At 51.0% G+C, this 57,671-nt stretch carries 55 protein-coding genes and 1 tRNA gene (2 of these 56 running past the window's edge); 26 read left to right on the top strand and 30 right to left on the bottom strand.

Going from position 1 to position 57,671, the window contains the following annotated elements; translation table 11 throughout:
* Window positions 1–1,231: the 3' portion of a glycoside hydrolase family 3 protein gene (locus IEV97_RS02230; RefSeq protein WP_229733748.1), read on the top strand. Its footprint begins 854 nt before the window's first position; only the last 1,231 of its 2,085 coding nucleotides appear in the window; its start codon lies off the left edge, out of view; it ends in the stop codon at window positions 1,229–1,231.
* 288 nt (window positions 1,232–1,519) lie between these two features.
* Complete coding sequence (locus tag IEV97_RS02225) at window positions 1,520–2,038, top strand: DUF488 domain-containing protein (protein WP_188499868.1); 519 nt, start codon at window positions 1,520–1,522, stop codon at window positions 2,036–2,038.
* A 16-nt stretch (window positions 2,039–2,054) separates the two neighbouring features.
* Here the strand turns inward: IEV97_RS02225 and IEV97_RS02220 are convergent, their stop codons facing one another.
* Window positions 2,055–3,227 carry an MFS transporter gene (locus IEV97_RS02220; protein WP_229733747.1) on the bottom strand — a complete coding sequence of 391 codons (1,173 nt, stop codon included), beginning with the start codon at window positions 3,225–3,227 and terminating at the stop codon, window positions 2,055–2,057.
* 508 nt (window positions 3,228–3,735) lie between these two features.
* Between IEV97_RS02220 and IEV97_RS02215 the strand changes: the two genes are divergently transcribed.
* The 6 genes from IEV97_RS02215 to IEV97_RS02190 all read left to right on the top strand — a co-directional run bounded on the left by IEV97_RS02215 (window position 3,736) and on the right by IEV97_RS02190 (window position 10,693).
* Window positions 3,736–4,146, top strand: a complete 411-nt coding sequence (locus tag IEV97_RS02215) for an OsmC family protein (protein ID WP_188499867.1) — start codon at window positions 3,736–3,738, stop codon at window positions 4,144–4,146.
* Window positions 4,147–4,170: 24 nt separating this feature from the next.
* Complete coding sequence (locus IEV97_RS02210; RefSeq protein WP_188499866.1) at window positions 4,171–5,136, top strand: DUF5996 family protein; 966 nt, start codon at window positions 4,171–4,173, stop codon at window positions 5,134–5,136.
* 302 nt (window positions 5,137–5,438) lie between these two features.
* Window positions 5,439–5,981, top strand: coding sequence for a YceI family protein (locus IEV97_RS02205; protein WP_188499865.1), 543 nt, complete (start codon window positions 5,439–5,441; stop codon window positions 5,979–5,981).
* 32 nt (window positions 5,982–6,013) lie between these two features.
* The gene (locus tag IEV97_RS02200) at window positions 6,014–6,892 is read left to right on the top strand and encodes a helix-turn-helix domain-containing protein (protein ID WP_188499864.1); all 879 of its coding nucleotides are present in this window, start codon (window positions 6,014–6,016) and stop codon (window positions 6,890–6,892) included.
* A 479-nt stretch (window positions 6,893–7,371) separates the two neighbouring features.
* A complete protein-coding gene (locus IEV97_RS02195; RefSeq protein ID WP_188499863.1) occupies window positions 7,372–7,782 on the top strand; it encodes a hypothetical protein in 411 nt (136 codons plus the stop codon).
* A gap of 388 nt (window positions 7,783–8,170) precedes the next feature.
* Entirely contained in the window at window positions 8,171–10,693 is a 2,523-nt protein-coding gene (locus IEV97_RS02190) for a BamA/TamA family outer membrane protein (protein ID WP_229733746.1), read from the top strand.
* A 46-nt stretch (window positions 10,694–10,739) separates the two neighbouring features.
* Here the strand turns inward: IEV97_RS02190 and IEV97_RS02185 are convergent, their stop codons facing one another.
* From IEV97_RS02185 to IEV97_RS02170, 4 genes are all read right to left on the bottom strand, one after another.
* A complete protein-coding gene (locus tag IEV97_RS02185) occupies window positions 10,740–11,309 on the bottom strand; it encodes an NADPH-dependent FMN reductase (RefSeq protein ID WP_188499862.1) in 570 nt (189 codons plus the stop codon).
* 245 nt (window positions 11,310–11,554) lie between these two features.
* Window positions 11,555–12,415, bottom strand: coding sequence for an EamA family transporter (locus IEV97_RS02180; RefSeq protein WP_188499861.1), 861 nt, complete (start codon window positions 12,413–12,415; stop codon window positions 11,555–11,557).
* Between the two features lie 270 nt (window positions 12,416–12,685).
* Window positions 12,686–12,832, bottom strand: a complete 147-nt coding sequence (locus IEV97_RS02175; protein WP_188499860.1) for a hypothetical protein — start codon at window positions 12,830–12,832, stop codon at window positions 12,686–12,688.
* A gap of 130 nt (window positions 12,833–12,962) precedes the next feature.
* Window positions 12,963–13,778 (bottom strand): universal stress protein, encoded by an 816-nt coding sequence (locus IEV97_RS02170; protein ID WP_188499859.1) that lies wholly within the window; start codon window positions 13,776–13,778, stop codon window positions 12,963–12,965.
* Window positions 13,779–14,565: 787 nt separating this feature from the next.
* Between IEV97_RS02170 and IEV97_RS02165 the strand changes: the two genes are divergently transcribed.
* On the top strand, window positions 14,566–15,747 hold the full coding sequence (locus IEV97_RS02165; RefSeq protein WP_188499858.1) for a hypothetical protein: 1,182 nt from the start codon (window positions 14,566–14,568) through the stop codon (window positions 15,745–15,747).
* Between the two features lie 318 nt (window positions 15,748–16,065).
* Here IEV97_RS02165 and IEV97_RS02160 read toward each other — a convergent pair.
* A tRNA-Glu gene (locus tag IEV97_RS02160) sits at window positions 16,066–16,137 on the bottom strand.
* 183 nt (window positions 16,138–16,320) lie between these two features.
* On the opposite strand from IEV97_RS02160, the gene gap reads away from it, so the two are divergent.
* From gap to IEV97_RS02140, 4 genes are all read left to right on the top strand, one after another.
* Window positions 16,321–17,313, top strand: a complete 993-nt coding sequence (gap, locus tag IEV97_RS02155; RefSeq protein ID WP_188499857.1) for a type I glyceraldehyde-3-phosphate dehydrogenase — start codon at window positions 16,321–16,323, stop codon at window positions 17,311–17,313.
* Window positions 17,314–17,493: 180 nt separating this feature from the next.
* Complete coding sequence (locus tag IEV97_RS02150; protein WP_188499856.1) at window positions 17,494–18,339, top strand: universal stress protein; 846 nt, start codon at window positions 17,494–17,496, stop codon at window positions 18,337–18,339.
* Between the two features lie 123 nt (window positions 18,340–18,462).
* Window positions 18,463–19,344 (top strand): diacylglycerol/lipid kinase family protein, encoded by an 882-nt coding sequence (locus tag IEV97_RS02145; protein WP_188499855.1) that lies wholly within the window; start codon window positions 18,463–18,465, stop codon window positions 19,342–19,344.
* Window positions 19,345–19,436: 92 nt separating this feature from the next.
* Entirely contained in the window at window positions 19,437–19,784 is a 348-nt protein-coding gene (locus IEV97_RS02140; protein ID WP_188499854.1) for a translation initiation factor, read from the top strand.
* A 507-nt stretch (window positions 19,785–20,291) separates the two neighbouring features.
* Here the strand turns inward: IEV97_RS02140 and IEV97_RS02135 are convergent.
* From IEV97_RS02135 to IEV97_RS02115, 5 genes are all read right to left on the bottom strand, one after another.
* Window positions 20,292–20,717, bottom strand: a complete 426-nt coding sequence (locus tag IEV97_RS02135; RefSeq protein ID WP_188499853.1) for a hypothetical protein — start codon at window positions 20,715–20,717, stop codon at window positions 20,292–20,294.
* Between the two features lie 201 nt (window positions 20,718–20,918).
* Window positions 20,919–21,653, bottom strand: coding sequence for a 3-deoxy-manno-octulosonate cytidylyltransferase (gene kdsB, locus IEV97_RS02130; protein ID WP_188499852.1), 735 nt, complete (start codon window positions 21,651–21,653; stop codon window positions 20,919–20,921).
* Window positions 21,654–21,758: 105 nt separating this feature from the next.
* Window positions 21,759–22,103, bottom strand: coding sequence for a hypothetical protein (locus IEV97_RS02125; protein WP_188499851.1), 345 nt, complete (start codon window positions 22,101–22,103; stop codon window positions 21,759–21,761).
* 35 nt (window positions 22,104–22,138) lie between these two features.
* Window positions 22,139–22,474 carry a hypothetical protein gene (locus IEV97_RS02120; RefSeq protein ID WP_188499850.1) on the bottom strand — a complete coding sequence of 112 codons (336 nt, stop codon included), beginning with the start codon at window positions 22,472–22,474 and terminating at the stop codon, window positions 22,139–22,141.
* A gap of 124 nt (window positions 22,475–22,598) precedes the next feature.
* Window positions 22,599–23,945 (bottom strand): NfeD family protein, encoded by a 1,347-nt coding sequence (locus IEV97_RS02115; protein ID WP_188499849.1) that lies wholly within the window; start codon window positions 23,943–23,945, stop codon window positions 22,599–22,601.
* 84 nt (window positions 23,946–24,029) lie between these two features.
* Between IEV97_RS02115 and IEV97_RS02110 the strand changes: the two genes are divergently transcribed.
* The 4 genes from IEV97_RS02110 (at window position 24,030) to IEV97_RS02095 (ending at window position 27,848) form a co-directional block, all read left to right on the top strand.
* Complete coding sequence (locus IEV97_RS02110; protein ID WP_188499848.1) at window positions 24,030–24,800, top strand: DUF4905 domain-containing protein; 771 nt, start codon at window positions 24,030–24,032, stop codon at window positions 24,798–24,800.
* 21 nt (window positions 24,801–24,821) lie between these two features.
* The gene (locus IEV97_RS02105; RefSeq protein ID WP_229733745.1) at window positions 24,822–25,808 is read left to right on the top strand and encodes a LysM peptidoglycan-binding domain-containing protein; all 987 of its coding nucleotides are present in this window, start codon (window positions 24,822–24,824) and stop codon (window positions 25,806–25,808) included.
* Window positions 25,809–25,955: 147 nt separating this feature from the next.
* Window positions 25,956–26,732 carry a TIGR02757 family protein gene (locus tag IEV97_RS02100; protein ID WP_188499847.1) on the top strand — a complete coding sequence of 259 codons (777 nt, stop codon included), beginning with the start codon at window positions 25,956–25,958 and terminating at the stop codon, window positions 26,730–26,732.
* A 66-nt stretch (window positions 26,733–26,798) separates the two neighbouring features.
* A complete protein-coding gene (locus IEV97_RS02095) occupies window positions 26,799–27,848 on the top strand; it encodes a serine hydrolase domain-containing protein (protein ID WP_188499846.1) in 1,050 nt (349 codons plus the stop codon).
* Between the two features lie 35 nt (window positions 27,849–27,883).
* Here IEV97_RS02095 and IEV97_RS02090 read toward each other — a convergent pair whose 3' ends face one another.
* Together IEV97_RS02090 and IEV97_RS02085 are read right to left on the bottom strand one after the other, a co-directional pair.
* Window positions 27,884–28,852: an alpha/beta fold hydrolase gene (locus IEV97_RS02090; RefSeq protein ID WP_188499845.1), complete on the bottom strand. Its 969-nt coding sequence runs from the start codon at window positions 28,850–28,852 to the stop codon at window positions 27,884–27,886.
* A 71-nt stretch (window positions 28,853–28,923) separates the two neighbouring features.
* Window positions 28,924–29,382 carry a NanQ anomerase/TabA/YiaL family protein gene (locus IEV97_RS02085; protein ID WP_188499844.1) on the bottom strand — a complete coding sequence of 153 codons (459 nt, stop codon included), beginning with the start codon at window positions 29,380–29,382 and terminating at the stop codon, window positions 28,924–28,926.
* Window positions 29,383–29,786: 404 nt separating this feature from the next.
* Here IEV97_RS02085 and IEV97_RS02080 point away from each other — a divergent pair, with 404 nt between their 5' ends.
* Window positions 29,787–32,183: an endonuclease MutS2 gene (locus IEV97_RS02080; RefSeq protein WP_188499843.1), complete on the top strand. Its 2,397-nt coding sequence runs from the start codon at window positions 29,787–29,789 to the stop codon at window positions 32,181–32,183.
* Window positions 32,184–32,213: 30 nt separating this feature from the next.
* Here the strand turns inward: IEV97_RS02080 and IEV97_RS02075 are convergent, their stop codons facing one another.
* The 3 genes from IEV97_RS02075 to murB form a co-directional block, all read right to left on the bottom strand.
* Window positions 32,214–32,648 carry a hypothetical protein gene (locus IEV97_RS02075; RefSeq protein WP_188499842.1) on the bottom strand — a complete coding sequence of 145 codons (435 nt, stop codon included), beginning with the start codon at window positions 32,646–32,648 and terminating at the stop codon, window positions 32,214–32,216.
* A 104-nt stretch (window positions 32,649–32,752) separates the two neighbouring features.
* Window positions 32,753–33,190: a hypothetical protein gene (locus tag IEV97_RS02070; protein ID WP_188499841.1), complete on the bottom strand. Its 438-nt coding sequence runs from the start codon at window positions 33,188–33,190 to the stop codon at window positions 32,753–32,755.
* Window positions 33,191–33,291: 101 nt separating this feature from the next.
* A complete protein-coding gene (gene murB / locus IEV97_RS02065) occupies window positions 33,292–34,308 on the bottom strand; it encodes a UDP-N-acetylmuramate dehydrogenase (protein ID WP_188499840.1) in 1,017 nt (338 codons plus the stop codon).
* A 312-nt stretch (window positions 34,309–34,620) separates the two neighbouring features.
* Here murB and IEV97_RS02060 point away from each other — a divergent pair, with 312 nt between their 5' ends.
* A complete protein-coding gene (locus IEV97_RS02060) occupies window positions 34,621–35,796 on the top strand; it encodes a THUMP domain-containing class I SAM-dependent RNA methyltransferase (RefSeq protein ID WP_188499839.1) in 1,176 nt (391 codons plus the stop codon).
* A 46-nt stretch (window positions 35,797–35,842) separates the two neighbouring features.
* On the opposite strand, the gene IEV97_RS02055 is transcribed toward IEV97_RS02060, so the two are convergent.
* The 4 genes from IEV97_RS02055 to IEV97_RS02040 form a co-directional block, all read right to left on the bottom strand.
* Window positions 35,843–36,412, bottom strand: coding sequence for an Imm26 family immunity protein (locus tag IEV97_RS02055; protein WP_188499838.1), 570 nt, complete (start codon window positions 36,410–36,412; stop codon window positions 35,843–35,845).
* 185 nt (window positions 36,413–36,597) lie between these two features.
* Window positions 36,598–37,902, bottom strand: coding sequence for a UDP-N-acetylglucosamine 1-carboxyvinyltransferase (gene murA / locus IEV97_RS02050; RefSeq protein ID WP_188499837.1), 1,305 nt, complete (start codon window positions 37,900–37,902; stop codon window positions 36,598–36,600).
* A 6-nt stretch (window positions 37,903–37,908) separates the two neighbouring features.
* Entirely contained in the window at window positions 37,909–38,583 is a 675-nt protein-coding gene (locus IEV97_RS02045) for a DUF4290 domain-containing protein (protein ID WP_188499836.1), read from the bottom strand.
* A gap of 228 nt (window positions 38,584–38,811) precedes the next feature.
* Window positions 38,812–41,067: an ATP-dependent helicase gene (locus tag IEV97_RS02040; RefSeq protein WP_188499835.1), complete on the bottom strand. Its 2,256-nt coding sequence runs from the start codon at window positions 41,065–41,067 to the stop codon at window positions 38,812–38,814.
* 267 nt (window positions 41,068–41,334) lie between these two features.
* On the opposite strand from IEV97_RS02040, the gene IEV97_RS02035 reads away from it, so the two are divergent.
* On the top strand, window positions 41,335–42,927 hold the full coding sequence (locus IEV97_RS02035) for an ankyrin repeat domain-containing protein (RefSeq protein WP_188499834.1): 1,593 nt from the start codon (window positions 41,335–41,337) through the stop codon (window positions 42,925–42,927).
* A gap of 76 nt (window positions 42,928–43,003) precedes the next feature.
* Window positions 43,004–43,585: a DUF3109 family protein gene (locus IEV97_RS02030; RefSeq protein ID WP_188499833.1), complete on the top strand. Its 582-nt coding sequence runs from the start codon at window positions 43,004–43,006 to the stop codon at window positions 43,583–43,585.
* Window positions 43,586–43,660: 75 nt separating this feature from the next.
* On the opposite strand, the gene IEV97_RS02025 is transcribed toward IEV97_RS02030, so the two are convergent.
* The 4 genes from IEV97_RS02025 to efp form a co-directional block, all read right to left on the bottom strand.
* On the bottom strand, window positions 43,661–44,617 hold the full coding sequence (locus IEV97_RS02025; RefSeq protein ID WP_188499832.1) for a DUF6340 family protein: 957 nt from the start codon (window positions 44,615–44,617) through the stop codon (window positions 43,661–43,663).
* 138 nt (window positions 44,618–44,755) lie between these two features.
* Window positions 44,756–46,099, bottom strand: coding sequence for an acetyl-CoA carboxylase biotin carboxylase subunit (gene accC / locus IEV97_RS02020; protein WP_188499831.1), 1,344 nt, complete (start codon window positions 46,097–46,099; stop codon window positions 44,756–44,758).
* A 128-nt stretch (window positions 46,100–46,227) separates the two neighbouring features.
* Complete coding sequence (accB, locus tag IEV97_RS02015) at window positions 46,228–46,725, bottom strand: acetyl-CoA carboxylase biotin carboxyl carrier protein (RefSeq protein WP_188499830.1); 498 nt, start codon at window positions 46,723–46,725, stop codon at window positions 46,228–46,230.
* A gap of 4 nt (window positions 46,726–46,729) precedes the next feature.
* Complete coding sequence (gene efp / locus IEV97_RS02010) at window positions 46,730–47,293, bottom strand: elongation factor P (RefSeq protein ID WP_188499829.1); 564 nt, start codon at window positions 47,291–47,293, stop codon at window positions 46,730–46,732.
* Between the two features lie 314 nt (window positions 47,294–47,607).
* Here efp and IEV97_RS02005 point away from each other — a divergent pair, with 314 nt between their 5' ends.
* Entirely contained in the window at window positions 47,608–48,870 is a 1,263-nt protein-coding gene (locus IEV97_RS02005; RefSeq protein WP_188499828.1) for a PAS domain-containing protein, read from the top strand.
* Between the two features lie 24 nt (window positions 48,871–48,894).
* Window positions 48,895–49,260, top strand: a complete 366-nt coding sequence (locus IEV97_RS02000) for a histidine kinase (RefSeq protein WP_229733744.1) — start codon at window positions 48,895–48,897, stop codon at window positions 49,258–49,260.
* Between the two features lie 74 nt (window positions 49,261–49,334).
* Here IEV97_RS02000 and IEV97_RS01995 read toward each other — a convergent pair whose 3' ends face one another.
* From IEV97_RS01995 to IEV97_RS01970, 6 genes are all read right to left on the bottom strand, one after another.
* Complete coding sequence (locus IEV97_RS01995) at window positions 49,335–50,333, bottom strand: beta-ketoacyl-ACP synthase III (RefSeq protein WP_188499827.1); 999 nt, start codon at window positions 50,331–50,333, stop codon at window positions 49,335–49,337.
* Window positions 50,334–50,467: 134 nt separating this feature from the next.
* Window positions 50,468–51,412: a phosphate acyltransferase PlsX gene (plsX, locus tag IEV97_RS01990; protein WP_188499826.1), complete on the bottom strand. Its 945-nt coding sequence runs from the start codon at window positions 51,410–51,412 to the stop codon at window positions 50,468–50,470.
* A gap of 51 nt (window positions 51,413–51,463) precedes the next feature.
* Window positions 51,464–51,661, bottom strand: a complete 198-nt coding sequence (rpmF, locus tag IEV97_RS01985; protein WP_076666519.1) for a 50S ribosomal protein L32 — start codon at window positions 51,659–51,661, stop codon at window positions 51,464–51,466.
* A 54-nt stretch (window positions 51,662–51,715) separates the two neighbouring features.
* The gene (locus IEV97_RS01980; protein WP_188499825.1) at window positions 51,716–52,264 is read right to left on the bottom strand and encodes a YceD family protein; all 549 of its coding nucleotides are present in this window, start codon (window positions 52,262–52,264) and stop codon (window positions 51,716–51,718) included.
* Between the two features lie 66 nt (window positions 52,265–52,330).
* On the bottom strand, window positions 52,331–53,353 hold the full coding sequence (pdxA, locus tag IEV97_RS01975; protein ID WP_188499824.1) for a 4-hydroxythreonine-4-phosphate dehydrogenase PdxA: 1,023 nt from the start codon (window positions 53,351–53,353) through the stop codon (window positions 52,331–52,333).
* Window positions 53,354–53,360: 7 nt separating this feature from the next.
* Complete coding sequence (locus tag IEV97_RS01970; protein WP_188499823.1) at window positions 53,361–54,794, bottom strand: leucyl aminopeptidase family protein; 1,434 nt, start codon at window positions 54,792–54,794, stop codon at window positions 53,361–53,363.
* Between the two features lie 159 nt (window positions 54,795–54,953).
* On the opposite strand from IEV97_RS01970, the gene rsmA reads away from it, so the two are divergent.
* The 3 genes in view from rsmA to IEV97_RS01955 are tightly spaced (at most 4 nt apart) and all read left to right on the top strand, a layout consistent with a single transcriptional unit that may run on beyond the window.
* The gene (gene rsmA, locus IEV97_RS01965) at window positions 54,954–55,733 is read left to right on the top strand and encodes a 16S rRNA (adenine(1518)-N(6)/adenine(1519)-N(6))-dimethyltransferase RsmA (RefSeq protein WP_188499822.1); all 780 of its coding nucleotides are present in this window, start codon (window positions 54,954–54,956) and stop codon (window positions 55,731–55,733) included.
* A 4-nt stretch (window positions 55,734–55,737) separates the two neighbouring features.
* The gene (gene mgtE / locus IEV97_RS01960; RefSeq protein ID WP_188499821.1) at window positions 55,738–57,090 is read left to right on the top strand and encodes a magnesium transporter; all 1,353 of its coding nucleotides are present in this window, start codon (window positions 55,738–55,740) and stop codon (window positions 57,088–57,090) included.
* A gap of 4 nt (window positions 57,091–57,094) precedes the next feature.
* Window positions 57,095–57,671 carry the 5' portion of an NAD(P)-dependent oxidoreductase gene (locus IEV97_RS01955; RefSeq protein WP_188499820.1) on the top strand. It continues 383 nt past the right edge of the window, so only the first 577 of its 960 coding nucleotides appear in the window; its start codon is at window positions 57,095–57,097; its stop codon lies beyond the right edge, outside the window.

Genomic DNA, 57,671 nt, shown 5'->3' with positions numbered 1-57,671 from the left:
CTTTCAGGGAACCAGGTTGAACCACGAGTCAGTGGCCATGACCACCAAGCATTTTCCGGGCGGAGGGTCCGCCTACAAGGGTTTTGATCCACACTATACCTATGGCCGCTTTGCCGTGTTTCCGGGAGGTCAGATGGAGGAAAATATGCGCCCTTTCAAGGCAGCCATCCAAGCCGGTACGTCCTCCATTATGCCCTATTATTCGCTGCCCAGGGACACCAAGTATGAAGAAGTGGCTTATGCTTATAACAAGGGTCTCCTGCGGGATGTGTTGCGCGGACAATTGGGTTTCAAAGGAATCATCAATTCCGATACCGGCCCTATTGAGTCCATGCCTTGGGGTGTAGAGAAGCTCACTATTGAACAGCGCTATGTCAAGGCGCTGGAGGCAGGCACCAACCTGTTTGCCGGCAATGCCGATCCTGTCCCGCTTCTTAAAACCCTAAAAGCGCATCCGGAGGTGATGGAGTACGTGGATGAATCGGTTATGCTGCTCCTCATAGAGTTGTTCCAGCTCGGGCTTTTTGAGAACCCCTATGTAGAAGAGGAGAAGGCCGGCGAAGTAGTGGGCAGGCAGGAATTCGTGGAGGCCGGGCAAGAGGCGCAACGCAAGTCCATTGTGCTGCTGCGGAATGAAAAAAATGCGCTGCCGCTGGTAAAGGGCACAAAGGTATACTTCGAGGATTACGGCAAGGTATACGGAAAGATGACGCCCGGACCGGGCAAGGTGTATGCGGAAACCTACGAAGGCCTTACCTTCGTCTCCAGGCCCGAAGAAGCCGATGTGATCCTGCTCTGGGTAAAACCTACTATCCGTCCGCTCTTCCCGTCAGATGACTCTCCTATACAGGTAACCCTTTCCGCCTGCGCGGTGGATGTGAAGTACATCAACGCGCTCACCTCGAAGAAACCAACTGTGCTGGTCATCAATTACGCCAACCCCTTTGTGATTGATGAAGTGTACAACAAACAGACGAGCAATCGTTTCCTGGGTATACTAACCACCTTTGGAACAGAGCCCGGAGCGCTGCTGGATGTGGTGACCGGGAAGTTCAACCCCAGCGGTAAGATGCCTTTTACAACACCGATCAGCCAGCAGGCAGTGGAGAACAACAAAGAAGATCTACCCGGTCATAAGGAAGCAGAAGGGTATGCCTTGTTCAAGTTCGGGGAAGGGCTACGGTACGGACAGTCCGCCAGCGCACGAGGTTCCGGAGCAACGACAGAGTAAGCGGGCTTTTTCGGGACCACTTGAAGGAGCAAACACCTACTGAAGCCAACCTTTCGTCCTGCCTGCAGTATGAAAAGCCATGCAAAGGGGCCTTCAACACTTGAATTACAAGGCGAAAAAGCTTTACGTTGGAACAGGCGCAAAAGGGCGTACAGGCAGATAATGATAAAGCTTAAAATGCACATTGCCTTGGCCGAGGCTGGATTGAAAGCGAGCTCATAGTGCCTCCTGGAAAGCGGCCCTTTGCTGCAAAAGCTATGAAGGCGTTTAACGGGAAGAAAAACAAATATGTCAAAAACGAACAAAACCATATGGACCTTTGGGCATTCTACCAGAAGTCCGGAGGAATTTGTGGCCGCGCTGCAGTCATTTCAGATTGAGGTACTGGTGGATGTGCGTCGGTACCCTGGTTCTAAAAAGTACCCGCACTTCAATGTGTCGGCCCTGGAGTCTTTCCTGCCCGAAGCTGGGATCAGGTATATGCCCGAGCAAGAGCTGGGCGGCCGCAGAAAGCCAAGGCCTGACTCACCTCACACCGTCTGGAGAAGCGACTCCTTTCGCGGCTACGCCGATTACGCTGAAACCAAGGAATTTGAAGATGCAATAGCGAAGCTGACGGAGGTCGCCCACCAAAAGCGAACCGCCTACATGTGTTCCGAAGCCGTGTGGTGGCGGTGCCATCGCGCCATCATCTCAGACTACCTCAAAGAAAGGGGCTGGTCCGTGATGCACATCATGTCGGAGGGAGTGGCCAAAGAACACCCTTATACTTCAGCATACCTGGAAACGCATCCGGTGAAGGTATAGGTTGGCACCATAAAGGTTAACCCAACGTCTTTCTCGCAAAAATGGAAATCAGCATGCCTGGAATTGCCAGGCTGATAGCCATATACGTCAGGACCATGGGAGAATAGAGGCCGAGCAGCAGACCGGCGCCGGAAGTGGCCAGCATAATGGAAAAGTTGAAGGCAGAGGACTGCACCGAGGTAGCCACATCTTTGGCTCTTTCGACCTGCCGGCTCACCGCCGCCTGAAACAGGGTGACCAGCGGACCAAACGAAAGTCCCCACAGAAAGAAGGCAAAGTGCGCTATACCTGTAATGTTGCCGAATAGTATTAATACAACCATAGAAACGATCAAAAGGGCGAACATGGCCACTGTCAGCTGCCTCAGGTATAGATCAGTGTATTTGATGGCCAGCAATACAGAAATCAGGGACCCGGCTCCGAAAAGCAGCAAGGTGCTTTCTATACCTCCGGTAAGCTGGACTTCTTCTACCAGGCTGGTGATGTACACATATACCCCGTAGTGCGCGCTCACGCCGAGCAACGTAAGCAAAAGCACAATCAGAACCGCCGGGATTTTGAGCAGGGCAAAGGGTGATGAACTTTTGGTCAGCTTTTCTCCGGGGGTGGAAGGCAGCATGAAAATGCACAGCAATCCAATGACCAGAATAAACACCCCGAGTGCAATGAATTCTGTTTGCCAGCCATATTCATTTCCGATAAAAGTCACAACCGGCATCCCCAGGCTGATGCCCAAGGTGTTTCCCGCCATGATGACGGCGATCGCCCTGCCGTGCTGCGCTTCGCTGACCAGGCGCATACCGTAGGCCGCGATCATGGGCCACATCACACCGGCACAAATCCCGCCTATGATTCGGAGGAATATGATAACTGTGTAATTGAGTGAGAGGCCCGCCACAATGTTGGAAACAGCAAAACCAGCCAGCAGAATCAACAGCAAAATTTTGCGGTTGAATTTCATGGTAAGGGAAACGAGCGGGATCGCGAAAATGGCAGAGGCGATGGCATAATACCCAACCAGGTTACCGCCCTGTACCTCGTTGATGTTCAGGTCCGCCATCATCTGTGGGAGAACACCCGAGGGCATCAACTCCGAAAGAATCCCGACAAACGTCACAGACGACATTAAAATCATGAGCAGCCACGGAAAATAAACTTTCACACTGATTGTTGTGCTTTGATCATTCATAGGAGATGCTGTTTGAAAGCTCATGGGAGTATGAATAGGGTGGGGGCTTGAAGCCAAACAAATGCGACCGAATGTTTACCTTCCTGTTACGCTGACAATCCGGATCGCCTGCTTTCAAGGCGACCTTGTCCGCCTCCTCTGATAGTGGGGCTCCGCATTCAGGGGGTAGGACAAAGTTATCACATAAACCTTGCGTATCCCTAATCACATACGGATTTCCCTGACCAACAACGTGTCGTACAGCAGGCAAAGTACTTCTGGTTATTTGCTGGCAAGAGGGTTGTTTCCATAGTTTTCTGTGGCTTTACCGATCTTTCCCATACCAGATCACAGGCAGTGCGGGAAAGGTATGCCGATGCCAGAACCCCCTGACTGTCGATCAGGTATAAGGTGTAAAAGGCTGGGAATGAAGCTTCAGCCCTTTACCAGGTATAGGAGTCAGATTGTCGGCTGTAAGGTTTGTTAGGAAGCGGCATTTGACATAGTAGGAACAGCTAATAACGGACAAATGCCCAACATCATCGCTACTGCCGAAGCGGAAAATACAGGGGAAGCCTACACGACGACGCTTCAGACGAACCGGCACATGCTGATAGCCGACGAGCCTTTCGATCTGGGGGGCCAGGACCTGGGGCCCGCTCCCGGCGACTTCCTCTGCATGGCGCTGGCATCCTGTATGGTGATCACCCTGCGTATGTATTTAACGCGGAAAGGGTGGGAGATAAGTTGGATCAAAGCAAAGGTAAACCTGGTGAAAAGCACCGATAATGCCGCTGGCAATAACATTTTTTACTGCAGTGTATCTTTTGGTGAAAAGCTGTCAACAGAGCAGCGCGAAAAGCTCTGTAAAATAGCGAAAGCATGTCCGCTGCACCGCCTTTTAAACAAACCCAGCGATATTATCACGCTGCTGGATTGAACCTTTGTTTGAGAATGATTGCCTATGAAAACAACATGGCCTAAACTGTCTTTTAAAGAGGCTCAAAAGACCTATGAGACGATACACCTGTGGACCCATATCGTGGGGAAGATCAGACTGGTCAAGACGCCCTGGATCAATCATTCCTGGCACGTAACGCTCTATGTCACGCCCAGCGGCTTTACTACCTCTGATATCGTGGGCGGTGAAAAGCATTTCCAGCTTGACTTTGACTTTATACGCCATCAGTTGCAGCTAAAAACCAGTGCGGGCGAAACCAGCAGCATTGACTTGAAAAAGCTGTCAGTAGCGGGTTGCTACAAGCAGCTACTGGAAGCCCTGCAGCAGGTAGGTATACGGGCAGACATTTACCCTGTCCCGAATGAACTGGAAAACCCCATTCCCTTTTACGAGGATGAAACGCATGGCACCTACAACCCCGACCATGCAACTGCTTTGCACCAGGCATTCCTTCGGGCGCATGATGTTTTTACCCGATTCCGTGCCGGGTTCAGTGGTAAGTGCAGTCCCGTGCATTTGTTCTGGGGTGGCTTCGACCTGGCGGTGTCACGTTTCTCGGGCCGTGACGCACCCCGGCACCCCGGAGGCGTGCCCCATTTGCCCGATTGGGTAGCGCAGGAAGCCTATTCCAAAGAGGTTTGTAGTTGCGGCTTCTGGCCGGGGAGCGAGGCGTTTCCTGCCGCAGCGTTTTACAGCTACATGTATCCGGAACCGGAAGGGTATAAGGATGCCCGCATAAAACCCGACCAGGCCTACTACCATCCGGAACTCCGGGAATTCATTCTGCCTTACGATGCCGTGCAGGAGGCCGCTGATCCGGAAGCTGTGCTAATGGACTTTCTGCGCAGCACCTACGAAGCAGCTGCCAACCTGGCCCGGTGGGATCGAAAAGCCTTGGAGCAGGAAGACTTTTCCAACCGGAGGAAGACTGGTCGTAAAGCCTACAAGCAGGTGGATAAAGATCAGTAGAGAACCAAAAAACTGACTGCTAAAAAGGAAGTGACTTCTGTCGCGGACAGAATGGTAGCAATTCTTGATAACGGCTCTACCGCAAGCTGGGCGATCAGGGCATTGGGTGAGTGGCTAAAAACAGGCCCGCTCCATATTTTTTTTTTTCGATAAGATATACAACAAGTACCGCTTTGTAGCAATGGTTTGGATCGTTTTGGTGCTGTAGTTTTGCATTGTTGCTTAAAGTATACAATAGGCGGAAGGATGTCTGCCGCAATAAAATCAGGATTATTCTCAGCGACTTTACGTAAAGCCTCTACATGCAGGGCCAGAATAAAAAAAACATATGGGTAATAGACCCGGTTCATACCAGGATCCGGTTTGAGACCAAGTATCTGCTGATTACTTCAGTATCGGGCTGGTTCACGGAGTTTGAGGGTTCCGTTACCACTCCTTCTGATAATTTTGACAATAGCGAAATCAAGCTGAAGCTGTATACAAACTCCATCAATACAGGGAACGAAGAGCGGGATAATCATCTTCGATCTACGGATTTTTTTGATACCGCAAACTACCCTTCTTTAACCTTTTCCTCCACTTCTGTCCACGTTCAGAATACTGAAATTAAGGTGACGGGGGAGTTGTGTATCAAAAACATAAGGGAAACAATCAGCTTTGAGGCAAGGCACTTAGGCTTTGTAACAGATCCCTTTGGAAATTCAAAATCTGCGTTTGAGATGCAGCTGGTCCTGAACCGAAAAGACTTTGGAATCTCATGGAACCAGTTTTTCGACAATGCCGGTGTGCTTTTATCGGACGAGGTTAAAATCTTCGGTGATATACAACTTTTGAAGGTAAGCTGATAAAGGGGAGGGAATAACAAAATCCAATCGTCATGGCTGAAAACGACGCTGCACCCCGGATTGTGAAATTAGAGAGCTCTTTGCCCTTTGAGATTCACAGCATGCAATGGATCAACCGGAACAGGGGCCAGCGCATCGCAACGCCACATAGTCATGAACAGTTTGTTGTGATTTGGGTGAAGTCGGGCAGTGGTACCCACTACATCGATTTGGAGAAGCATGAGCTAAAGGGTGGTTCTGTCTACTGCCTTTCTCCAGGCCAGATCCACTTGCTGAAGTCCAGCGAAGATATTGATGGAATCGTGATTTCGTTTTCCGCAGACTTTCTCTGTTTGTCGGGCGAGCATTATGATCTGCTTTTTAATTCAGGCCTATTTTACGCTTCCCCGCAAACGCCCGTTATACCTGTGTCACCGGAAATGCACCTGGAGCTGGAGGACATCACGCAGCTCATGCAGAAAGAGTTCGACAACTTTTTTCTGCTCCGCTCAGAGATTTTGGGCAGTTTTCTAAGAATTTTTCTCCTTTACCTGGCCAAGCATGTTGAAGAGGCTGGCAGACCAGTTTCCAGATCCAGAAACATGGAGTTAATCCGCCACTTTCTTGCCTTGGTTGAGCAGCACTTTACCAGCAGAAGAATGGTGTCGGACTATGCGTACGAGCTGGCTGTTACCCCGAATTACCTCAACGAAGTCGTAAAGAAAACCACAGGCTCTTCAGCCAGCGATCATATCAAACAGCGGGTTGTACTGGAAGCAAAGCGGCAGGCCGCCTATACCGATGTAAGCATGAAGGAAATTGCCTTTGGTTTGGGCTTCGAAGATGTGGCGCACTTTAGTAAGTACTTCAAGAATGCCACTGGAATAAACTTCTCTGATTTTAAGAAGAACGCCTCTCTTTTATTCAGCTAAACCTTTACCCTTTCTTTTGTCTCCAGCTCTATCCCTGTTTACCGTCCCTTTTCCTATTCTCTATTCGCGGTCTGCTGGTTTAGAGGGTTAGGGACTGTACCCGCGCATGCGCACATTTCCTCTCTCGGAACTGCTTACCGCTATTTTCGATAATATGTACAACAATAGGCATGTTCTGTCAATGGTGTACCCTGTATTAAGGTTGTAACTTTGTATTGTTACTTAAAACATACAACAATCAGAACGTTGGTAAGACTTAATATAGAGCCCGATTCCGGATGCCCGGTTATAGCGTCAGGAGCATATCAGATGTTAAAACACTTTATTGGCTAAAGTTGAAGTAGTAGAGGGCAGCCATGCGGGAAACTGCGGCGCTGCTTTCTACAAAACTTCCTGATTTCTGGAGTTCAAAGAGGATTAATTCTTCAACTAACGTCAGCTTATTGAGAAAATATACAATCATTATAAAGTAAAAAATTATGAAAACTTTTTTGAAAATAGCGCTTACACTTAGCATGTTTGGTTTTGCACTCACCACTAATGCACAGAGTTATGACATGCTTGACATTGTGAAAGTGATGAATAAGCCGGCTAAGCAGAAGATTTCTGGAAAGAAGTCAAAGGAAGCAAAAAAATCGCGTTCAACTGTTGCTGTGGAGTCAGGTATACCTACAAAACAGATCTACGGTAGTAAAATAGCCGATGTAGATAATACCATCCAGATAGAAGCATCAGCTGATGGGAAGCTCTTAAATATACAGTCCATCACTACAGGTTCTGTAGACGTTTCGACTAACGATCAGCAGGGAACGCCTCAGCATGAGGACGAACGAAAAAGTCCTGCCATAGCCGAGCCTAAACTCCATCGTATCTCCCCACGAGTTGACTAAGGGTGAACTGAACCCTGCAGTTGCCGGCAGTAGAAGCAATGTAAAGTAAAAGGTATAGGGCTTACCTACTAAGTGAAATTATCGTATGCTTAACGTTGCTTTCAACGGCGTAAGAGCAACAGACCTGTTTTGGTAAAGGAAAGGCAATCAGACCTTCCGTTTGACTGAACCAGGCTATTTTGATAACCCAGTCAAGCCAGCGCATATAAGCCTGCTGGCATGGACGCACGCCCGTAACAACAACAATCTGAGTGAGACTTTTCTGTTTTGCCTATCAGCTTGAAAAGATAAAGTCTGAGAAAATAAGTATTCAACAAAACGAGCCACTATGCAGGCAAGCTTCTTAAAAGCAACCATTTTAATGCTTTCCTTTTCCCTTCTGAACAGTATGGTAAGTCATGCACAGGAGGGGGCAGGCGCTGACAGCGTGACCGTCGCCATTGCGCCCGAATACAACCAGGTGAGCAAACCCCATACCTTCTGGTTAGGAGAAAATTACCGGAACCTGTGGGCAACACCCGTTAAGATGAAGGTGTTTGACCTGGAGCAGGAAAAAGGGGGCCTGAAAATCCTGAAAAAGGGTGGCGGAATGCAGACCAGGTCGCTCCGCCTGCAGGATGCTTCGGGGCAGGAGTGGGTGCTGCGGACTGTTCAGAAAGACCCTGGCCTGGCCTTGCCAGAGAATCTGAGAGAGACAGTGGCGAGGGCCATTGTGCAGGACCAGATATCAGCTTCTCATCCGTTCGGCGCTTTAGTGGTGCCACCGTTGGCGGCTGCTTTGGGAATTCCGCATGCCAAGCCCGAGATTGTGTACTTGCCCGATAGCCCCGCGCTGGGGGAGTACCGGGCCGAATTTGCCAACCAGGTTTACCTTTTTGAGGAACGGGAGCCAACCAAAGCCGAGGATACCGATAACACGGAGAAGGTGTTGGAAAAACTGCAGGAGGATAACGACAACCGCGTGGACCAGCAGCTGGTACTGCGCGCCCGCATGCTGGATTTCATCATAGGCGACTGGGACCGCCACGAAGACCAGTGGCGCTGGGTGGAGCTAGAGGATTCGATAGGAGACTTATACCTGCCTTTTCCGCGTGACCGGGACCAGGTTTTTTTCACGAATGAAGGTGTGATTCCCAAAATAGGCTCACGTAAGTGGATCATGCCCAAGTTTCAGGGCTTTGATGAAGAGATCAGGGACATTAACGGCTTTAACTTTAATGCCCGCTATTTCGATCGCATGTTCCTCTCGGGCCTGAGCGAAAGCGACTGGCGCGCAGAGATCAGGACGGTGCAGCAGACGCTGACCGATGAGCTGATACAAGAGGCCGTTCGCCGGATGCCTCCTAACATACAAGCCCTTTCAGGGGAGGAAATGGCACTCAAGATGATCGCTCGACGCAACCTGCTGGAACAGGAGGGCCTGCGTTACTTTCGCTTCCTCGCCAAAGAGGTGGACGTGCCTGGTTCTGACAAGCGCGAAATCTTTGAGATAGACTATAAAGAGAACGGAAGCGTTACGGTCTCTCTGTTTAAAATCAGCAAAGATGACAGCAAAGGCAGGCTGCTCTACCAGCGCACCTTTGATCCGGAGGTGACGGATGAAGTGCGGCTCTATGGGAGAGGCGGGAAGGATGTATTTGCTGTGTCAGGTGAAAACAAGTCTCCCATCAAAGTCAGGCTGATAGGAGGGAGCGGGGAGGATCGGTTCGAGGTGGCGGATAATTTCCCAAACAGGAGCAGACTGCACGTCTACGACCGGTCTGATAAGGAAAACACCTTCCCGGATGAATCACGGGCAAAGATTCATACAGCTGCTGATAGCTCAGTAAACGCATACGATCCGAGGGCATTTGAGTATAACCTTCTCCGGCCGCTACTTACAGTTGGCTACAACCTGGATGATGGCGTGCTGGTTGGCGCGGGGTTCCAATACACGAAACACGGGTTCCAGAAAAAACCCTTTGCCGCTACCCATAAAGTGATGCTGGGGCATGCCCTGACCACCAATGCCACCTTCTTCAATTATGCAGGATACTTCACCGGGGCGGTAGGTAAAAACGACTTAAGCCTAGAACTGGACGGCAGGGCCCCCAATAACACCAGCAACTTTTTTGGCGTCGGCAACGAGACGGAATTTGTTGAAGTAGGGAGTAAGCCCATCCGCTTCTACCGCAGCCGCTACGACTTCATCACCTCCCAGGCGAAATTACACCGCAACCTTGGGAAAAACCTCAGGGGCAGTATAGGGCTGTTGGCGCAGTATTACAGCAGCAATGCCAGCGATAATAATGGTCGTTTTCTTGTAACCTACGAAGAGCAGAACACCAGGGAAGACATCTTTACAAGGAGACTGTCAGCCGGAGTTGTGGCAGGAGTTGAACTGGACACACGCAACGATGCCTTTATGCCTACTCAGGGCGTGTACTGGAACACGACGCTCCTGGGCGTAGAGCAGCTGGATAAAGACGGCAGGTTTGGTCAGTTGCGCTCTGAGTTCAGTTTTTACCTCAATCCGCAAGGCAACAGTAACGTTTCGCTGGCAAATCGTGTGGGCGGCGGCGTGACAGTGGGAGATCCTTATTTCTATCAGTTGCTATACCTGGGCGGGAACGGCAACCTGCGGGGCTTTCGTAATTTCCGTTTTGCCGGGGAGCATCTGCTCTACAATAACCTGGAGCTGCGTTGGAAGCTGTTTGACTTCACCTCCTACTTATTTCCGGGCTCCGTAGGACTGGTAGGTTTTCATGATGTGGGCCGGGTATGGGCAGAAGGTGAAAGGTCCCATACCTGGCACCAGGGCTACGGGGGCGGGCTATACCTGATTCCTGCCAAACTCGTACTGCTTCAGGCCGTTGTCGGCTTTTCCGAGGAAGATGTACTGCCCTATGTCTCGCTGGGCTTCAGGTTCTGATGAGTTTGAAGCCACGGATGTGACGGATTGCCAGTGCCCGGAGGTATTACTTTTTTCTTTCAGCACGCACCTGCTTTAAGGCCGTGCCCCAACTTACCAATTGATCCAGCAAGGTATTTAACTTCTTCTCGTGGAAGGAAGCGGGTTTGAACTCACTGTAGTTCTCAAAGTCGGTAAAGATAGAAAGGGCAACCTGCTCCCGCACGTCAGCCATCTGGAGCTCAGCCATCGTTGCCCGGAAGTGCTCAACCGACCTGGCTCCCCCCGTGTTACCATACGCCACGAAGCCTGCCGCTTTGTTATTCCATTCCTTATACAGGAAGTCGAGGGCATTTTTGAGCGCTGCGGGAACGCCATGGTTATACTCCGGGGTAACAAACACGAAAGCATCAAAGGAGTCTATGCGGGCAGACCAGTCCTTGGAGTGTTGCTTGGTGTACTGCTGCATGGCGGGCGGGTTAGGCTCATCCAGTAGCGGGAGGTTCACTTCCAGCAGGTCAATCAGCTCGTAGGTCGCGTCAGTTCTTTTAGACGCAATTTCATGCACCCATTTTCCAACGGCCTCGCCGTTTCGACCCGGACGTGTACTTCCTATAATGATGGCTACTCTGATCATGGTAAACGTTTGAGTGTTATGGGAAAGTCAGTTTCGTGTAGTATACGCGTGAACTAACTTTGAGTCCGTTTCCAGGAGCAGGTATGGCGAAAATCTACCTGATTAACTTTTGATTGAACCGGCTGCGCCCTCCCTAGGTAATGGACTTATTCGCGGCCATTTAATCAAAGGGTTTTTGCAGGTACTGAACACATGTGATGGAGTCATTTCAATATGATCTGTTCCAGCATTTGCCAAGCCCACCATTACCGGACCTTTCTGGAAAAGTAAGTGGCGCCCACACTGGCTGCGATGACGCAGGCGATGGACACCCACTGCGTCACGCTAAGGTGTTCGTCCAGAAACAGTAAACCCGAGAGCGCGGCAAAGGCCGGGTGCAAACTCATCAGGATGCCGAATGTTTTGGGTGGGAGCTGGCGCAGGGCACCGATTTCCAGGGTATAAGGTATAGCACTGGTTAAAAGCGCAACAGCCACACCGATCAGCAACAGCGGTGCGGTGACTGCAGCCAGGTCGCCACTGAATATGCCAAAAGGAATGACGAACAGGGAAGCAAAGAGCATCCCTACTCCGACGGCATCGCTACCCTTCATCACCTTTGCCACTTTTCCACCCAGCACAATATAACCCGCCCACAGGGCCCCGGCCCCAATAGCCAAACCGGCGCCTAAGAGGTCCACGTTGTTGTTCTGCCAGGGTGCAATCAGGGCTATACCTGTGCAGGCCAGCAGTACCCAAAGCAGATCCAGCTTCTTTCTGGAGCCCAGCAGTGCCAACACCAGCGGCCCGGTGAACTCCAGGGTAACCCCCAGGCCCAGCGGGATGCGCTTGATGGCAAAGTAGAACACCAGGTTCATAGCTCCCAGGCAGGTGCCGTAGGCCAGGCAGTAGAGCCACTGCTTTTTGGTTACCTTCAAAAGGTTGGTTCTGGAGACAGCCAGCAGGATAAGCGCCGCGAAGCCAATGCGCAACGAAGCCGTGCCGCTGGCCCCTAAGACAGGGAAGAGGTGCTTGGCGATAGAAGCGCCGCCCTGTACACTGATCATGGCCAGCAGAACGGCAGGTATAGCCGGTATAACTATTTTCTTATTTGATAAATTTAACATGATCCGGATGAGGGTAAACGCAACAAAGTCTCAGGGAAATCCCTGAGGTAATTGAAGACTGCAAAACAATCTGATATCTAGGTTTAACTGCCTGAAGAAGGGCTGGTCAGCAGGAAAAGTGCGATCACGCAGGCGAAGAAGCAAGGGGTATTCTGTATGCGAGACGTTGTAGGGCGAGGGTGTTGTAGAGGAAAAGTGTCATGTTAATTTATTACGACCCAAAGATGAGGATGATTCCCTTCAATTCCTATTCACGGACTCCAGGTTACTTTAAAGCACTTGCAGAAGCTGCCAACGCAAAACCAAAAGATACTTGTAGTAGCCACTCCGAAGCACGACCATGCGCGTGAGGTCGGAGGGGACCACGAGTATGCTGTATTTCGCCTGGAAGCCCCGCACATACAGACAAAAACCCATAGGTGAGAATAAAGGACCGATAGTTATCCGAACGGAAATAAAAAAGCCTCTCAGTTGTTGCTGAGAGGCTTTTGAGTGGTCCGTAGGAGTAAGAAGCCAAAGTCAACCCCCGGGGATTTGGGGACGTCATCTATTCCTGGGTATTGATCACCAACAGGGGGATTTGGTTATGCCAGACGATTTCCCGTGTGATGCTGTGGCGGAATAATTGTTCCAGGAAGCTGGTATGATGGGTGAACATGGCTAAAATCTCCCCCTGGCTGGCAGCAGCGTACCGCTCTATCGTGGTGGCAATGTCGTCACCCTCCAGGAGCTCGATTTCAATGGCTTGGTAATTGGTTTTCTGCTTTTGGGTGTGGAGCAATTTCTCCTTGTCAAAATGTTCCATGTATTCCACTGGCGGGACGTGGATGATTTTAATGGTCGCCTGCAGCAGGCGGGCATAAGGCAGCAAAGCCTCCACTTCCTCATCAAGGTTTTTGAGATCTGATGCGTAAAGCAAATGGGTAATGGGTCTGGGGCTTATATGTTCCGGAACTACCACCACCGGAACGCTGCAGTGGTTGATCACGTCTACAGTGTTGCTGCCGAGCAGTACTTTCTTTAATCCGCTGGCTCCTTTGGAACCCATAATGACCATATCTATAGCATGCGCCCGGACAAAGGATTCCACCTCCTTTTCCACCGCGGCACCGTAAGCAACCTCGTGGCTAATCGTAAAACCATCAGCCGTTATTTCAGCCATTAAGATGCTGAATTGCTCTTCCGCTTCTTCGAGCAGTTCCTGCTTAAAGCGGTCTGAAGGTTGCCTGCCAATAGTAGGCCCCACGTTGGGCAATACGTGCAGCAGAATCAATTCTGCCTGTAGCTGCCGGGTAAAACCCTTGGCGAACCGTACAGCTATTTTGGAGCAATCAGAAAAATCTGTTGGAACGATAATTTTCATAAGATAATATATTAGCTCGTCAATGAAAAAGTATCGGAATATATGTCCCGTACTGAAACCATCATAAAGTAAAAGGCTGGTTATTAAGTAGGTACTATCCTGGGCTCATAAGGTTAGGTTGGGAGCACACCAGGGTGCGAGGGCAGGACAATTTAAAGTGTCATGCTGCCTTATTTTCGAATATTGCGGTAGGGGTTAAAAGCAAAAATCCTGCAAATTCAATATTTGCAGGATTTTTGCTGAGATAAGTATCGTAATGAGTAGACCAAAGGATTGAATTATCGAACCTTATCCACAGTGATTTGGCTCTCGTGTGTAGTTATGTGGAGGTGGAACAGGAACGATGAAACCTTTTTAATCAGTAAAAATAATTTTAATCAGTAAAAATAAGTGTTTGATTAATTTTAAACGTCAGAGCCCACCTTTCACTATATTTTGTAAGATTTGCTGGGTTTGATAATGCGGTTTTTTAGCATTAGTCTCCTAAACCAATGACTACTTTCCTAATATCAGTAATGATTAGCCTTCGTTTTCACTACACAAATACCCACTTCTAAGTATAGGCATATATTAATATTTTATAGTAGTTTTGTATTCATGATACCTTCATTTGAGAGTATATCAAGCTTACATGATTGCAGTCGATTAAGTGATTAACCAATTTGTTCTGTACCCAATCATATGTTTTTGTAATCAACACAGGCAAACATGTTTAGCTTAATAATTTAAAAATACCCCCCCTTTTTAATCAACTACTGTACATTACAAAAGCAAAAATTAAATTCACATGCCTTTCAACTTTAAGAAATCAACCGGTTTTCTCTTGTTAATGACGGCACTCTTGGTCACATCTTGCAAAGAGGACGTGGTAGACGTTGACCCCATAAGTAGCCGCTTTGGAGAGTATGTAGATATACCCAATCATATACCATTCAGCCATGTTGCCTATAATTTTATAGCAACAGACAATGGCCTGTACTTTGGAATGAGTACTATTGATGATGACAAAGACGTAGAGTCTATTTACAGATATACGCTGGTACAAAGCGATATCCTGAAAGGGAAATGGATTTCTTATAAGCATGACAGTTACTTCGATTACTTCATGCCATTGAATAACAAGTCCGAGCTTCATGGCAATCAAGAAGTAATGATATATCCTAGTGACACTCCCGGTAAAATCCCGGTTTTCAAAATTGTGGATATGTTGAGCGGCAAAGTAATTCAGGAAATAGAATCTCCTTGGCATCAGTTTCTCGCTCCCGATGGAGGGAAATATAGAAACTATGGCGAAATCATCAAGGATGGCAAGGGTGCGGAGTGGGCTTTATTTCAAAGCGATTATATGACTGATGATAAAAATGTTCACATCATCAAAAGAAAAGTTGGTAATTCTTATGACCAAGTAAGCAGGATAGTAGCTAAGGGAGAGTTGCTATATGCTGCAGCAAATAATGAAGGCTTGTATGCCATTTCTCCAACGGATAAAAAATTGTTTGTGATAAATCCGGAATCTGGACATACAACCTATGATTTAAGTGAATATTATGATGCACAGTGGGACTTGTATTCCTATAAAATCAAATTCAGATTCTCAAACAATGCTACTTTTTTCCAATACCAGAATAAAGTGTTAAAACTCAATGAAGGTAATAAAACACTGTCCCTCTTCTACACGATAAAAGCTGTTTATGGCGGAGTACAGGCTGGAGACTTCTGTGTAGATAATGACTATTTATTTACAACGGATGGCACAAGGAAAGAACTAAATGGATTTCATAAAGAAGTGAACATAATCCCACCACCGCCTAAAACTACAAATCAGGAAATTTTCATGGAACATATGGATAGAACAACTGTATTCCAAGCTGGAGAGTTGGAAACTTCTACAAATCCTGATGATAAATATATCTATGTTCTAGACGGAGTAAAAGGTAGAATTTTGGTGGTGTCAAAGCATTACATATAACCGTAGACTGGACTTTAACTAAATGTAATCCTAGAGTTAGAGTACAAGTCGAAATAGGGAAGGGCACTCAGATTGAAATTTTCTAAGCAGTGTTGCCGGGTATTTCGCTTGCCTTTCAAAACAGGCTTTGTGCTATAAGCACAAAGCCTGTTTTTTTAATATGATACCACTGTAGGTAGTTATTGATTACATTTATGTGTTTATTAATTGCTAGATCAAATCTACGATTGTAAAGGGGGATCTGAAGAATATAAAAATCTGAGGACTAAAGCTTTGGCAAAAAAAAAAGCCGCTTCAGGTAAAACTGAAGCGGCTTTGTAGTCCGTAGGGGAATCGAACCCCTGTTGCCAGAATGAAAATCTGGAGTCCTAACCCCTAGACGAACGGACCATTTTGTTGTTTGGTGGTGCAAAGATAAGGCAAAGAGCTTACAAGGCAAATGTTTTTTTGATTTTTTAGCCTGTTATTGCGTAAAACATTAAGACTCAGCAAGGAAAAAATATGTTGGTTTTCCTTATCTGTAATCGTAACTTCGCACCATCAAAATTTTAAAACAAATCAATCCCAAATACCATGTCTAAAATTAAAGTTGCAATTAACGGTTTTGGCCGTATCGGCAGACTTACTTTTAAGGCCCTTCTGGAGAAGGACAATGTAGAGGTAGTAGCGATCAACGACCTGACCAACACCAAAACATTGGCTCACCTGCTGAAGTATGACTCAGTGCACGGCCGTTTTAATGGTACAGTAGAAGCCACTGACAACGGTATTATCGTAAACGGCACAGAGATTCAGATCACTGCAGAGCGCGAGCCTAAGAACCTGCCTTGGGGCAAAATGGGTGTGGACGTAGTGCTGGAGTCTACTGGTCGTTTCGTGGACGAGCAAGGCGCTGGTGGCCACCTGGAGGCTGGTGCCCGCAAAGTGGTTATTTCAGCTCCTGCCAAAGGTAACATCCCAACGGTGGTACTCGGCGTAAACGAGGATATCCTGACAGGAGACGAGCGCATCGTATCCAACGCTTCTTGTACGACAAACTGCCTGGCGCCAATGGCGAAAGTACTGGACGACACGTTCGGTATCGAGAAAGGCTATATCACCACCGTACACGCCTATACCTCTGACCAGAGCCTGCAGGATTCCCCGCACAGCGACCTGAGAAGAGCGCGTGCCGCGGCTTATTCTATCATCCCAACGTCTACAGGTGCTGCCAAGGCTGTTGGTTTGGTGCTTCCACACCTGAAAGGCAAACTGGATGGCGTAGCGATGCGCGTTCCAATTCCGGATGGCTCGCTGACAGACCTTACCTGTATCCTGAAGCGTCCTGCCACGAAAGAGGAGATCAACGCTGCCATGAAGAAAGCCGCTGAAGGCGACATGAAGGGCATCCTGGAGTACACCGAAGATCCAATCGTTTCGATTGACATCGTAGGCAACACCCACTCTTGCGTTTTCGATGCAGAGTTAACTTCGGCTAACGAAACACTGGTGAAAGTGGTAGGCTGGTACGACAACGAGGCTGGCTACTCAAACAGAACGGCTGACCTGATCGCCAAACTTGGCTAATCATTAGGTTTATACCTTATACCCGCAAAAGCCCGCCTTTCTGGTGGGCTTTTGTATTTTATAGCGTATATAAAAGAAAATCACTATATTTCACCTGAAATGACATTCGTCATCGTTCGGGCGTATATAGTCCTGTACCTTTACACTGAAAACAAAGCAAAGCAATAAACCGCACCAATTATGAGAAGAATACTCGTACCCACTGACTTTTCTGACCAGGCCTATCATGCCTTTGAAGTAGCTGTTGCCATCGCACGCCAGACAGGAGCCGCCATTAAACTGCTGCACGTTGTGGAGATGCCTTACTCCCAATCCTTTAGCGTGACCGGCGACCTGGTGGGCGGAGACGGTATGGAACAGGTATACATGATGAAGCTGCTGGAGGCGACCAAAGGCCGTATGGCCCAACTGGAGCGCTCCGTGGAGCACGCCGGGGTCGAGGTGGTGCAGGAGGTGGACGCCGACAACGTGATCCGCAAGATCCGCCGCGTGATCAGCGACGACAAAGTGGACCTGGTGGTGATGGGTTCCAAAGGCGCCAGCGGCATGAGCGAGTTTCTGCTGGGCTCGAACACAGAGAAGGTGGTGCGCACGGCTGAATGTCCGGTACTGACCATCAAAGGGCCAATACACAATTTCAAGGTGCGCAATATCGTGTTGCCATCTGATTTCAAGCGCGAGATCGGTACGGCCATGGAGAAGTTCAAGTACTTCCAGCAGATGTTCGGTGCGACATTACACCTGGTATACATCAACACGCCCGGCGCTTTTGAGTCGAACGCCATCCTGCGCACGCGCATGCAGGAAGCTGCCGAACGCTACGGGCTGCAAAACTACACCAGCAATGTATACAACGACGTCATTGAGGAAAACGGCATCCTGAACTTTGCAGAAGAGGTTGGCGCTGACCTGGTGATGATGGCCACACATGGCCGTACTGGTCTGTCTCACTTGCTGAGCGGCAGTATCGCCGAGGACCTGGTGAATCACTCAGACATCCCGGTTCTGACCTTCCACCTCAAATAAACAACGTATACCTTCAGAACAGAAAGCCCGGCATATTGCCGGGCTTTTTTATTCTCCGGCAGAAATAAGTTAATTTGCGTAGAATTTACCCAGTCAGCAGCGCCTTTGGCCGATCTGAGCGATATGAGCAAACGTCCCCGATTCCGGTTCATCATCAACCCAACTTCCGGCCCCAGCAGCAGGGTGGATGTGGCTGCCCGCATCAAACTCCACTTGGATCACCAAAAATTTGACCACGACATCGTGTATACAGACTACGCAGGCCATGCGCCGGAGCTGGCCAGGGAGGCGGCAGCGCAGGGCTATGCCGTGGTAGTAGCCGTTGGGGGCGATGGTACCGTGAACGAGGTAGCCCAGGGACTGCTGCATACCGAAACGGCGCTGGGCATTATACCAAGGGGCTCCGGCAACGGACTGGCCCGCCACCTGCAGGTGCCTCTGACCGTAGACGCCGCCATCCGCTTCCTCAACCAGGGGCACCGCTCTCAGATCGACAGCGGCACGATCAACGGGCGCCCTTTCTTCACGACGGCAGGTATAGGCTTTGATGCCTACATCAGTTCGGTATTTGCAGGGAGCAAGAAGCGCGGTCTGCAGACCTATGTGGAGCTGATCCTGAAGGAGGTACGCAACTACCGTCATCTCCCGGTGAAGGCCGTCATCAATGGCAAAACCATCGAAACTGAACTGTTCGTAATGGCCTTTGCCAACGCAGCGCAGTACGGCAACAACGCCTATATCGCCCCCATGGCCAACATACGGGACGGCCTGTTGGATGTGTGCCTGGTCCGCAAACTGGATATGTTTAAGGCGCTGCAACTGAGCTACGCAATGCTGGCCAACAAACCGGCAAGTGCCGACAGCGCCGAGTATTTTAAGACCGAAGGGGTAACCGTGCAAACCGACCACGAGATGATGCACCACGCCGACGGCGAATATCTGGGCAAGGCAAAGGAGTTTGAGGTGCGCATGGTACCACAGTCGCTGCATGTAGTGGCACGCTAAAGCATGTGGCACGCAAAAGCATGTGGTACGCTGAAGCATGGTGGCACGTACAGGTATAGCAAGGCGTTATGTAAGGTATAGAGAACAAGATCATGAGCGACAAAAATAAAAAAGGAAGACAAGGGGTGGTATACTCCACTAGTTCTGATTTCAACTATCAGTATGAGCAGGAAAACGAGGCCGAAACGCTTCCGCCCCAGCAGCAGAACCTGAAAGTGATGCTCGACAAAAAATCCCGTGCAGGCAAGCAGGTGACGCTGGTGGCGGGCTTTGTCGGGACGGACGAGGACTTGAAAGAGCTTGGCAAAATGCTTAAGAACAAATGCGGTGTCGGTGGATCTGCTAAAGACGGGGAGATCCTGATACAGGGGGACTTCCGAGACAAAGTGCTGCAGGTACTCCAGGCCGCTGGCTACAAGGCGAAGAAGGCGGGAGGGTGATTTGAGTGGATTGTTGAATTGTTGATGGTTAAATTGTTGGGTGCACGATTAACCCACCCCTGCACCTCGGAGGTGTGGCACTTTATTATCTGAGACTATCCCCTTGGGGGGATTATAGGGGTGTAAAGCCAATAGCAAAATTCAACCACTAGGCGGTCACACCCCTTCAACTCCCTCTAAAAAGCTCTTCGGGACATCCATGTCCCGAAGCCAACTGTTGGGGATGTCCACATGCCCGTGGGTGGGTTTGCCGGTATACGGGGATTAGGAAATCCCCTACCGTTTGCTTTCGGATTGATAAATCCGAAAGAGCCCGTTGCCTATTTGCTTGCTTTGCAGGTATACAGACGGGGACAAGGATGTCCCCTACAGAATTGCTTCCGGACACGGATGTCCGAAAGAGCAGGTGTCCTCGGCAAAGAAGCTTTCGGACTTGGAGGTTCGGAAGAGCGCTCGGATTGGTCCACACACGAACGACGTTACACTGTAACGTCGCTACCTTACTTCCTAAACTCCCAAACTCTTCAACTTGCTCACCGGCCCTTGCAGGTGGTAGAAGTTGGCTGACTTCTGTACGAACAGGCGGCCGGCCAGGGCAGGGGCTTTGGGAGGACGGGGTTTGTATACCTGCACCGTGCCTTTGTCCTTGGTAGGTATGCGCTCGTAGCCGATCGCTTCCAGTTTTTGATCCAGCGCCTTTGGGGAGATACTCTTGACTGGGATTCTCACTTCCGTTCTCCTATACCACAGCAGGAGCGCAATCGTGAACAACAGTGAGAAAATCGCCGCGTTCAAAAGGATTTCGTTGATCGCTCCAGGCCCTTCCTCACTAAACCTTCCCGTAATTCCAAACCAGGCCGCGGTCAGCAGTCCATACATTCCAAAGAAGTATAGGTTCAATTTCACAAACCGCTGCAGGGTGTAGTACTTCATGAGTAATTAGTAGTGAATAATGAGTAATCGCTGCTAGTGGAGGATCGACTACAGAATATTTTATTTAGAGATAACGAGCGATAAATAGTTTTATAATCAGTAGTTTATCTTATGATGATTAAACTAATGCATGAATATCTTAGGCAGTGCCTCAGGTTCATTATCTACAAGGCATGGCTCTAATTCATTTCTCATTTATCACTATTCATTAATAACTATTCTCTCCAGATCCTCCGGGGTGTCGATGCCGATGGTCTCGAACTCGGTGATGGCAGTGGAGATGCGGAAGCCGTTTTCAAGCCAGCGCAGTTGCTCCAGCGACTCCGCCAGTTCCAGGCTGGAAGGGGGCAGTTGGGTGATCTGCTCCAGGATGTCGGTGCGGTAGCCGTAGATGCCGATGTGCTTGTAGTAGGTGTGCTGTTTGTGCCAGATGTCGTTGGGCACGTTGCGGCAGTAGGGTATCGGCTGGCGGCTGAAGTAGAGGGCTTCGCCATGGCGGCTTACCACCACTTTCGGCGCATTCACATTGAAGAGCTCTTCCGGGGTGTTGATCTTCTTGATCAGGGTCGCCAGTTGCGTCTGCGGGTTATTGAAACAGGTGGCCACCAGATCGATCTGCTCGGGTCGGATAAAGGGCTCGTCTCCCTGAATGTTGATTACATACTCGAAGGGCTGGTCGTGTAGCTGGTAGGCTTCAAAGCAACGGTCGGTACCGCTCTGGTGGTGCGCAGCCGTCATTACGGCCTTGCCACCAAACGCGTGCACGTGGTCCAGAATGCGTTGATCATCAGTAGCTACGATTACTTCCGTTAAACCAGATGATGAGGCCTGTTCGTACACCCGCCGTATCATGCTTTTGCCGTTGATGTCGACAAGTGGTTTTCCAGGAAATCGGGTGGAGGCGTAGCGGGCAGGTATAATGCCGAGTATTTGCATAAGGCAGACGGTTTTCTGTGGCCGGCCATGCAGCGGCAGGCCCCGGCAAGTTACGCAAGAGATAGGAGTAATGCAGCAGACAGGTATAAAAAGCTTGGCAGGGGGTTAGGTCCGTTTCTTAACGGAGATCACGCGGATAGCGTCCATGGCCCTGCTTTGCGTAGACAGTCCGCAGCGGATGTCGAGTTGGCGACCCAGCTTCTCGTAGGTAATGATGACGGGTGTTTCGCCCTCTACCTTGAATGCCTCGTCCATCTCGTTTTCGTTGTCAGGCTTAAAGCGCTTGCCGTCGATCTCCACTTCAAAGCCGCAACCGTCTACCATATACTCTCCCGACCAGATCAGGATGGCATCATCGGTTTCAGCGTTGCCGTCCGCATTGTTCTGGCAGGCCGCAAAGGTCAAAGTCATGATCAGGCCTAGGATGGCCACAAAGTATAAGTCTTTCATGGAGTATAGCTTGTTTTTGCTGTGCTGTTATACGGCTAAACTTCTTTAATGGAGAGCAAACGGATTTCGCTTTTTTTAAGTGTTCCCCAGCCGCAGGAATACTCTTTGGGCTTGGCAGGTAAGGTATACTTAATCAGAACGGTATGTGCATCCTGTGTTTTGAATTTGTTGTCTATTTCCTGTTCATTATCAGTCTTATAGTGCTGGTCATTTAAATAGACACTAAAGCCACACCCGTCCACGGCATAGTCACCCGTCCACAGCAGGGTAGCGGTCGCTTCCATCACCTCCAGGTCATCATTTTTGTCACAGGAAAAGGCAGTTAGCATGAGCGCCAGGGGTGCGGCAAGGTATAGGGTGAGCTTTCTCATTTAATAAATTAGTAAGTGTCTACAGTTGCAAGACCCTTGCTGCGCTCAAAGGGTTGCATGGCGGTGTGCGGGTTACTCAGCATTTTGATCTGCCCGCTTCTCAAACTCTCGAACTCCCAAATTCCTAAACTTTCTTCACCCGTAGCGCAAAGGTGCTTTGGTCGATCACCTGCACGGAGTCACCCTTCTCGATAAAGCCGTCGCGGGCCTGCGCATCGTACACGTTGTCGTCAATCATCACGCGTCCGCTGGGCGCCATGCGGGTATAGGCTATACCTGTTTTGCCGATCAGGTGCTCTGCCGAGTGGCTGGAGCGGTAACCTTCCTTGCTGTCAAAGGTGTTGACAAGTGTGACACGGCGCAGGGCACGACTGCCCAGCACCCGGTTCCAGGTCAGCACCACAATGATCACGGCACTAACCATACCTAGCAACACCGATACCAGGCTTTCCATCAGGCGCTCAGATGATACGAAAGTGAAATCAAAAGCCTGGTTGTTGACCATGATGAGCAGCAGTGACAGAAACACCAGCACAATGCCGCTTATACCGGTCACCCCAAAGCCCGGTACGACAAACACCTCCAGGGCAATGAGCACCAGCCCGACAATGAACAGCAGCACCTCCCAGTGCTCAGCCAGTCCGTTGAGGTAGAAGGGCGTCAGGTATAGCACGCCGGCCACAATAGCGGCGATGAGCGGAAAGCCCACACCCGGGGTCTGCAGCTCGAACCACAGTCCGCCGATGATGATCAGGATGAGGATGCCGCTGATAACGGGATTCAGGAAAAACGAGATGACCTTGTTGGTGGTGCTGAGTTCGTAGCGGACGATCTCGGCGTCCTGCAGATTGAGCTTTTGCAGCACTTCGTCGATGTTGTTGGCCTGCCCTTCACTAAAGCCGTGCTGGATGGCTTCGGAGGTGGTAAGGGTGAGCACTTGGTCTGCCGATAAGGTGCTGTCCACGGAGGCGTCTACCATGGCCTCGGCCAGTCTGGGATTACGTCCGTTGGCTTCGGCGGTGGAGCGCATGATGGAGCGCATGTAGCTCTGGTACTTGCCCGGAGCGGCCTGCCCGTCGGCGCCCACCACCGTGGCCGCACCGATGTTGGCCCCCGGCGCCATGTAGATGCTGTCGCAGGCGATGGAGATGAGCGCCCCGGCCGAGGCGGCGTTTTTGTCGATGAACACATAGATCGGCTTCGGGTACTCGAGTAACCGCAGGCGAATGGCGTCGGCGTCGTTCACAGCACCCCCGTAGGTATTCAGCTTCAGCAAAATGTGATCAGCCTCCACACGAGTAGCCTCCTCCAGTGCCAGCTGGGTATAGCGGTTGGTGCGCGGATCGATCTCCGAGCTGATCTCCATGATGAACACCTTCTGTCGCTGCTGCGCCCAGGCCGCCGTGAAAGAAAACAGAAGGGCCAGCAAGAGGAGGGAGGACCAGGGCCATATTTTTGCGTTAGATTTCATACATTTGGGCTTAATCGGAAATAAGATACTAAAAAAATCCCGCTTATTCTTTCCTTACTTTTTAAATACGATTTTGAGGCGCCCGTGTGGCGCATCCGCCTCGACGCTCCCGGCGGCTGGCTGACGCTGGAGGTGCGTGACGCCGACCTGCTGCAGGCCCGCTTCTATACCTTGCGCCTGCCCGCTGGGCAGCTGCTGGAGCTGAAACTGCCCGATCCTAACACCTGGTGGATGGGGCTTGAAGATGTGCACGACCGGGTGCTATACCTGCACGGCTACGGCGACCGCAAACTGGGGCAGCACAAAGGCATACGGGCCTTTGCGGCTGACTCAGGTATAGCGTTGTGGCAGCAGCCCGAACTGGCCTTTTACGGGATAGAAGAGCGAGGTTTGTTGGTTTCCAATATTAGTCAGCAGGGTGGGGAACTGGTTCTGCTGGAAAGCGGTTACGGTAAAACCATTCGAAACGATATCACTCAAAAAGAGGCGGCCGATCGGGTGCAGCGCTACCACAAAGTCCGATTTGGGGCGGTGCAGTACCCGCACTTGTACCGCGAGGGGGAAACTTACTACCAACAGGTACACGATTTTCTGGTGCAGGAGCTTGATTGTGAGCCTGTAAACGTCCTTGAGTATGCCGAGACGGACACCTGGCTGGTAGTGAGCTATTACCGGAAGACGGGTGAAAATAAGTTAGATAATTTTCTGGCTGTTTTTGATTTAAATGGTTTTTTGCACTTAAATGAGTTACTTGCAGGTGCAATGGATGGCGTAGGTTCAGATACTTTTTTTATCTTTATGCGCAGTTTGTATTTCGTGCAAAACAAAACAACCTTGAAGGCATATTCTCTTTAATTTTTAGTTCGACTTTTAGCTATGATCCGAATTTTACTTATCGCCCTTGTAGCAATACCGCTGCTTCCTATTTCGGCTTCAGCCTTCGACCTGGTTGCCCTGCGCGACTCGGTTGGTGTGGAGCGTAAGAACGGTAAGGTATACGTGCAGCACCGCGTAGAGCCAAAAGAAACGCTTTACGCCCTTTCCAGAAAGTATGGCGTGTCCGTGGCCCAGATTGTGGACTCCAACCCATCCGTAGAAACCACCATCAACGTCGGCCAGCTGGTGCTGATTCCGCGTAAGTACGCCGCAGCACCTCCCGCTGTTAAGCAGGCTCCTGCTGCAGGCACGGCCAGCAACCGTACCTTCACTGTCAACAGCCGTGGCGAGAAGCTGCACCAGGTAGAGCCGCAGCAGACGCTGTACTCGATCTCACGCATGCACGCCGTGAAAGTGGATGACATCAAGCGTTGGAACAACCTGCCGGATAACACGATCAGCGTAGGCGCTTTGCTGATCGTAGGCAAAGGCCAGCCGGTTCCTTCCAAAAACCCGATCTACGTGAGCGAGACGGATGATGAGATTGCAAAAGACAAGGTAACCGAAACAGCAGTGGCTTCTACGGAGGCTGTAGCCGCTACCACTACCCCAACCAATACACACGTCGTGCTGACCCCGCAGCCTGCCACGCCGGCACCTGCTACCAGCGTTAAGAATGACGATGACGATGAGGCAGTAGACTCTGTATCCGGTGCCAAGAAGATCCTCGAGACAGGTATGGCCGAAATGATCGACCCGAAAGCAGACACGAACAAATACCTGGCGCTGCACAAGTCAGCCCCGGTTGGCACGATCATGCAGGTGAAAAACGCCATGAACGACCAGGTGGTATATGTGCGCGTGATCGGTAAACTGCCGAACACAAGTGAGAACAACAACGTGGTGGTGCGTCTGTCTAAGAAGGCCTGCCAGAAACTGGGCGCCATCGACCAGAAGTTCCGCGTAGAATTGTCTTATATGCCTTAAGCAGGTATAGCGATAAAGGAAAAGCCTGGGCAGCGATGTCCGGGCTTTTTTGTTTTTGCCCGTTTTATACCTGTTACAGCAACTACAAACTAGTCTGCGACTTGCGGATTACTTAACTTGCAGGGCGCCATTTCTCGTACCAATCACATGAAACAGGACATCGCCCAGATCAAAGCCCTCCTCGACGACCGGGTAGCCCGCTACAACCAGCCCAGCTTTATTCCGAACGACCCGGTGTCCATTCCGCACCGCTTCACCAAAAAGCAGGACATCGAGATCAGCGGTTTCTTTGCAGCCATCCTGGCCTGGGGGCAGCGCAAGACCATCATCAACAACTGCCTGAAGCTGATGGACCTGATGGACAATGCCCCGCACGAGTTCATCCTGCAGCACCAGGAGCAGGACCTGCCCCGCTTCCTGGGGTTCAAGCACCGCACTTTCAATGACACTGACCTGCTCTACCTGATCCATTGGTTCCGGTGGTACTACGGGCAGCACGAGAGCCTGGAGACAGCTTTCACAGGTATACGGAACGAAGTCAGGATGCAAAAGCAACGGCTGGAGCATTTTCACAACCTGGTGTTTAGTCTGGAGGATGCCCCGCACCGTACTCGCAAGCACATTTCCACTCCGGCACGCAAATCGGCCTGCAAACGCCTGAACATGTACCTGCGCTGGATGGTGCGTCCCGCTGACGGCGGCGTGGACTTTGGCATCTGGCACACAATGCAGCCTGCCGACCTGGTCTGTCCCTGCGATGTGCACGTGGAGCGGGTGGCCCGCCGCCTCGGCCTGATCACCCGCAAGGGCATGGACTGGCAAACGGCCGAGGAACTGACCGATCACTTGCGTTCCTTCGATCCGCAAGACCCGGTTAAATATGACTACGCTTTGTTTGGACTGGGTGTGGAAGAGAAGTTTTAAGGTATACGTTTCCTACTTTATTTGCCTGGTGCTTTAATTATGTTAAATAATGGCAAGTTCACTCGAATGAGACAAAGGACGGATACCTGGGATGCGCATCTCGAGGCTACCTATACAACTGTTGCACCCGGCGCCGCGCTCTTGATTTCCGTGGCAGGGGAGGTGCTTTATGAACGAGGTATAGGTATAGCTGACCTGTCTACAGGCGAACCGATTACACCGGACACTACTTTCCGGCTGGCTTCGGTGAGCAAGCAGTTTACGGCGATGTGCATCCAGCTGCTGGAGCAGGAGGGACGCTTGTCTTTTGACGATACGTTGCAGCAGTTCTTTCCCGAATTTCCGGCAGGTATAGGAACGCAGGCCACGCTGCGGCATTTGCTCTGCCATACCTCCGGTCTGCTTGATTATGAGGAATTTGTGGAGGAGCGGCCTGACTGGCAGATCAGCGATGCGGAAGTGCTGGCGATTGCTGCCTCGCAGGTTAAAACATACTTCACACCCGGCACCCAATACAGGTATAGCAACACCGGCTACGTGCTGCTGGCGCAGGTGGTGGAGCAGGTGTCAGGTATAGCTTTTGCCAATTTTCTGCAGCAGCGGATCTTCGGGCCGCTGGGCATGAACCACACCATGCTGTACGAAAAAGGCAAGGCTATACCTGAACGCGCGATGGGCTATGCCCGAAAAGAAACGGGGGATATCGTGCTGGCAGACCAGGGTACCTGCACGGCCACCAAAGGCGACGGCTGCATCTATACCTCCGTGCGGGATTACCAGCGCTGGCACCATGCGCTCAACAAACAGCCAGGTATGGCACCTGCGCTTGAACAGGTATACACGCCCATACCCGGCTACTCTGACGGCTACTACGGCATGGGTTGGTTCTTCAGCAGGCGCAGTTCAGGCGGGCTGGAGCTATACCATACCGGCAACACCAGCGGCTTCAGCAACCTCGTCATCCGTATACCTGAAAGCGATGTGCTGATCGCCTGCTTCTCGAATCTGGCCGATAACCCATTCCTGCTGACGAGCTTTCTGGAGGAACTGCAGCGGTTTCCGCAACTAAGGACTGAGAACAGACTTGTATGCGATCTGCTTGAGCTGACGCGGTAGTTTATTTTGACGTGGTCAAGGTAGGGGAATCAGAGTTATTTCTCTTGGGTAAATATCTTAACATCCGCGGCAAAGCGGTCTTCTTCCTCCATGTCCGGGAAGTGCGCACTGTTTTCATACAACTTGATGACGCTGTTGCTTAACACCTGCTTCAGGGCAAGGCCCGTGTGTAAACCGCCGTTTTTGTCATGCACGCCACTAATGATCAGCGTTGGTGTTTTCAAACCCGAAGCTTTCTCTACCAGGTCGGCTTTATTGTGCTTGATGTATACCTTGGCCATCAGACCTGTATTCTTCAGCTTGCTTTCCTGCCACAATTGCCTGTTTTTCTGAGCCAGTTCAGGATTCAGGAACAGGAACCGGTCGACTACCTCAGAAGAGCTTAAATCCCAAACCCTTCCATACTTGTCTTCTATCGATGTCGTGTCTTTTAAGATCTGCTCCAAATCCGCTTTGAGTGTACTGTCGCCAATGGCATAAAAGCCCTGCATCTGCACCAGCATGTTTGCTTTCGATAATTCGGCAGGCGAAGATAAGATCAGTTTTTCCACACGCTCTGGATGCGCAATGGCATATCGCAAGGCCAATTCTGCCCCAAACGAGTACCCGAGTAAGGTCATTTTCTGCACTCCCAGAGTTTCTCTCAACTGGTCCAGGTCGCTGATGAGAGTTTGCAGCAGATAGTCGTTCGGATCCTCGGGTGCTTCACTCCTTCCGCTTCCACGCTGTTCGTAATATACCACGGTGGCAAAAGACTCGATCTTTGGCCCTATTGTCCTTTCAAAGTTATACTGGTTGCCACCCGGGCCACCATGCACGATGACAATGGGGGTAGTACTGTTTTGACTCCCTTTAACTTTAACCCAATGTTTAATGCCATTGAGAGTATAGAACTGCTCCCCGTCGCTGGCCTGTATTTTACTTTCAGGAGTCTGACTGGTGCTAGCAGGTTGGGTACAGGAAAACAGCACCGCTACAAGCAAAAGGCTGTATAGGTATTTCATGGGTATTGGTCTTATGAGCTTTTGAACGAGCGTAATCGTTTTCCGGGTTCGAGTCCGTAGAGCTGTCAGGATCATGCCTGAGGCTGCACGGCAATCTTCAGCACCACCTTCCTCACATTTTCCTCGGTGATCATCGCGGCATGGGCATCGTCAGGGAAGAAAATCGTGAATGAACCAGCCGGCACATCGAACCAGAAGGCAGGCTTGTCTGGGAAGAAGGCCGCGTCGCGCTCGTCGGTATACGGGTCGTTTGGCTCGCTGCACAGCGCCAGGTCGCGCCAGCCCATGTGGTCGGTGCCTTCCATCACATACTGGATGTCGATGTACTTGCGGTGCACCTCTATTTTAGCGTCTTTCTCAGGTATTCCGCTGCCTTCGGAGATGATAGCAAAGAGGTCTTTGCCCACAATCGCTTTCTGTCCAAGCGGAAGCGTCATCAGGTCAGCTTCCTGCAAGAATTGAAAAGCCTTTGCAAAAAGCGGGTGCATGCAGGTATAGCGTGCGGCGTTGGAGAGTTTGTCGAGAACCATGTAAGTTAGAAAGTTGAGAAGTTAGAAAGTTAAAAAGTTAATGTGCAGCGATAATACATAGTAATGATGTGATTAGCATGACCGTTTCCTTGTAGGACTAGGTCGCGACCTGGCCGAATCGTTCATCGGCAATCGTTCACAAAGTCCTGCCGAATCGTGCACTGGCTTTTCTGAATAAGCGGCAGGCCGCGCAAAACCACGCAAGTACTTGGCATCATTCTACTCTGACAAAGTGCAACGCCAATCAGTCAACATGGTTTAACGTACTGCTATCATTTGTTAAGTCTTTCCTAGAGGAGTCGTGTTACGTGATACCTGCTACTTGATACGCCGAAAAACGAACGAAAGCAGCACCTTTAGATGTTATATTGTGCTAAATTTGCCCTAAATCTAAGAGATAACAATTGATCTATCCAGATAACTTTGAAATAAAAATTGGCTTTGCGCAGGTACGCGACATGCTTTCGGAACTTTGCCTGAGCCCACTCGGCCGGCAGTTCGTCAGCCGCATGACGTTCCTGAACCGCCACGACCTGGTTCAGCGCCTGTTAGAACAAACGAACGAGTTCAAGCAACTGCTCGAGTCCGACGCCGAGATTCCGCTGCAGCACTATTTTGACGTAACCGCCTACCTCGACCGCGCCGCCATACCGGGTACCTTCCTGGAAGTGCAGGCTTTCTTTGAGATCAAAATGTCTCTGCGTACCATACGCGACTCGCAGCGTTTCATCTCCAGCACCGAAGAGGGCAAATTTGAAGCCCTGAAAGCCCTGGGTGCCAATGTAATGGTTGAGCGCTCCCTGATCGCCGCCCTCGACAAAGTGGTGGACGATGCCGGTGCCGTGCGCGACGATGCCTCGCCTGAATTGCAGCGCTACAAGCGCGACCTGATCGCGCAGCAAGGACAACTGCGCAAAACGATCAGCTCCATCATGCGCCACGCCAAGAACGAAGGCTGGACACCCGGCGATGCCGAGCCAACCATTCGCGGCGGTCGTCTGGTTATACCTGTCATTGCCGAGCACAAGCGCCGCATCAAAGGCCTGATCCACGACGAGTCGAACACGGGCCAGACGGTCTACATTGAGCCGGAGTCTATCTTCGAACTCAACAACGACATCAAGGACCTCGAGAACGCCTACCACCGCGAACTGATCCGCATCCTGATAGGGCTGACCAACACCCTGCGCAACTTTATACCGGAGCTGCGCAAAGCGTACCAATACCTGGGCCTGCTGGATTTTATCCGGGCCAAGGCGGCCTTCGCGCGTCGCGTCGAGGCCACGATGCCGAAGCTGCACAAGTACCCGCATATCGCCTGGAAACAAGCCATTCACCCTTTGCTATACCTGTCGCATCGGGCTTTGGGCAAACCAACGGTGCCAATGGACCTGGAGCTGACCCGCGAGCAGCGCATCCTGCTGATTTCCGGTCCGAACGCCGGCGGTAAGTCCGTTAGTTTGAAAACGGTGGGCCTGGTGCAGTACATGCTGCAGACTGGCATGCTTATACCTGTGGGAGATAATTCGGAGGCCGGCATCTTCCACGACATATTCATCGACATTGGCGACGAGCAGTCCATTGAAAACGACCTGAGTACGTATAGTTCGCACCTCACCAACATGAAGAAATTCGTGACGGTGGCCGACAACAAGAGTTTGGTATTGATAGACGAATTTGGTACAGGTACGGAGCCGGTGCTGGGTGGCGCTATTGCCGAGGCCGTGCTGCAGAACCTGAACGACAGTAAGGTGTTTGGCGTGATCACGACGCACTATACCAACCTGAAGAACTTCGCCGAGCGCACGCCGGGCATTGTGAACGGTGCCATGCGCTACGACCACAAAAACCTGCAGCCACTCTATCAGTTGGAGATCGGCAAACCGGGTTCATCTTTTGCCATTGAGATTGCCCGTAAGATCGGTTTGCCAAAGCACATCGTGGACAAGGCCAGCAGTCTGGTAGGTAAGGACAAGATCCGCTACGACCGCCTTTTGGAAGAATTGGAAACAGAAAAGCAGGAACTGGAGAAGAAGCTGAAAGAAGCTACTGCGCTGGAGCTGAAGCTGAAGCGCAACGTGAAGGAGTATACCGACCTGAAGAACTTCCTGGAGGAGAGCAAGCAGGATGTGATGCGCGAAGCCAAAGGCAAGGCCAAACTCCTGCTGAAGGATGCTAACCAGAAGATCGAAGCGACCATCCAGCAGATCAAGCAAAGCCAGGCCGAAAAGGAGCAGACCAAGCAGGCCCGTCGCGAGCTCGAAGAGTTTGCCACCGAGCAGGTGCGCAAAGAGGAGCCACGTCCCGCTCACAAACGGGTTGCCAGCAACGGCGGTCCGCTCAAGGCCGGGGATACGGTGGCGCTGATCGGGCAGGACTCGGTAGGCGAGATTGTAGGTATAAAAGGCAAAACAGCCGAGGTACTTTTCGGTGGCCTGAAGACGATCGTGAAGGTGGAGAACCTGGAACGTGCCGAGGCGCAGACCAAGAAGCAAAAGAAAGCCGAAGTGGCCGAAGGCTATACCCGTGGCATGAACATCACGCAGCGCATGGCCGACTTTGGCTCTACCATCGACATCCGGGGCGAATATGCTGAGGATGCGTTGAACAAAGTGATGAACTTCACGGACGAGGCGATCATGCTGGGTATACCGGAGATCAAGATCGTACATGGGCGGGGCAACGGGGTGCTGCGCCAGGTGGTGCGTGACTACCTGTACTCGGTGCCGGAAGTGGTCAGCCTGGCAAGCGAGGCCGAGGAAAGGGGAGGCGACGGCGCCACCCTGGCTGTTCTGAAATAAAAAAAGGCTCCTGTAAGGGAGCCTTTTTGGTTAGCGGGTAAATCTAAACTCTAGGTCAAGTTGACCGGTTTCGTCGTACGGATCGATGTAATTAAATTCTTTATCTGTTATTTTTAAAACTTTTAAAGTGGTCTCAAATGAGGTGCCCTTATTCATCAATATGGATTGTTCATTGTTGACAAATTCCCAAGTGCCATTATCAGTTTGACCCTTAAAAGTTACCAGATAGGTTCCAGCTTTATCAAACTTATATGAAAGCTGGGTTACATCGAAAGGATATTCTTCATCATTCCGAAGTTCACTGGTTATTTCATCTTCGCCCCACCAAACAGATTGTCCTTTCCACTGACCAGCAGTCAAAAAATCCCTTTTTGAGGGACCGTTGTCATCGTCTTTGTCGCACGAGGTCATGCTGGTTACCAGGAGCAGGGCAAACAGGAAAGTGAGTAATTTTTGAAATTTCATGCAATGTTATTTGAGTGAAAGATAGATTACCTGGATCCTGTCCTGCGCTGGGAAAGTGCGGTGAAGACGCACGTAGGGCATTAGCCAGCCCTAACTTACTGAATTTAGTCTTTCTTCACAAACTGGACCTTCGCATCGAAGCTGGTGTTGTTGCGGTTCACAGTGGTGATGAGGTCCATGTTGGTGGTGGTCAGGCTTTCTAACTGGAGGTCGCCGAGCAGGTCGAAGTAGATGATCGTTTCATTTTCCTTGAATTCCCAAGTGCCGGTCGTAGTCTGTGATGTGCCAGCCTGGTCATATACTGCGGTATAGGTACCGTCGCGGCGCAGGGTCAGGCGTGTGCTCTTGATATCGAGCAGCATGTCTTTGATCTCGGGGCGGTCCGACACGTCAAAACCATTGACAAGTACGCGTTCACCTTGCCACTCATGGGCTACAACAAGATCGGTTTTGGTAGGTTCGGGGTCATCTTTGTCACAGGATACCAATGCAAGAGGAAGTACCAGGAATAACAGGAGGTAACGGAGTATATAAAGTTTCATAGGGTTGTAAGCTATTATAGTATACCCTATATATCGCAGCCTGTTTAAATAAGTTAGGGAAGTTAAATAAAAATTTTAGCGTCCCCCGGAAGACCTGATGCTTAGATGATGTTTACCTCCGGTTGCAGTGTAATGCCGAATTTCTCCTGTACAGATTGGATGATATCGTGTGCCAGCTGTAGCAGGTTTTCGCCTTTCGCACCGCCATAGTTTACCAGCACCAGCGCCTGGTTTTTGTGTACGCCATAGTTATCGATCACTTTTCCTTTCCAGCCGCACTGCTCAATCAGCCAGCCAGCCGGTACCTTCACGCTTATTTCGGACACAGGGTAGGCAGGCATTTCGGGGTATTGTTCTTTGAGCACATCAAAAAGGAGCACCGGAATTTCGGGGTTCTTGAAGAAACTGCCGGCATTACCGATCTGCGCCGGATCAGGCAGTTTGCTGCGGCGGATGTGGCACACGGCGGCGCTCACATCGTGTATGGTAGGCTGTTGCACCTGCATGTCCTGCAGGGTGGTCTGTATGGCGCCGTATGTGGTATTCAACTCAGGGTTTTTGCGAAGGCGCAGGGTCACGGTCGTCACCACATACTGTCCCTTCAGGCTGTGTTTGAACACGCTCTCCCGGTATCCGAACTGGCAGGCTTCCTTGTCGAAGGTATGGACTTCGCCGGTTTCGAGCTGCACGGCTTCCAGTTCTACAAACACATCCTTCAGCTCAACGCCATAGGCCCCGATGTTCTGCAGGGGAGCGGCACCCACCGTGCCAGGTATAAGCGACATGTTCTCGATGCCACCCAGATCATTTTCGAGGCAGAACAGCACCAGGTCGTGCCACTTCTCACCACCGCCAGCACGCACGTAGGTATAGCCACCTTCTTCGCGCAGCACTTCCATACCCTTGATGCCGTTGAGCAGCACAATGCCTTCAAAATCTTTGGTGAACAGCAGATTGCTACCCCCGCCTAAGATGAGCTTCGGCTCTTCCTTCACCTCCGGACGCTGCAGTAGCTCCTGCAATTCGGGCACACTGTCGAAGCGCGCAAAGTGCCTGGCCCTGGCATCGATGCCAAACGAATTGTAAGGTTTGAGGGAAAAGTCTTTCTCGAATTTCATAAACGGGTATTTGCCGTAAAATTAAGCTTTATAAGTTAGAAAATTAAAAAGTTAGAAAGGCAGCAAGTGAGAATATTGGGGAATCATCAGACTAAGTCAGGGCAAAAAAAATTTATAGGTTGACAGGGGCCAGCTTGACCAACCTAAATGATCAGGTATAGTAATAAGAACTCTGAGGTAATAATTGTTAGATGGAACATGTTATTAAGCTCTTTAAAAGCTCCAAAACTGATAAGTATAACTTTCTAACTTTTTACCTTTCTAACTTCCCAACTTAAAACGCTATTTTTGCGGTTTAAACAGGTATAGCAAATGGCGAAGCAAAAGCAGAGCGATAATTTCAACATGATTGCCACAACGCTCAGTGGTCTGGAAGAAGTCTTGGCAGAAGAGCTTCGGGCGCTTGAGATGGAGTTTATCAAAGTAGGCAACCGGGCTGTTTCTTTCTCGGGTAACCTGCGCCAACTCTACGAAGCCAACCTGTGGTGCCGCACCGCCATCCGCATCCTCCGGCCGATTCGTACCTTCAAAGCCCGCAACGAGCGCGACCTGTACGAGCAGGTGCAGAAAACCAACTGGTCCGAGGTGTTTGACCTGAACCAGACCTTCGCCATCGATGCCGTGGTGAGCCATTCTACTTTCGAGCACTCGCTTTTTGTGACTCAGCTGACGAAAGACGCCATCGTCGACCAGTTCCGCAAAGCCACTGGTGAGCGGCCTTCTGTGGACCGCATCCGGCCGGACGTGCGCCTGAACCTGCACATGCACGAGAACATGGTCACGCTGTCGCTCGACTCTTCCGGCGACTCACTGCACCGTCGCGGTTACCGTCTGCAGACCAACGTAGCGCCGCTCAACGAGGTGCTGGCCGCCGGCATCATCTCCCTGTCAGGCTGGGACAAAAAATCGACCTTCATCGACCCCATGGCTGGCTCGGGTACCTTCCTGATCGAAGCGGCCCTGATGGCGCAGAACATTGCGCCGGGCATTTTCCGCCGTGACCCCTATGGTTTTGAAAGCTGGAAAGACTATAACGCCGAGCTGTTTGAGATGGTGTGGAAGACGGCCGAAGCCAAAGAAAAGCGCGAGCCGCAGGCCCAGATCATCGGGTACGACATCGACCCGGACTACGTGCTGGCAGCCCGTAAGAACATCGAGAACGCCGGGCTTGAGCATGTGATCAAAGTGGAAATGGCTGACTTTTTTGAGACAAAAGCTGCGGCCGAGGAGGGAGTTTTGATCATGAACCCGCCCTACAACGAACGTATCCAGTCAGACGACATTCACCAGCTATACAAACAGATCGGGGATACGCTCAAGAACAACTACCAGGGCTTCGATGCCTTCGTATTCACCGGCAACCTGGATGCCGCGAAAAGCATTGGTTTGCGCGCCTCGCGTCGCACGCCGCTCTACAACGGGGCGATCGATTGCCGCCTGCTCAAGTATGAGCTATACCAGGGAAGTAGGAGAGAGGAGAAGGGGTAGGTAACGTCTTGTGCATAATGTGGGTGAGGCGTAGCTAAAGCCTACATTATGAACCTTGTTGGGCTAAGTTATTTTTAAAGGTAGAATAGGCATAAGCAATACTTTCATCTTTCATGTCCAATAGTTTTTCTGGATTGTCACCATTCTTTTCCATAAATTCCATACTCAACCTTACTTCTATGGTTCCTGAGCCAAAATAAGAGTATGGCTCCAAATGCATAATTTCTTCTAAATCTCTTCTTTCTTCTTTTTCGCCGTCTATTACTACAGTCCAGTAATTCCCAAAGTCATAATGCTTCTTATACTGTGGAGCCACTAGGTCTTTTTCTTCAATAGGAAACCTTCCAATAACTTTCCAGTAGCCTTGTGTGATAGTAGGTGCTAGACCTGCGACTAATAAGTTATCATGCAAATAGGGTTTTGAGGCAAGCACCGTTAAATCTTCGAGCGGTTTGTTGCTCTTGTAGTCGAACACCTTTAACAATGCTACCAGCCTACCCAATTCTTGGTGCTTAGTTCCGTCTATGTATTTGGCATAAGCGTATCCGTAGCCACTACAGAGAGGGATTTCAAGTATACATCCGTCAACTTTGCGCTTATGCTCTTTTCTATTCATAACTTTTATTAAGTCCAACTAGTGTATAGAAGGAGTGTCGACTCCCACTATCTGCAATATCTATATAGTTGCTTAATTATTTAGTATCTAATATAAGCAAGATTCATCTTAACTTTTCATACTGGCTAAAATAAAAAGAGCGCCCATTTCTGAGCGCTCTTTCTTTTTAAATCTTAATTGAGAATTTACATTCTTCTGATCTGCGCACCCAGTGCATTCAGACGGCCGTCAATATTCTGGTAGCCACGGTCGATCTGTTCCACGTTGTCGATGATGCTGGTGCCTTCGGCAGAAAGGGCTGCGATGAGCAGGGCCACGCCGGCACGAATGTCAGGAGACGTCATGCGGATGCCACGAAGCGGGATTTGCTTGTTCTGACCAATCACCGTGGCGCGGTGCGGGTCACACAAAATGATCTGGGCACCCATGTCGATCAGCTTGTCCACGAAGAAGAGGCGGCTCTCGAACATTTTCTGGTGCACCAGCACAGTGCCTTTTGCCTGTGTCGCCACTACCAAGGCAACGCTCAGCAGGTCTGGTGTCAGGCCAGGCCAGGTATGGTCTGCAATATTCAGGATGCTGCCGTCGATGTAGGTATCCACTTCGTAGCGGTCCTGCTCAGGTATAAAGATGTCATCGCCTCGGAATTCCATTTTAATGCCCAGACGCTGGAAGGTGTCCGGTATAAGGCCCAGTTCCGGTATCTGGCAGTCTTTGATGGTGATCTCGGATCCGGTCATGGCGGCAAGGCCGATGAAAGAACCGATCTCGATCATATCAGGCAGCATGCGGTGCTCGGTTCCTCCAAGCGCTTTCACACCCTCTATCACCAGCAGGTTAGAGCCAATGCCGCTGATCTTCGCGCCCATGCGGTTGAGCATACGGCAAAGCTGCTGCACATAAGGCTCGCAGGCTGCGTTGTAGATCGTGGTCGTGCCTTCGGCCAGCACGGCAGCCATCAAAATGTTGGCTGTACCTGTCACGGAAGCCTCGTCGAGCAGCATGTAGGCGCCTTTCAAAGCTGGTGAAGTAACGGTATAAAAATCGTCTTCGGCACTGTACTCAAAAGTAGCGCCCAGTTTTTCGAATCCTGTGAAGTGCGTGTCCAGTCTGCGACGGCCGATCTTGTCTCCACCCGGCTTTGGCATTTTCGCTTTGCCGAATCGAGCCAGCATTGGACCCACGATCATCACAGAGCCTCTGATGGCGCGACCCAACTCCACAAAACGCTCGGAGTCCAGGAAGTCGATGTCGATATCGTTTGCCTGAAAGGTATAGGTATCAGGCGACAGACGCTCTGTCTTCACACCGAGCGAACGTAGCAGTTCAATCAGTTTGTTGACGTCGCGGATATCGGGGATATTAGAGATCGTTACTTTCTCGGGGGTAAGGAGCACGGCGCACAGGATCTGAAGTGCCTCGTTTTTGGCACCCTGCGGAATGATTTCTCCGCGCAGCTTTGCGCCGCCTTTTACTTCAAATGAAGCCATTTAGTACTATTTGTTTCGTTGGTTGGAAGTTGTTCTGGTGTTTTTGTGGCTACGCTTGTCACCGCCACGGTTTTGCTGCTGTTGCTGCTGAGGGCGACTGCTGCCACTGTCCTGCGACTTGCTGCTCACGGATTCGAACAGGCTGTTGCTCTCGATCATAGACGGGTCCAGGTTCAGCTTTCCTTTGGAGATCTGCTGGATGTCACTCAGGATCACATCGTCCGTGATACTGTCTTTGTTGTAAGAGCGGTAGAGCGTCTTCATCAGCTTCCCGATGGAAATGGTTGCCGCTTCACGCTCTTTTTCGTCTTCAAGCTCAGTGGCACGCTGTATGAGCAGCTCCACATTCTGACCATAGTGCTTATACCTGGGCGTGCTGAGCGGATACTCCATGCGCTGCGGCTTGTCGTTGAGGTACTCCATGGCGCTGAGCGGATAAGGCGCATCTACATCGAGCTTTGAGCCGGACATCACATACAGGTGGTTCCAGAGCTTCTGCTGAAAATCCTGTGTATCGCGCAACTGCGGATTGAGCTTGGCCATCAGATTGATCAACAGGTAGGACAGGCGGGTGCGCTCTGCTTTGTCTTCAATGCTCAGTATGTGATTGACAAGATCCTGTACGTTTCTGCCGTATTCGCGCAGCAACAGGTCCTGCTTAAAGGTGGTACTTGCTTCCATTATTTCAATTTATGAATCTCAAATGTATGTTTTTTTTTCGTATCAGGTATCACGTATCACGTAGCAAGACTTTTGGGGAATTGACTATAGAAGTTGTGACAAAAGACAAAGGACTATCTATATATATGAAGGTATAATCATTCCCGAAAACTCTTTTGTCCTTTGTCAAATAATCTTTTGTCTCAAGAAAAAGTTGTGCTACGTGATACGTGTGTCGTGATACGTATTTTACCCATGTATCCGCAGCTTGGCGAAGCTCAACAGCAAGGTTTTCTCGCCCACTTCGTCGAAGTTGATGATGGCCTTGGTGCTGTTGCCCTGTGTGTCCATTTTGCTTACTACGCCAAAGCCGAATTTAGGGTGCTCTACTTTCATGCCGGCAGCCAGATTCGACGTGTCGCTTGGCTGAAAGTCGGCAGGAGCGGTATAGGCGGTGGCGGCCTGCTTGCGCGCCGGCTGCTGCACCAGGCTGCTGATGCTGCTCTTGCGCTGCAGCACGCGGTCGAATACGTTGCCGCCTCCGCTGGCCGTGTTCTGCTCGCCGTATTTAAAGTTGAGATACTTCGGATCGATCTCGTCAAGGAAGCGGCTCTTCTCGCAGGCCCGCAGGTTACCCCACTGGTAACGGCTGGTGGCGTAAGTCAGGTATAGCTTTTTCTCAGCACGCGTAATGGCCACGTAAAACAGGCGTCTTTCCTCTTCCAGGTCAGCGCGCGAGTTCAGCATCATCTGGCTCGGGAAAAGGTTCTCCTCCATACCTACGATGAACACATTCTTAAACTCCAGACCTTTGGCCGAGTGAATCGTCATCAAGGTAACAAACTCGCCGTCCATATCAGCTTTGGTATCGGCATCGGTGATCAGGGCGATGTCCTGCAGGAAGGCCGACAGACTCTTGTCTTCCTTTTCCGGATCGTCGACATATTCTTTTATACCATTGAGCAGCTCCTGAATGTTCTCGTAGCGGGCAAGGCCTTCCACGGTTTTGTCCTGGTACAGGTCGTCGACAATACCGGAGTGCTTGGCCACATGCTTGGCTACTTCGAAAGCGTCGGTATTATCGGCAATGCGGGCGAAGTCCTTTATCATGATCGAGAAGTTCTCGATCGCGGTTCCTACGCGGTTGCCTAAAAACTGACCGGCATTCTGAATCACTTCCCATACGCTGTGATTGGTCTCGTCGGCCGTCACGAACAGTTTCTGCTCGGTGGTCTCGCCAATTCCTCTTTTCGGGTAATTGATCACACGGCGGAGCGCCTGCTCATCGTTCGGGTTCACCACCAGACGCAGGTAGGCGATCAGGTCCTTGATCTCCTTACGCTGGTAGAACGACAGACCGCCCACAATCTTATACCTTATGTTCATCCGGCGCAGGGCCTCCTCCATGGCACGCGACTGGGCATTGGTGCGGTACAGGATGGCAAAATCGTCGTAGGAGAGGTGGTTGCTCATCTTCTCCTCAAAAATGGTCGTGGCTACCAGCTTGCCTTCCTCGTTATCCGAATTGGCTTTGATCACCTCGATCAGCGGTCCCTGCTCGTTGTCGGTATAAACGTCTTTTTTGAGCTGCGCCGAGTTGTTTTTGATCACCGAATTGGCGGCGTTCACGATGTTTTTGGTAGAGCGGTAGTTCTGCTCCAGCTTGAACACCTCCAGCTCCGGGTAGTCACGCTCAAAGTTGAGGATATTCTGAATATCAGCCCCACGGAAAGCGTAGATGGACTGCGCATCGTCACCCACCACCACAATGTTGCGGTTCTGGGCGGCCAGCTTGCGTGTGATCAGATACTGTGAGTAGTTCGTATCCTGATACTCATCCACCATCACATACTTGAAAATGTGCTGGTATTTGTTGAGCGCATCCGGATGGTCGCGGAACAGCACGTTGGTCTGGAACAGCAGATCGTCGAAGTCCATAGCGCCGGCCTTGAAGCAGCGATTGGCATACTGCTCGTAGATCTTGCCAATTTTCGGGCGCATAGCCGCCTCGTCATCGGCCTGAATCACGGCATCGTTCAGGTACTGCTTTACCGAGATCAGCTTGTTTTTAGCTGAGGAGATACGACCCAGCACCACGTTTGGCTTGTAGAGCTTGTCATCCAGGTTCATCTCCTTCACAATGTTGCGAATGAGCGTTTTGGAGTCGTCGGTATCGTAAATGGTAAAGCTTTTCGGATAGCCGATCTTGTCCGCCTCGGCACGCAGGATGCGCGAGAAGACGGAGTGGAAGGTACCCATCCAGATGTTTTTGGCCTCGTTTCCGATCACTTTCTCGATACGATGGCGCATTTCTTTGGCCGCCTTGTTGGTAAAGGTCAGGGCCAGTATGTTGAATGGATCGACCCCCAGACTGATGAGGTGGGCGATCCGATAGGTGAGTACTCTTGTTTTGCCTGAGCCGGCACCCGCTATGATCATGGCTGGCCCCTCGGTGTGGAGCACGGCCTTGCGTTGCGACTCGTTCAGTAAACTAATATAATCCATTTGCTTTCTTCCGCGTGCGTCATTAATAATCCATGCAATTTACACATTCCTATCCGTTTTAGGAACGGCACTCGCACATTTAGAGAACCAGACAGCACCACCAATTGGTTTCTTATAGCGGAATGCAATTTTGGCCTCTGTTTTGCGTGTCTTCCGGCAGCGCTTTTTAGAGAAACGCCGCATTATCTGTATCTTTGTAAAGTTAAGAAGGTTGAAGTGGCGTTTGCCTGCTGTATACCTGAGAAATATATGATCCCTTTACCACGCATGAAGAAACTACTCCTGTACCTTGCACTGCTCCCGGCCGGGCATCTGGCCGTGGCGCAATCCGATACCAGCCAGGTTGTCAAGGTTATACCTGACTCCCTGAAACAGGTGAAAGTTCCACGCTCCGCCAAACAGGTATGGCGCACACCGGAAATGCAGGAAGGTATGGACCTCTACATCGGATTAAAGTACAACGAGGCGTACGCCAAGTTCCGCCAGGCAGCGGCGCGCGATGAGGCCGCGGCCTATTACTTTATGGGACGCATGCACCAATATGGCGAGTTGGTGGAAGACGGAGCGCCTATCGACGAGATCATTACCTCTGACTCAGTGGCCTATGTGCGCAACCCTGAGAAATTCTACAAAGCTGATCCTGATACGGCACGCTTTCTGTTCGAAAAGGCGCTGGAAGGCAGCAGTCTGTTCGGTAACCTGGGACTGGCGGAGCTGATGACCATCCGTAACGACGAGGACAAACAGCGCTTTACGCGTCTCATGCGCAGCGCCGCCCTCGACATACGCGACATGGCCATTGCAGGCGATGCCTTCAGTAACCGCATTCTGGGCAGCATGTACTATACCGGCTACGGCGAGATGGAGGACAAAGGGTATGCCTATACCTACATCAAGCGGGCAGCTGAGCTGAACGACGTGGTAGCTTATACCTCTTTAGCAAACCTATACCTGAGAGGGGAGGGTGTGAAAGAGAACGTGGCACAGGCGAAGTACTGGCTTGAGAAAGGTGCTGCAGTCGGAGAAAAGGAAGCCCTCTATACCTTGGGTCTGCTGTACGAAGAAGGGAACCTGGGAAAGCCGGAGCCTGAGAAAGCACGTAAACTCTACCACCAGGCTATTTCGCAGGGCAGTTCCAATGCTTTCGAGCAGCTTAAGTACCTCAACCAGTCGTCTGACCAGAAGCTGGTGCTGGCAGCCATTGAACGTAACCCGGATATCGTAAAGCGGACACTGGAAAGTGGCGCCTACGTCAATACCGTGTCTGTGCCAAACGGTTATGATTTTGACTTCAGACTGCGCACACCGCTCATGCACGGCATTTTTATCCCACTGTTGCTTGAGGACTACGGTGTGATTTACCAGCCGGATGTTCGACTGGAAGTGGCCAGTCTGCTTCTGCGTAGCGGCGCCGACGTAAACGCGACCGACCAGGATGGCAAAACAGCCCTGCATTATGCCATGTCAGGAGCCCGCATCAATACGGAAGGTTTTGAGATTGAACAGGCGCAGCTGCTGGACACGCTTTTCAAGTATAAGGCCGACCCGAACGTAGTAGACAACAAAGGCAATACCCCGCTGTACTATGCGGTTCGCTTTGCCAACGGCACACACATGATGGAGATGAGTCGCCTGCTTGATGCTGGTGCCAACCCGAACATCCAGAACCTGGAAGGCCTGACGCCGCTGATGCTGGCCTGTCAGCTGGATGGGGGCAACGAGGTGATCGTGATGCTGATCAACGCCGGTGCCGACCCAAGCCTGCGCGACTTTTCAGGCAAAACAGCCATGGACTATACCAAGCGCGAAAGCGTGCAGAACATTCTGACGGCTGCAGGAGCAAGGGCCCCGAAGCGCTAGTCTAAACTTATTTAACGTTAATTTTGTCTCTTCTTTGCCGGTGAGTCCGGTTATAGAGGCCTATTCTATTACTTACATGATCGTTCTTCAGAATACCGTCATCAGTGACGACATCCGCGATAATTTTTTCGTCTGCAATCTTGAAAAGTGCAAAGGGGCCTGCTGTGTGGAGGGCGACCTGGGCGCTCCGCTGGAAGAGGAAGAACTGGCTATACTGGCGGATAACTACGAGCATATCAAACCCTACATGACGGGAGCCGGAAAACTGGCCGTGGAGGAGCAGGGGCTGTACATCCAGGATTTTGAAGGCGATTATTCTACCCCAACCATTGAGAACCGGGAGTGTGCCTACGCACTGTATGATAACCAGGGTATACTGAAGTGTGCCATTGAGCAGGCCTATTACGATGGCAAGATCAGCTGGAAAAAACCCATCTCCTGCCATTTATACCCTATCCGCATTACCAAATACGACGACTTCGAAGCACTGAACTACGACCGCTGGAGCATCTGCGCTGCGGCCTGCAACTTCGGGGCTGCCCTGGGGGTGAAGGTATACCAGTTTCTGAAAGAGCCGTTGATCCGGAAGTATGGTGAGGGTTGGTATAATGAACTGACTGAGTTGATTGAAAAGGAAGCACAAACCGCCACTACCTAAGGTATAGGTATAGCATATTGAACAGCGAAGCCCGGCCAAAATGGCCGGGCTTCGCTGTTTTAAGAAAGTATTCTTTTACTTGATCAGACCGGCATTTGTCCAAAGTTCCAGCAGGTTGGCCGACAGTTTATCGCCCTTGCTTTCTGCCTGTCGCGCCCAATAAGTGGCCTGTTCGTAGTTGCCGGCGGCTTCGTAGGCAATGGCCAGGTTGTGGGCCGCCTTTCTACCTGTTTTGGAGGATAGGTCCTGTGCCAGGGGCTGGAGTGTGGCAATGGCCTGCTGGAACTGTCCCAACAGCAGCATGATGTGGGCCTGCTGCAGCGGGCTAGCCATGTGAACCTGCCGTACCAGCAGCGTCGGCTGTGGATAGAAACGGTCCCAGTAGCTGTAACCTGTCTCCACCGCCAGCCTGTTTACCACGGGGCCTGCTTTGCCCATGGCCGGCCCGATGGCCAGCAGACCGCTCACCACGGTTCGCGAGTCATAAAATTCCTGCTGCTCCACCGTTGCCTGATCCAGCAGCGTACCTGTGCTATCGTAAAGCGACCAGGTACTCGCCACAACCAGATCGAAATTGGCAATTTTGGTCTTGTCACCATACTCATCTTCATAGCTATTTACCTCTCTCCCAAATCCTGTCTTGAACTTGTCGAGCGATAGGATCAGGTGCGGGCCATACTGCTTAAAGAGCGCATTAACTTCTTCCCCGTTGAGCCGATCAGAGCTAGCAGGCAGACTGATAGCCTGATCCGGGTTGACCAGCACAAAAGTCGAGTCGTTGTAGATGGCGCCCATCGCACCTCCGGCAGCCTGGTAGGCACCATCGCGCAGCACAGCTATTACATTCTCGTTCTTATTCGAAGCCTGCGCGGCCGCATCATAGCGGTTCACAACCAAAACTTTCCATTGGTCAGGGCTTACACGCACCACGGGAGGGCGCACCGTTTCCATCGTGATCATGGTTGCGCAGCTGCTGAGCTGAAACACCAGTACGGCCCACAAAAGGGTTGCAAAAAGCTTGCTTAATTTCATTTCTGTAACTTGTCAGATGCGTGGCTAAGTTAATGCAAATATGATATTCGCTCTATATTTTAAAACCACATATATCGGGCCAAATAAAAAAACCGGCCCATTGCTGAGTCGGTTTTTTTATTGAAGAACTTGTAGCGCTTATAGGGAGCTGAAGTCGAAATTGTCCAGGTAGGCTGTGGTGAAGTTACCTTCCTTGAAGCCCGGGTCATCCATCAGTTTCAGGTGGAATGGCACTGTGGTTTTAATACCTTCAATCACGAATTCGCTCAGAGCGCGCTTCATTTTCACAAGGGCCTCTTCGCGTGTCTGTGCGCTCACGATCAGCTTCGCGATCATAGAGTCGTAGTTCGACGGGATGGTATAGCCAGAGTAAACGTGCGAGTCTACGCGCACACCGTGGCCGCCCGGCACGTGCAGGTTTGTTATTTTGCCCGGTGAAGGACGGAAATTGTTCTTCGGATCCTCGGCATTGATGCGGCACTCAATGGCGTGCATCTTCGGGTAGTAGTTCTTGCCCGTGATACGCTCGCCGGCGGCTACTTTGATCTGCTCTTTGATCAGGTCGTAGTCAATTACCTCTTCCGTGATCGGGTGCTCTACCTGGATACGGGTGTTCATCTCCATGAAATAGAACTCACGGTGCTTGTCTACCAGGAATTCAATCGTTCCTACACCTTCGTAGTTAATGGCTTTGGCACCCTTGATGGCCGCTTTGCCCATGCGGTCACGCAGGTCGTCGGTGATGAACGGAGAAGGCGTTTCCTCTACCAGTTTCTGATGACGGCGCTGGATAGAGCAGTCGCGCTCCGAAAGGTGCGCTACCTGTCCGTGCTGGTCACCGATCAACTGGATCTCGATGTGGCGCGGCTCCTCAATGTATTTCTCCAGGTATAGACCATCGTTACCGAAAGCAGCCTTTGACTCGGTGCGGGCATCATTCCAGGCTTTCTCGAACTCATCTTCGTGCTTGATGATGCGCATGCCGCGTCCACCACCACCGGCTGTCGCCTTGATGATCACCGGGTACTTAATCTTCTTTGCCAGCTTCTTGCCCTCTTCCAGGGAATTCAACAGGCCGTCAGAACCAGGTATGGTCGGTACGCCCGCTTTTTTCATGGTGTCTTTGGCTGAAGACTTGTCGCCCATGGCGTTGATCATTTCCGGAGAGGCACCGATGAATTTGATGTTGTGCTCGGCGCAGATGCGGGAGAACTCGGCATTTTCAGAAAGGAAGCCATAACCCGGGTGAATCGCGTCGGCATTGGTGATCTCGGCAGCTGAGATCAGGTTGGGCATGTTCAGGTATGACTGCGCACTTGGGGGTGGGCCAATGCATACGGCCTCGTCAGCAAAACGCACGTGCAGGCTTTCCTTGTCAGCCGTAGAGTATACAGCCACCGTCTTGATGCCCATCTCCTTACAGGTACGAATGATGCGCAGGGCAATCTCGCCTCTGTTGGCGATTAGTATTTTTTTAAACATAAAATCAGATTTGGAGATTTGGGGATTTGGAAATGTAGAGATCGAAGTGAAAATGATATAAAAATGGAGAAGGTTATGGCCATCTCCATTTTCAAATCCTCACATTTTCAAATTTTCAAATCGTTAAATTAGCTAGGATCTACCAGGTAAAGTGGCTGATCGTATTCCACTGGGTTGGCATTGTCTACCAATACTTTTACGATTCTGCCCGATACTTCTGACTCGATTTCATTGAAAAGCTTCATCGCTTCGATGATACAGATTACCTGACCCTTTTTCACTTCGTCGCCTACGTTTACGAACGCTGGCTTGTCTGGGCTGGAAGAGCGGTAGAAGGTGCCGATCATGGGTGCTTTGATGGCGATGTATTTGCTGTCGTCGCTAGCCGGTGCAGCAGCTGGGGCTGCCGGAGTGGCTGGGGCGGCAGGAGCCTGGGGTGCGGCAGCCGGAGCGGGCGCAGGAGCGGCAGCGTGATGCGCAGCGCTTGCTGACTCTTTCACATAGCTCACCTTCTGGTCTGGATCGCGTTTCACCGAGATCTTGAATTCTTCTGTCTCAATGTTTACTTTATTCAAGCCAGACTTGGCGATAAAGTCAATAAGGTCCTGGATTTCTTTAGCTTTCATGTTATTATTTTACTCGTTCTGCGTAAGAATAAGTTCGTGTGTCTACTTTGATTTTTTCGTCCTGCCCAATAAACAACGGTACCTGTATGGTGGCGCCTGTTTCCACAATAGCTGGTTTTGAGGCATTGGTGGCAGTGTCGCCTTTCAGACCGGGCTCCGTGTAGGTGATGGTGAGCTCTACGAAAGGAGGGATCTCGCAGGTAAGCGGGGCCTCCGTCTCGGCATGAAACAGGATCGTCACTTCCTGGCCTTCTTTCATCAGGTCAGCAAATGGCACCATTTTCTCGTCTAGGGCAACCTGCTCGAAAGTATTCATGTCCATAAAGTTGTAGCCCATGTCATCTTTGTAGATGAACTGGTGCGGGCGCTGCTCCACACGGGCAGTAGTGATCTTATGACCAGCCGAGAAAGTGTTATCTAATATTTTTCCGGTTTTGATATTGCGGAGCTTCGTTCTCACGAAAGCAGGGCCTTTGCCTGGTTTAACGTGCTGAAACTCAACAACTACATAAAGGTCGTTGTTAAATTCCATACACAGACCATTTCTGATATCAGCTGTGGTTGCCATAGTATGCTGTTGTTACGCTTGAAATTGAATGAAACGATAAAAGTATAGCGCAAATCGCTGTCTTGCAAACAAAGTTAGCTATTATACTCAAATATTGATCAAAAAGCTTAGGGCAATTCGCATGGAAAGCAAGTCGGATGTATCCTGACCACAAAGTCCGGAGTATAGCGCGACGAGTCATTTATTTTATATAAATTAGCGATTATTTTAAAAAAAGGCCGTGCCAACAAGGGCGCTCTTGCCCTTTTTGCGTATGGCTGTATGCCCAACAGCACCTGACCAGTGCGTTTTTTTAATGTAAATCTCTCCTTTGCATGGATTATAAGCTCATCTTTGACAACACCCCGGAAGCGATGGTATTGCTTGACCCCGATCTGAAAATCGTAGGGGCCAATAAGCGGTATCTGGAAGTAACGATGCGGCAGCTGGACAATATTCTGGGCAAGCATTTTTTGCTGGAAGCCTACCCGGAGCCTAATGTGCCCTATGAAGAAAATCCGGTGCGGCTTTCTATAGAGGAAGCCATTCGCAAAGGCCGGAAGGTATACCTCGACGTGATACGCTATGCGATTGCCCGCCCTGACGGAAGCGGCTACGACGAGCGTTGCTGGGAAGCTTCCCATACGCCCATTCTGAATGAACAGGGCGAATTGTTGTATGTGCTGCAGGAAACCAAAGACGTAACGGAGCGGGAAGAGACGAAGAAGGCCTTGCAGGATGTCGAGCAGAAATTCCGGTTCATGGCAGACTCCATGCCGCAACTCATCGATGCCGATGACGCGGCTGGTAACTCGACTTATTTCAACAAGCAGTGGCAAGCCTATACAGGTATACCGATGGAGCAGTTGATGGCGGGCGGCTGGAAAGCAGCTCTTCATCCGGATGATTTGCAAAGTGCCTTAAAGGTATGGCAACATTCGCTTGAGAAAGGGGAGGCCAGCCAGGTGGAAATCCGCATTCGCGACAAGGATGGCGATTATCGCTGGTACCTGAGCCGCTACCTGCCCATGCGAAATGAAGACGGCACGATCCGGATGTGGCTCGGAAGCTGCAGCGATATCCACGACATGAAGAACCTCGTGCAGGAACTCCTCACAAGCAACGAGCAAATGTCCGAACTGGCGGATCAGGTGCAGCTTGCTTTCCGGAAAGTAGAAAATGAGCGTATGACGCTGGAACGCCTTATCATGCAGGCCCCGACTTTCTTCGCTATTCTGAAGGGCAAAGAACATCGTTATGAACTCGTCAACACAAAGTACCAGGAACTGTTCCCGCATGTAACACTTATCGGCAAAACGGTGGCGGAAGCCTTGCCGGAAATTGCTGATCAGGGTTACATTGATGTACTGAATAATGTATATCAGACGGGTGAAACGTTCGAGGCCAAAGAAATTATGGTGAAGCTCTCCACTCCGGAGGGTCAACTGGAGGACAATTACCTTACCTTCATTTTCCAGCCGCTTTTTGATGAGCATAAGCAAATAATCGGGATACTGGTCGCAGGTTTCAATGTGACCGACAAATACCAAATGAAGAAAAAACTGCAGGAGTTAGGTATAGCAGTAGACGAATTATAGCAGCAGCATTTAGAAAAGGAAGAAGTGAATTCAGCGCAGGTAGATTTACAGCAGATTCGGATTAAGCATATTCTGTTTAAGTCCAAGGTGCGTTCTGTGCTGTACGGAGGGGTGCTCGATAGCGTCTTTTTCTCAGATGCAGGCCCGATCAGCCATTGGTTTTTGCAGGTGGGGAAAGTGAAGTTTGGGAATGAACCGGAACTGTACAGTCTTCAGAAAACACACAGCGAGTTGCTGACAAATGCAAACCAACTGTTCAGCCTCTACCGAAGCGGCAGCATCGACCAGGCACATGCGGGGATGAAGGACATCGAGAAGCTATCTGACCGTTTTCAGGAATTGCTCACGCAGTTGGAGAAGCGACTTGCCTTGCGGACCGATATGGTTTAAGTAATCCGGTAAAAAGATCTATAAACAGGAAAAGCGGCACATCGGCCGCTTTTCCTGTTTATAATCAGATTGAATTATTTCGAATCGTACGCCCACTTCAGGTAGATGGCGCCCCATGTAAAACCGCCGCCGAAGGCCGCCAGAATCAGGTTGTCGCCTTTTTTCAGCTGCTTCTCGTACTCCCACAGGCAGAGTGGAATGGTGCCACTTGTTGTGTTGCCATAGCGCTCAATGTTGAGCATCACTTTGTCACTGCCCACGCCCATGCGATTAGCCGTCGCGTCGATGATGCGCTTGTTCGCCTGATGCGGAACCAGCCAGGCAACATCTTCAGCCGTCAGGTTGTTGCGCTCCATCACCTCGGCTGATACATCCGCCATGCCTTTTACGGCGAACTTAAATACCTGCTGTCCTTCCTGGTAAGCGTAGTGCTCACGGGCCTGTACCGTTTCGATGGTAGCAGGTTTGCGGCTGCCGCCTGCCTTCATGTGCAGGAACTGGGCGCCTGTTCCGTCTGACTTCAATACGGAGTCCAGGATACCGTAACCTTCTGTATTAGGCTCCAGCATCACGGCGCCGCCGCCATCACCAAAAATGATACAGGTGGCGCGGTCGGTATAGTCAACGATAGCAGACATCTTATCGGCTCCTACCACGATCACTTTTTTGTATTGCCCTGACTCGATGAACTTAGAGGCAGTAGCCAGCGCGAAAAGGAAACCGGAACACGCTGCCTGCAGGTCGTAACCGAAGGCATTTACGGCGCCTACTTCAGCCGTGATCAGGTTGGCCGTGGCCGGGAAAACCATGTCGGGGGTAGTCGTGGCGCAGATGAGGAGTTCTACTTCTTCTGCTTTGGTATTGGTCTTTTTGAGTAATTCGAGTACTGCCGGTACTGCAATATGCGAGGTGCCTTTGCCTTCGCCTTTCAGAATGCGCCTTTCCTTAATACCGGTGCGTGAAAGGATCCATTCATCATTGGTCTCTACCATTGTTTCCAGTTCCTTGTTCGTAAGCACGTAGTCCGGAACATAACCAGCCACTCCAGTGATCGCGGCAGTAATTTTACTCATATTGTGAAAGGTATAAGTGTTGGATGTTTAAGACGGCAATATAATAAAAAAAACTTGGCACAAACCGTCATTACGCAAAAAGAGTAGTGAGACAGTTTGTGCCAGGAAATGTTTTTGGCCAGGGCCAGCGTCTTTTATTGGACGCCCGTATGCTTTCTAAATCGCTCCGAAAGGTTAGTGGCTACCATTTTCTGGGCCTGCAAAATCATGTTGCAGACAGCCAGCGGGGAAGAGACACCATGTCCGATAACGGCGTTGCCGTTGATGCCCAGGATCGGGCTGCCACCTACGGCCTCGTAGTTGAACTTGTCGAAAAACGGATCGTGCATGTTCTTCTCGTTGAGGATATCGTAGACAGACTCTGCCATCTTCAGGATGATGTTGCCGGTATACCCGTCGCACACGATCACATCAGCTTTGTCGTTGAACATGTCGCGTCCTTCGATGTTGCCGATGAAGTTAATGTTTGGGTTAACTTTTAGGCGCTGGTGCGCTGCCTGTGTGTTGACAGTGCCCTTGCCTTCCTCTTCACCCAGGTTCATCAACCCGACTTTCGGATTTTCGATCTCCAGTACGTATTTGGCGTAGATAGAGCCAATTTCGCCGAACTGCTCCAGTACTTCAGGTTTGCAGTCAGCGTTAGCACCCACATCCAGTATGATACCGAAGCCACCATTGAGCTTTGGTACCAAACCGCCAATAGATGGTCTTAAGATGCCTTCTACGGCTTTTACGCTGAACATGGCTCCTACCAGCATTGCTCCGGTATTGCCGGTGCTGCAAAAAGCATGTGCCTTTCCAGCTTTCAGCATACCAAAACCAACAGCGATACTGGAGTCTGGCTTCTGGGTAAGTGCTTTGGTGGGATGTTCTCCCATGTCAATTACCTGGGTGGCGTTCACCACCTTTATTACAGAACCAGTGTAACCATACTCTTTCAGCAGCTGATTCAGAATATCTTCCTTGCCAATAAGCAGGATCTCATAATCTTCTTCGAGCTGTTCTGCAGCTAACATAGCACCCTTCACGTTTGCTTCAGGTGCATAGTCGCCGCCCATAGCGTCCAGGGCGATTCTCATGTACTGGATGACGTTAAATTATACAGAACTTAAACGGAGTACAGACTTGGGTTACTGAGCGTTTGCTGTATAATTTTTGATCGCCAGTTTGCCTTTGTGGTACAGGTCGCCTTCTACCACGTAAGCATGGTGGAACAGGTGAGGAGTGTCTGTTGTTGGGCAGATTGCAATCGCTTTCTCAGAGAGTTTCTGGTGAGTTCTTCTCTTATCTCTTCTGGTCTTCGAAATCTTGCGTTTAGGATGTGCCATTTTTAGTTATAAATTTACTTGCTGTTATGTAATACTTTATTATTCTACTGCTTGTTAGTTCAGGTTTTTCAGGGCATCCCAACGTGGGTCAACGTCATCGTCGTCATTTCCATCGTTGTCTTCCCCTTCACTGTCGCCCGCCTGGCGCGAAGAGTAGATCAGGATATCCCTTTCGTCGTCTTCGTCCTGCTCTTCCACAAAACGTGGGTGAAGCTTCTTCATTGGCAGCGATAAACCAATGTAATCATACAGGTGCTGTGCTACGCTGATCGTCTGCGTCTCGGGCGTGATCTGCCACAAGTCCTCATCCAGCTCGGCATTTTCCTCTCCATACTTGATCAACAGCGTCTCTTCTATGTCCAGCGGCTGGTCAAACTCCTCCAGACTGCGGTCGCAGGTGAGGCGCACGTGCCCTTTAATGTTAAAATGCAGCGTCAGCAGCGATTCGGTCTTATCGAGCTCTACTTTCGCCAGTAGCTTTCCCCCCAGTATGATCTCCTGCTCAAACAAAGCAAAGAATGAATCGTCCATCTCAAACTCGTAATCATGCTTTCTGTTACTAAGTTTGGCTATGCCGATTTCGTAGTCTTTAAGCTTTTTCACTACCGTGTTTTTATTGCAAGACGCAAAATTAGAACATTATTTTGACAAATAAAATAGCAGCCCGATTTATAAAACGGGCTTTTGCTCTGTCTGGCGCTTTTTTATGATGTCGCAGGCAAGGAACAGCGCTTCTCTGAAAGAGGTTTCATCGGCTGTGTGTTTTCCGGCTATGTCGTAGGCGGTGCCGTGGTCAGGAGAGGTGCGCACGATCGGCAGGCCGGCCGTGTAGTTCACGCCGGTTTCCATGGCGAGCGTTTTGAAAGGGATAAGCCCCTGGTCGTGGTACATGCTCAGCACAGCATCGAACTGCTTGTACATGCGCATGCCAAAGAAGCCGTCGGCAGGGTAGGGGCCGAACACCAGATGGCCTTTTTCTTTCAGGTGCATCACAGCCGGACGGATGATCTCCAGTTCCTCGGTTCCCAAAAGCCCCTTCTCGCCGGCATGCGGATTCAGACCCAGCACCGCGATGCGCGGTTTCAGGATACCGAAATCTTTGCGCAGCGACTCCTGCAGGATGGTGATCTTGCGGATGATCAGGTCGAAGTTGAGTCTGCTGGCTACCTCCTTGACAGGTATATGGCCCGTCACCGTGGCCACACGCAGGTCGTCGGCCACAAGCAGCATCAGGCTGTCAGCCGCGTCGAAGTAGGAGGTCAAAAACTCGGTATGGCCTGGGAAGCGGAACTCCTCCGACTGGATGTTGTCTTTGTCGATCGGGGCAGTTACCAGACCGTCTAGCAAGCCGGCTTTCAGGTCGCGGGCGGCGGCCAGCAGCGAGTCGAGTGAGGCCTTTCCGGATTCCGGCTTGGGTGTGCCCGGCTCCACAGCGATATCCTCTTCCCAGCAGTTGATCAGGTTGATCTTCTTCGGTATAAGCTCCTGCGCAGAACCCACCTGCTGATAGTGGAAATGCTCCGCGCTTAAGGCTTTGCGCACTTGGTTCATCACTGCGGCGGATCCGTAAATAACGGGTGTGCAGAAGTTTAGGATGCGCTGGTCTGAAAGGGTTTTGACGATGATCTCCGGGCCGATGCCGTTCGTGTCGCCGATGCTGATGCCTATTTTTGCTTTGTGTCTGTTGTCCATTTGTTGCTTAGTTAGCTAGGGAGCTAAGGTAGTTGTAAACCAGGCGCACGCCCGATCCGGTGGCCAGTTTGCCACGGTAAGAGTCTTCGCCCAGCAGGTAGGCCGTGCCGGCTATGTCAAAGTGCACCCACGGGTAATCGGTGAAATACTCCAGGAACACACCCGCTGAGATAGCGCCTGCCTCGGCACCTCCCAGGTTCTTGATGTCGGCTATGTCTGACTCGATGTGCTTCTTATATTCGTCCCAAAGCGGAAACTCCACAATGCGCTCGTGCTCTTCCTCGCCGGCTCTTTTCAAGGCGTTCATCACCTCATCACCGGCATTGCTCATCGCCACCAGGCCTTCCTTGCCAATGGCACGGGCCGCGGCTCCGGTCAGGGTGGCCATGTCGATCACCAGTTTCGGCTTATACTTCTGGGCAAAGCTCAGGGCGTCGGCCAGGATCAGGCGGCCTTCGGCGTCGGTGTTGAGAACCTCCACCGTCATGCCATTGTGCATGGTGAGCACGTCGCCCGGTGCATAAGCCTTGCCGCCCGGACGGTTGTCGGTGGCAGGTATAAGCGCGATGACGTGCAGCTGTACATTGTTTTTTGCCAGTGCGTATAGCACACCGGTTACGGCAGCTGCACCGGCCATGTCGGACTTCATATAGTCCATGGACTGTGGCGTCGGCTTCAGACTGAGGCCGCCGGTATCGTATACCACGCCTTTGCCTACCAGCACGTAAGGTTTGGTGTTTGCAGCGCCTTCCGGCTTCCACTCTAAAATATTAAAGGTAGGCGGTTCTTCGCTGCCCTGGTTCACGGCCAGCAAACCACCCATTTTCAGGGACTGTATCTGCAGTTCGTCGAACACCTGTGTGGTGAATCCGGCTTTTTCGCCCAGTGCGACCAGCTCCTCGCTGAACTGGGTGGCCGATTGGTGGCTATTGGGTTCGTTCACCAGGTCGCGGGTAATGGTCACGGCGTCAAGCACGTTCTGCAGCTCCATTACGTCAAACTCCGACAGGTTCTCGTCCGTCAGCACGATGGTTTGGAGCGGGTTTGGCTTGGCGTTTTTAGTTTTATACTTATCAAACTGGTAGTTGCTCAGGTATAGGCCCTCGGCCAGGTAGGGACTCGCGTCATTTTTAGAGAGGTCCTGAATGGCAAGTTCTTCCACCTTGTCTGCCTTAAGCTGTTTGAGCAAGGTATAGCCGGCTTGGCGCAGGGCTTCCCGGGTGGCATTCTGGGTTTTGCCTTCAGGGTATACCACCACGTATAGGCGCTGTGTATAGCGGTTCAGGGAGACGATCTTCGCCTCTGCTTCCAACTGGCGTTTCAGGTAGGCGGTTTCGTCTGAGCTTAGCTCTGGGAGCGAATCCGTCTGGTCAGCCCGCACAATCAGGGCTAGGTCTGTATTTTTACCTACTGATGTATTGTATTTGAGTTGTGTTGGCATTTGTCATTCGTATCTTTGGAGCACGCAATATAGTAAGTATATGGTGTAATGCGAAAACCACGGACGAAGGTATTGTCGGCATCGGTAGCGCATATAAATAAGGTATAACGGGTTTCCGGCGAAATTGTCTTGATCAGCCGGCGCCATAACGCATAGCACGTGAGCAAAGTAAGTCCGAAAAAGCACCTGGGCCAGCACTTTCTGGTCGATCAGAACATCGCCCGCAAAATAGTGGAGCAACTGACCTTGCCCGGCGGGGTGGAGGATGTGCTGGAGATCGGCCCGGGGATGGGTGTGCTCACGCAGTACATGCTCGAGCACAAGGAGTACCGCACCACCGTGCTGGACATCGACCGCGAATCCATTGCCTATCTGCAACAGCATTTCCCGCAGCTGGGCGATCGCATCATTTCGGCTGACTTTCTGAAGACGGATTTAAGCAAGCTGTTTCCGGGCAAGTTTTCCATCATCGGCAATTTCCCTTACAACATCTCGAGCCAGATATTTTTTAAAGTGCTCGAACACCGCGATGTGGTGCCCGAGGTGGTCTGCATGATCCAAAAGGAAGTGGCGGAGCGGCTGGCCTCGCCTCCCGGCTCCAAGGCCTATGGTATTCTGAGCGTGCTGTTGCAGGCCTTTTATACCATTGAGTATAAGTTCACCGTGCACGAAAACGTGTTTCACCCACCGCCCAAAGTGAAGTCGGGCGTCATCCACGTGGTGCGCAACAACCGGGAGAGCCTGCCTTGCAGCGAGAAGCTCTTTTTCTCTGTCGTGAAGAATAGTTTTGGAACAAGGCGCAAAACGCTGCGTAACTGCCTCAAGACTTTCAATCTCCCGCCGGAAATTACAACACAGCCTGTCTTCGACCAGCGGGCAGAGCAGTTGTCAGTAGAGGATTTTATAGCATTGACCCAACTCGTAGAGCAGAACATATAATACCATGCAGGTAGAGATCACACGCGAATACATAGAACAGGTTGAAGAGGCAATAGCACGCGACGACAAGGGATTCCTGCTGGAAACCATGACCGACATGTATCCGGCCGACATTACGACGGTGCTCTACGAACTCGACACCAACGAGTCAAAGTATGTGCTGGACCTGCTGCCTCCCGAGACAGGCTCACAGATTCTCAGTGATCTTGACTACGACATCCGCACCGATTTTCTGGCCTACTTCACCAGCCAGGAGATAGCACGCTACGTCAACCTGATGGACTCGGATGATGCCGTGGACATCCTGAACGAGATGAACGTGCAGCGCCGCGAGGAAGTGATCGCGCTGATCGAAAACGAGGAGAAGGCGGACGACATTCTGGACCTGTTGCACTACGAGGAGGACTGTGCCGGCGGTCTGATGGCGAAAGAGCTCATTAAAGTGAACATCAACTGGCGCGTGCGGCAGTGCATCGAGGAGATCAGGCGGCAAGCTGAGGACGTGGAGCGCATCTATACCGTATACGTGGTGGATAACCGTGACATCCTGCTGGGTCGTCTCAGTATAAAAGCGCTCCTGCTTTCTAAAGACGACAAACTGGTAAAGGACATTTACAGCGAAGACGTGATCTCGATCGAGTCTTTCCGGGACGAAAACGAGGTGGTGAGCGTAATGCAGAAGTACGACCTCGAGGCTATACCTGTCGTGAACATACAGGGTAAACTGCTTGGTCGCATCACCATTGACGACGTAATCGACGTAATGCAGGAGCAGGCCGAACTCAGCCGCCAACTCATGACGGGTATTTCGGAGAATGTGGAGGAAGACGACAGCGTGTTCCGTATTTCGCGCTCCCGTATACCCTGGCTCGTGATCGGGATGGTGGGAGGCTTGCTGGCTGCGCATTTCATGGGCTTTTTCGAAGCCGATATTGCCATGCTTCCGGCGCTCGCGCTGTTTGTGCCGCTTATTACGGCGACGGGCGGTAACGTAGGTATACAATCCTCGTCTATCATCATCCAGACGCTCTCATCCAACGCCGTGATATTCGAGAACTTCTCCAAGCGTCTTTTTAAGCTCATCATGGTGGGATTCCTGAATGCGCTCATCATTTCGGCACTCGTTTTCACGTTCACCTATCTGTTCCGGCAAGATCTCAAGCTCTCGACGGTGGTTTCCGTAGCGCTATTCTCAGTAGTGATGCTAGCCTCTCTAATGGGAACGCTGACGCCGATGCTGCTTGACAAGCTGGGCGTGAATCCTGCTGTTGCTGCCGGACCTTTCATCACGACGGCAAACGACCTGCTTGGGCTGGCGATATACTTTGGTGTAGCGCATATGCTGTATGATTTGTAAGAATATGACGAATCCACGCATCCTCATCATCGACGAAGTACACGCCAGCCTGTTTCCGATGCTGGAAGGTATAGGTATAGCCTATGAGTACCGCCCGGATATCAAGCCGATCGAGGTATGCGAGGCGCTGGTGGGTTTTGAGGGGTTGATCGTGCGGAGCAAAATGCGCATTACGGCCGACACCATCAAACTGGCTGACAAACTCAGGTTCGTGGGTAGGGCCGGGGCGGGACTGGACAATATAGATGCGGGGGCGCTGCAGGAGCGAGGTATAGCGCTGTTCGGGGCCAACGAGGGAAACCGGCAGGCAGTGGGCGAGCATGCCCTGGGGATGCTGCTCAGTCTGATGCGCAACATTGCGCGCGGCGACCGGCAGGTGCGCGACAAGGTATGGCTGCGCGAAGAAAACAGGGGGGAGGAGATCAGCGGCAAAACAGTCGGCATTATTGGCTATGGCAACATGGGGCAAAGCTTCGCCCGAGTGCTCAGTGGCTTTGGCTGCCGCATCCTGGCTTACGACCGGTTCGCTCCTGAGAAAATCACGGCGCCGGCTGAGCCCGTATCACTGGAGCAACTGCAGG

The sequence above is a fragment of the Pontibacter amylolyticus genome (assembly GCF_014638845.1).
Lineage (GTDB): Bacteria > Bacteroidota > Bacteroidia > Cytophagales > Hymenobacteraceae > Pontibacter > Pontibacter amylolyticus.
This window is presented reverse-complemented; position numbering and strand designations above follow the sequence as displayed.

Coding starts and splice junctions, on each gene's coding strand:
- IEV97_RS02225 (WP_188499868.1), top strand. CDS start 1,520: ATGTCAAAAACGAACAAAACCATATGGACCTTTGGGCATTCTACCAGA.
- IEV97_RS02220 (WP_229733747.1), bottom strand. CDS start 3,227: ATGAATGATCAAAGCACAACAATCAGTGTGAAAGTTTATTTTCCGTGG.
- IEV97_RS02215 (WP_188499867.1), top strand. CDS start 3,736: ATGCCCAACATCATCGCTACTGCCGAAGCGGAAAATACAGGGGAAGCC.
- IEV97_RS02210 (WP_188499866.1), top strand. CDS start 4,171: ATGAAAACAACATGGCCTAAACTGTCTTTTAAAGAGGCTCAAAAGACC.
- IEV97_RS02205 (WP_188499865.1), top strand. CDS start 5,439: ATGCAGGGCCAGAATAAAAAAAACATATGGGTAATAGACCCGGTTCAT.
- IEV97_RS02200 (WP_188499864.1), top strand. CDS start 6,014: ATGGCTGAAAACGACGCTGCACCCCGGATTGTGAAATTAGAGAGCTCT.
- IEV97_RS02195 (WP_188499863.1), top strand. CDS start 7,372: ATGAAAACTTTTTTGAAAATAGCGCTTACACTTAGCATGTTTGGTTTT.
- IEV97_RS02190 (WP_229733746.1), top strand. CDS start 8,171: ATGGTAAGTCATGCACAGGAGGGGGCAGGCGCTGACAGCGTGACCGTC.
- IEV97_RS02185 (WP_188499862.1), bottom strand. CDS start 11,309: ATGATCAGAGTAGCCATCATTATAGGAAGTACACGTCCGGGTCGAAAC.
- IEV97_RS02180 (WP_188499861.1), bottom strand. CDS start 12,415: ATGTTAAATTTATCAAATAAGAAAATAGTTATACCGGCTATACCTGCC.
- IEV97_RS02175 (WP_188499860.1), bottom strand. CDS start 12,832: ATGGGTTTTTGTCTGTATGTGCGGGGCTTCCAGGCGAAATACAGCATA.
- IEV97_RS02170 (WP_188499859.1), bottom strand. CDS start 13,778: ATGAAAATTATCGTTCCAACAGATTTTTCTGATTGCTCCAAAATAGCT.
- IEV97_RS02165 (WP_188499858.1), top strand. CDS start 14,566: ATGCCTTTCAACTTTAAGAAATCAACCGGTTTTCTCTTGTTAATGACG.
- gap (WP_188499857.1), top strand. CDS start 16,321: ATGTCTAAAATTAAAGTTGCAATTAACGGTTTTGGCCGTATCGGCAGA.
- IEV97_RS02150 (WP_188499856.1), top strand. CDS start 17,494: ATGAGAAGAATACTCGTACCCACTGACTTTTCTGACCAGGCCTATCAT.
- IEV97_RS02145 (WP_188499855.1), top strand. CDS start 18,463: ATGAGCAAACGTCCCCGATTCCGGTTCATCATCAACCCAACTTCCGGC.
- IEV97_RS02140 (WP_188499854.1), top strand. CDS start 19,437: ATGAGCGACAAAAATAAAAAAGGAAGACAAGGGGTGGTATACTCCACT.
- IEV97_RS02135 (WP_188499853.1), bottom strand. CDS start 20,717: ATGAAGTACTACACCCTGCAGCGGTTTGTGAAATTGAACCTATACTTC.
- kdsB (WP_188499852.1), bottom strand. CDS start 21,653: ATGCAAATACTCGGCATTATACCTGCCCGCTACGCCTCCACCCGATTT.
- IEV97_RS02125 (WP_188499851.1), bottom strand. CDS start 22,103: ATGAAAGACTTATACTTTGTGGCCATCCTAGGCCTGATCATGACTTTG.
- IEV97_RS02120 (WP_188499850.1), bottom strand. CDS start 22,474: ATGAGAAAGCTCACCCTATACCTTGCCGCACCCCTGGCGCTCATGCTA.
- IEV97_RS02115 (WP_188499849.1), bottom strand. CDS start 23,945: ATGAAATCTAACGCAAAAATATGGCCCTGGTCCTCCCTCCTCTTGCTG.
- IEV97_RS02105 (WP_229733745.1), top strand. CDS start 24,822: ATGATCCGAATTTTACTTATCGCCCTTGTAGCAATACCGCTGCTTCCT.
- IEV97_RS02100 (WP_188499847.1), top strand. CDS start 25,956: ATGAAACAGGACATCGCCCAGATCAAAGCCCTCCTCGACGACCGGGTA.
- IEV97_RS02095 (WP_188499846.1), top strand. CDS start 26,799: ATGAGACAAAGGACGGATACCTGGGATGCGCATCTCGAGGCTACCTAT.
- IEV97_RS02090 (WP_188499845.1), bottom strand. CDS start 28,852: ATGAAATACCTATACAGCCTTTTGCTTGTAGCGGTGCTGTTTTCCTGT.
- IEV97_RS02085 (WP_188499844.1), bottom strand. CDS start 29,382: ATGGTTCTCGACAAACTCTCCAACGCCGCACGCTATACCTGCATGCAC.
- IEV97_RS02075 (WP_188499842.1), bottom strand. CDS start 32,648: ATGAAATTTCAAAAATTACTCACTTTCCTGTTTGCCCTGCTCCTGGTA.
- IEV97_RS02070 (WP_188499841.1), bottom strand. CDS start 33,190: ATGAAACTTTATATACTCCGTTACCTCCTGTTATTCCTGGTACTTCCT.
- murB (WP_188499840.1), bottom strand. CDS start 34,308: ATGAAATTCGAGAAAGACTTTTCCCTCAAACCTTACAATTCGTTTGGC.
- IEV97_RS02060 (WP_188499839.1), top strand. CDS start 34,621: ATGGCGAAGCAAAAGCAGAGCGATAATTTCAACATGATTGCCACAACG.
- IEV97_RS02055 (WP_188499838.1), bottom strand. CDS start 36,412: ATGAATAGAAAAGAGCATAAGCGCAAAGTTGACGGATGTATACTTGAA.
- murA (WP_188499837.1), bottom strand. CDS start 37,902: ATGGCTTCATTTGAAGTAAAAGGCGGCGCAAAGCTGCGCGGAGAAATC.
- IEV97_RS02045 (WP_188499836.1), bottom strand. CDS start 38,583: ATGGAAGCAAGTACCACCTTTAAGCAGGACCTGTTGCTGCGCGAATAC.
- IEV97_RS02040 (WP_188499835.1), bottom strand. CDS start 41,067: ATGGATTATATTAGTTTACTGAACGAGTCGCAACGCAAGGCCGTGCTC.
- IEV97_RS02035 (WP_188499834.1), top strand. CDS start 41,335: ATGAAGAAACTACTCCTGTACCTTGCACTGCTCCCGGCCGGGCATCTG.
- IEV97_RS02030 (WP_188499833.1), top strand. CDS start 43,004: ATGATCGTTCTTCAGAATACCGTCATCAGTGACGACATCCGCGATAAT.
- IEV97_RS02025 (WP_188499832.1), bottom strand. CDS start 44,617: ATGAAATTAAGCAAGCTTTTTGCAACCCTTTTGTGGGCCGTACTGGTG.
- accC (WP_188499831.1), bottom strand. CDS start 46,099: ATGTTTAAAAAAATACTAATCGCCAACAGAGGCGAGATTGCCCTGCGC.
- accB (WP_188499830.1), bottom strand. CDS start 46,725: ATGAAAGCTAAAGAAATCCAGGACCTTATTGACTTTATCGCCAAGTCT.
- efp (WP_188499829.1), bottom strand. CDS start 47,293: ATGGCAACCACAGCTGATATCAGAAATGGTCTGTGTATGGAATTTAAC.
- IEV97_RS02005 (WP_188499828.1), top strand. CDS start 47,608: ATGGATTATAAGCTCATCTTTGACAACACCCCGGAAGCGATGGTATTG.
- IEV97_RS01995 (WP_188499827.1), bottom strand. CDS start 50,333: ATGAGTAAAATTACTGCCGCGATCACTGGAGTGGCTGGTTATGTTCCG.
- plsX (WP_188499826.1), bottom strand. CDS start 51,412: ATGAGAATCGCCCTGGACGCTATGGGCGGCGACTATGCACCTGAAGCA.
- rpmF (WP_076666519.1), bottom strand. CDS start 51,661: ATGGCACATCCTAAACGCAAGATTTCGAAGACCAGAAGAGATAAGAGA.
- pdxA (WP_188499824.1), bottom strand. CDS start 53,353: ATGGACAACAGACACAAAGCAAAAATAGGCATCAGCATCGGCGACACG.
- IEV97_RS01970 (WP_188499823.1), bottom strand. CDS start 54,794: ATGCCAACACAACTCAAATACAATACATCAGTAGGTAAAAATACAGAC.
- mgtE (WP_188499821.1), top strand. CDS start 55,738: ATGCAGGTAGAGATCACACGCGAATACATAGAACAGGTTGAAGAGGCA.